52 protein-coding genes and 1 tRNA gene (1 of these 53 cut by a window edge) are annotated in these 56,479 nt (G+C 72.3%); 17 read left to right on the top strand and 36 right to left on the bottom strand.

Features of this window, described 5'->3' with window-relative positions:
* The 13 genes from ACIP37_RS18905 to arc form a co-directional block, all read right to left on the bottom strand.
* Positions 1-156 carry the 5' portion of a hypothetical protein gene (locus ACIP37_RS18905; protein ID WP_360230298.1) on the bottom strand. 21 nt of this gene lie to the left of the window's left edge, so 156 of the gene's 177 nt are visible here — the first part of the coding sequence; it begins with the start codon at positions 154-156; its stop codon lies off the left edge, out of view.
* 54 nt (positions 157-210) lie between these two features.
* On the bottom strand, positions 211-441 hold the full coding sequence (locus ACIP37_RS18900) for a hypothetical protein (RefSeq protein WP_063346907.1): 231 nt from the start codon (positions 439-441) through the stop codon (positions 211-213).
* Between the two features lie 3 nt (positions 442-444).
* On the bottom strand, positions 445-1,392 hold the full coding sequence (locus ACIP37_RS18895; RefSeq protein ID WP_400803837.1) for a helix-turn-helix transcriptional regulator: 948 nt from the start codon (positions 1,390-1,392) through the stop codon (positions 445-447).
* A gap of 26 nt (positions 1,393-1,418) precedes the next feature.
* Positions 1,419-2,411 carry a WYL domain-containing protein gene (locus ACIP37_RS18890; RefSeq protein ID WP_363627443.1) on the bottom strand — a complete coding sequence of 331 codons (993 nt, stop codon included), beginning with the start codon at positions 2,409-2,411 and terminating at the stop codon, positions 1,419-1,421.
* A 165-nt stretch (positions 2,412-2,576) separates the two neighbouring features.
* The gene (locus tag ACIP37_RS18885) at positions 2,577-2,984 is read right to left on the bottom strand and encodes an FKBP-type peptidyl-prolyl cis-trans isomerase (protein WP_400329704.1); all 408 of its coding nucleotides are present in this window, start codon (positions 2,982-2,984) and stop codon (positions 2,577-2,579) included.
* A gap of 139 nt (positions 2,985-3,123) precedes the next feature.
* Complete coding sequence (locus tag ACIP37_RS18880; RefSeq protein ID WP_363583894.1) at positions 3,124-4,434, bottom strand: FKBP-type peptidyl-prolyl cis-trans isomerase; 1,311 nt, start codon at positions 4,432-4,434, stop codon at positions 3,124-3,126.
* A 246-nt stretch (positions 4,435-4,680) separates the two neighbouring features.
* Entirely contained in the window at positions 4,681-5,667 is a 987-nt protein-coding gene (locus ACIP37_RS18875) for an FKBP-type peptidyl-prolyl cis-trans isomerase (protein ID WP_363618118.1), read from the bottom strand.
* A 136-nt stretch (positions 5,668-5,803) separates the two neighbouring features.
* Positions 5,804-7,165, bottom strand: coding sequence for a Pup--protein ligase (pafA, locus tag ACIP37_RS18870; RefSeq protein WP_363583898.1), 1,362 nt, complete (start codon positions 7,163-7,165; stop codon positions 5,804-5,806).
* A gap of 121 nt (positions 7,166-7,286) precedes the next feature.
* Complete coding sequence (gene prcA / locus ACIP37_RS18865; RefSeq protein WP_363583900.1) at positions 7,287-8,042, bottom strand: proteasome subunit alpha; 756 nt, start codon at positions 8,040-8,042, stop codon at positions 7,287-7,289.
* 31 nt (positions 8,043-8,073) lie between these two features.
* Positions 8,074-8,916 carry a proteasome subunit beta gene (gene prcB / locus ACIP37_RS18860; RefSeq protein WP_363583902.1) on the bottom strand — a complete coding sequence of 281 codons (843 nt, stop codon included), beginning with the start codon at positions 8,914-8,916 and terminating at the stop codon, positions 8,074-8,076.
* A 163-nt stretch (positions 8,917-9,079) separates the two neighbouring features.
* Entirely contained in the window at positions 9,080-9,298 is a 219-nt protein-coding gene (locus ACIP37_RS18855; RefSeq protein WP_031069167.1) for a ubiquitin-like protein Pup, read from the bottom strand.
* A gap of 174 nt (positions 9,299-9,472) precedes the next feature.
* Positions 9,473-10,984, bottom strand: a complete 1,512-nt coding sequence (gene dop, locus ACIP37_RS18850; RefSeq protein WP_208869055.1) for a depupylase/deamidase Dop — start codon at positions 10,982-10,984, stop codon at positions 9,473-9,475.
* Between the two features lie 230 nt (positions 10,985-11,214).
* The gene (gene arc / locus ACIP37_RS18845) at positions 11,215-12,981 is read right to left on the bottom strand and encodes a proteasome ATPase (RefSeq protein ID WP_363583904.1); all 1,767 of its coding nucleotides are present in this window, start codon (positions 12,979-12,981) and stop codon (positions 11,215-11,217) included.
* Between the two features lie 283 nt (positions 12,982-13,264).
* Here arc and ACIP37_RS18840 point away from each other — a divergent pair, with 283 nt between their 5' ends.
* A complete protein-coding gene (locus ACIP37_RS18840) occupies positions 13,265-13,570 on the top strand; it encodes a ferredoxin (protein ID WP_363583906.1) in 306 nt (101 codons plus the stop codon).
* A gap of 13 nt (positions 13,571-13,583) precedes the next feature.
* On the opposite strand, the gene ACIP37_RS18835 is transcribed toward ACIP37_RS18840, so the two are convergent.
* The 3 genes from ACIP37_RS18835 to ACIP37_RS18825 all read right to left on the bottom strand — a co-directional run bounded on the left by ACIP37_RS18835 (position 13,584) and on the right by ACIP37_RS18825 (position 16,540).
* Positions 13,584-14,189 carry a hypothetical protein gene (locus ACIP37_RS18835; protein WP_363583908.1) on the bottom strand — a complete coding sequence of 202 codons (606 nt, stop codon included), beginning with the start codon at positions 14,187-14,189 and terminating at the stop codon, positions 13,584-13,586.
* Positions 14,190-14,314: 125 nt separating this feature from the next.
* A complete protein-coding gene (locus ACIP37_RS18830) occupies positions 14,315-15,274 on the bottom strand; it encodes a tRNA (adenine-N1)-methyltransferase (RefSeq protein WP_350877994.1) in 960 nt (319 codons plus the stop codon).
* Between the two features lie 45 nt (positions 15,275-15,319).
* On the bottom strand, positions 15,320-16,540 hold the full coding sequence (locus ACIP37_RS18825; protein ID WP_363583910.1) for a site-2 protease family protein: 1,221 nt from the start codon (positions 16,538-16,540) through the stop codon (positions 15,320-15,322).
* 168 nt (positions 16,541-16,708) lie between these two features.
* Between ACIP37_RS18825 and ACIP37_RS18820 the strand changes: the two genes are divergently transcribed.
* Positions 16,709-17,617 carry a RecB family exonuclease gene (locus ACIP37_RS18820; protein ID WP_363583912.1) on the top strand — a complete coding sequence of 303 codons (909 nt, stop codon included), beginning with the start codon at positions 16,709-16,711 and terminating at the stop codon, positions 17,615-17,617.
* A complete protein-coding gene (locus ACIP37_RS18815) occupies positions 17,617-18,288 on the top strand; it encodes a response regulator transcription factor (protein WP_063346919.1) in 672 nt (223 codons plus the stop codon). Before ACIP37_RS18820 ends, ACIP37_RS18815 begins: the two co-directional genes overlap by 1 nt.
* Positions 18,289-18,376: 88 nt before the next feature.
* Here ACIP37_RS18815 and ACIP37_RS18810 read toward each other — a convergent pair whose 3' ends face one another.
* The 3 genes from ACIP37_RS18810 to metH form a co-directional block, all read right to left on the bottom strand.
* Positions 18,377-19,996 (bottom strand): ABC transporter substrate-binding protein, encoded by a 1,620-nt coding sequence (locus ACIP37_RS18810; protein WP_363583914.1) that lies wholly within the window; start codon positions 19,994-19,996, stop codon positions 18,377-18,379.
* 353 nt (positions 19,997-20,349) lie between these two features.
* On the bottom strand, positions 20,350-21,051 hold the full coding sequence (locus ACIP37_RS18805) for an HAD family phosphatase (RefSeq protein ID WP_363583916.1): 702 nt from the start codon (positions 21,049-21,051) through the stop codon (positions 20,350-20,352).
* A gap of 153 nt (positions 21,052-21,204) precedes the next feature.
* On the bottom strand, positions 21,205-24,711 hold the full coding sequence (metH, locus tag ACIP37_RS18800) for a methionine synthase (RefSeq protein ID WP_363583918.1): 3,507 nt from the start codon (positions 24,709-24,711) through the stop codon (positions 21,205-21,207).
* Between the two features lie 143 nt (positions 24,712-24,854).
* Here metH and ACIP37_RS18795 point away from each other — a divergent pair, with 143 nt between their 5' ends.
* The gene (locus tag ACIP37_RS18795; protein WP_400844128.1) at positions 24,855-25,946 is read left to right on the top strand and encodes a hypothetical protein; all 1,092 of its coding nucleotides are present in this window, start codon (positions 24,855-24,857) and stop codon (positions 25,944-25,946) included.
* 325 nt (positions 25,947-26,271) lie between these two features.
* Positions 26,272-27,222 (top strand): PAC2 family protein, encoded by a 951-nt coding sequence (locus ACIP37_RS18790; RefSeq protein ID WP_363583922.1) that lies wholly within the window; start codon positions 26,272-26,274, stop codon positions 27,220-27,222.
* 91 nt (positions 27,223-27,313) lie between these two features.
* On the opposite strand, the gene mshC is transcribed toward ACIP37_RS18790, so the two are convergent.
* The 6 genes from mshC to ACIP37_RS18760 form a co-directional block, all read right to left on the bottom strand.
* Positions 27,314-28,543: a cysteine--1-D-myo-inosityl 2-amino-2-deoxy-alpha-D-glucopyranoside ligase gene (gene mshC, locus ACIP37_RS18785; protein WP_363583924.1), complete on the bottom strand. Its 1,230-nt coding sequence runs from the start codon at positions 28,541-28,543 to the stop codon at positions 27,314-27,316.
* A 284-nt stretch (positions 28,544-28,827) separates the two neighbouring features.
* Positions 28,828-29,745, bottom strand: coding sequence for a carbohydrate-binding protein (locus ACIP37_RS18780; protein WP_400803750.1), 918 nt, complete (start codon positions 29,743-29,745; stop codon positions 28,828-28,830).
* Positions 29,746-29,810: 65 nt separating this feature from the next.
* A complete protein-coding gene (locus ACIP37_RS18775) occupies positions 29,811-30,740 on the bottom strand; it encodes an AraC family transcriptional regulator (RefSeq protein ID WP_363583926.1) in 930 nt (309 codons plus the stop codon).
* 68 nt (positions 30,741-30,808) lie between these two features.
* Positions 30,809-31,594, bottom strand: a complete 786-nt coding sequence (locus tag ACIP37_RS18770) for an SCO1664 family protein (protein ID WP_363583970.1) — start codon at positions 31,592-31,594, stop codon at positions 30,809-30,811.
* Between the two features lie 56 nt (positions 31,595-31,650).
* A complete protein-coding gene (locus ACIP37_RS18765) occupies positions 31,651-32,226 on the bottom strand; it encodes a DUF3090 domain-containing protein (protein WP_350878006.1) in 576 nt (191 codons plus the stop codon).
* 329 nt (positions 32,227-32,555) lie between these two features.
* Positions 32,556-33,248: an MSMEG_4193 family putative phosphomutase gene (locus ACIP37_RS18760; protein ID WP_400844123.1), complete on the bottom strand. Its 693-nt coding sequence runs from the start codon at positions 33,246-33,248 to the stop codon at positions 32,556-32,558.
* 196 nt (positions 33,249-33,444) lie between these two features.
* Here ACIP37_RS18760 and ACIP37_RS18755 point away from each other — a divergent pair, with 196 nt between their 5' ends.
* Positions 33,445-34,428: a magnesium and cobalt transport protein CorA gene (locus ACIP37_RS18755; RefSeq protein WP_363583930.1), complete on the top strand. Its 984-nt coding sequence runs from the start codon at positions 33,445-33,447 to the stop codon at positions 34,426-34,428.
* Positions 34,429-34,451: 23 nt separating this feature from the next.
* On the opposite strand, the gene ACIP37_RS18750 is transcribed toward ACIP37_RS18755, so the two are convergent.
* Positions 34,452-35,498, bottom strand: coding sequence for an LLM class F420-dependent oxidoreductase (locus tag ACIP37_RS18750; RefSeq protein ID WP_363583931.1), 1,047 nt, complete (start codon positions 35,496-35,498; stop codon positions 34,452-34,454).
* Between the two features lie 251 nt (positions 35,499-35,749).
* On the opposite strand from ACIP37_RS18750, the gene ACIP37_RS18745 reads away from it, so the two are divergent.
* Together ACIP37_RS18745 and ACIP37_RS18740 are read left to right on the top strand one after the other, a co-directional pair.
* On the top strand, positions 35,750-36,730 hold the full coding sequence (locus ACIP37_RS18745; protein WP_350878016.1) for an aldo/keto reductase: 981 nt from the start codon (positions 35,750-35,752) through the stop codon (positions 36,728-36,730).
* Between the two features lie 49 nt (positions 36,731-36,779).
* Positions 36,780-38,960, top strand: a complete 2,181-nt coding sequence (locus ACIP37_RS18740) for a helix-hairpin-helix domain-containing protein (protein WP_400803759.1) — start codon at positions 36,780-36,782, stop codon at positions 38,958-38,960.
* 86 nt (positions 38,961-39,046) lie between these two features.
* Here ACIP37_RS18740 and ACIP37_RS18735 read toward each other — a convergent pair whose 3' ends face one another.
* A complete protein-coding gene (locus tag ACIP37_RS18735) occupies positions 39,047-39,652 on the bottom strand; it encodes a hypothetical protein (RefSeq protein WP_063346931.1) in 606 nt (201 codons plus the stop codon).
* A gap of 366 nt (positions 39,653-40,018) precedes the next feature.
* Here ACIP37_RS18735 and ACIP37_RS18730 point away from each other — a divergent pair, with 366 nt between their 5' ends.
* The gene (locus tag ACIP37_RS18730) at positions 40,019-40,228 is read left to right on the top strand and encodes a DUF5703 family protein (protein WP_280681853.1); all 210 of its coding nucleotides are present in this window, start codon (positions 40,019-40,021) and stop codon (positions 40,226-40,228) included.
* 333 nt (positions 40,229-40,561) lie between these two features.
* Here the strand turns inward: ACIP37_RS18730 and ACIP37_RS18725 are convergent, their stop codons facing one another.
* The 3 genes from ACIP37_RS18725 to ACIP37_RS18715 all read right to left on the bottom strand — a co-directional run bounded on the left by ACIP37_RS18725 (position 40,562) and on the right by ACIP37_RS18715 (position 43,556).
* Positions 40,562-41,383: a chaplin gene (locus tag ACIP37_RS18725; protein ID WP_400844120.1), complete on the bottom strand. Its 822-nt coding sequence runs from the start codon at positions 41,381-41,383 to the stop codon at positions 40,562-40,564.
* A 349-nt stretch (positions 41,384-41,732) separates the two neighbouring features.
* Positions 41,733-41,975, bottom strand: a complete 243-nt coding sequence (locus ACIP37_RS18720; RefSeq protein ID WP_400329642.1) for a chaplin — start codon at positions 41,973-41,975, stop codon at positions 41,733-41,735.
* Between the two features lie 249 nt (positions 41,976-42,224).
* Positions 42,225-43,556 carry a M20/M25/M40 family metallo-hydrolase gene (locus ACIP37_RS18715; RefSeq protein ID WP_063346934.1) on the bottom strand — a complete coding sequence of 444 codons (1,332 nt, stop codon included), beginning with the start codon at positions 43,554-43,556 and terminating at the stop codon, positions 42,225-42,227.
* Between the two features lie 291 nt (positions 43,557-43,847).
* Here ACIP37_RS18715 and ACIP37_RS18710 point away from each other — a divergent pair.
* Positions 43,848-43,935 (top strand) — tRNA-Leu (locus tag ACIP37_RS18710).
* 208 nt (positions 43,936-44,143) lie between these two features.
* Here ACIP37_RS18710 and ACIP37_RS18705 read toward each other — a convergent pair.
* Both ACIP37_RS18705 and ACIP37_RS18700 read right to left on the bottom strand, forming a co-directional pair.
* On the bottom strand, positions 44,144-45,820 hold the full coding sequence (locus tag ACIP37_RS18705; protein WP_400844117.1) for a DUF6297 family protein: 1,677 nt from the start codon (positions 45,818-45,820) through the stop codon (positions 44,144-44,146).
* A gap of 5 nt (positions 45,821-45,825) precedes the next feature.
* Entirely contained in the window at positions 45,826-46,524 is a 699-nt protein-coding gene (locus tag ACIP37_RS18700; protein ID WP_363618084.1) for an ATP-binding cassette domain-containing protein, read from the bottom strand.
* Positions 46,525-47,029: 505 nt separating this feature from the next.
* Here ACIP37_RS18700 and ACIP37_RS18695 point away from each other — a divergent pair.
* From ACIP37_RS18695 to ACIP37_RS18665, 7 genes are all read left to right on the top strand, one after another.
* Positions 47,030-47,203, top strand: a complete 174-nt coding sequence (locus ACIP37_RS18695) for a cypemycin family RiPP (RefSeq protein ID WP_350878031.1) — start codon at positions 47,030-47,032, stop codon at positions 47,201-47,203.
* A 106-nt stretch (positions 47,204-47,309) separates the two neighbouring features.
* Positions 47,310-48,158: a hypothetical protein gene (locus ACIP37_RS18690; protein WP_363618082.1), complete on the top strand. Its 849-nt coding sequence runs from the start codon at positions 47,310-47,312 to the stop codon at positions 48,156-48,158.
* Complete coding sequence (locus ACIP37_RS18685; protein WP_363583946.1) at positions 48,155-49,066, top strand: alpha/beta hydrolase; 912 nt, start codon at positions 48,155-48,157, stop codon at positions 49,064-49,066. Before ACIP37_RS18690 ends, ACIP37_RS18685 begins: the two co-directional genes overlap by 4 nt.
* Positions 49,063-49,593, top strand: coding sequence for a hypothetical protein (locus ACIP37_RS18680; protein WP_363583948.1), 531 nt, complete (start codon positions 49,063-49,065; stop codon positions 49,591-49,593). The genes ACIP37_RS18685 and ACIP37_RS18680 overlap by 4 nt, the downstream gene beginning before the upstream one ends.
* 17 nt (positions 49,594-49,610) lie before the next feature.
* The gene (locus tag ACIP37_RS18675) at positions 49,611-50,255 is read left to right on the top strand and encodes a flavoprotein (RefSeq protein ID WP_363583950.1); all 645 of its coding nucleotides are present in this window, start codon (positions 49,611-49,613) and stop codon (positions 50,253-50,255) included.
* A gap of 77 nt (positions 50,256-50,332) precedes the next feature.
* Positions 50,333-51,814: a phytoene desaturase family protein gene (locus ACIP37_RS18670; protein WP_400844112.1), complete on the top strand. Its 1,482-nt coding sequence runs from the start codon at positions 50,333-50,335 to the stop codon at positions 51,812-51,814.
* Between the two features lie 90 nt (positions 51,815-51,904).
* Positions 51,905-52,576 (top strand): prolyl oligopeptidase family serine peptidase, encoded by a 672-nt coding sequence (locus ACIP37_RS18665; protein ID WP_363627434.1) that lies wholly within the window; start codon positions 51,905-51,907, stop codon positions 52,574-52,576.
* Positions 52,577-52,601: 25 nt separating this feature from the next.
* On the opposite strand, the gene ACIP37_RS18660 is transcribed toward ACIP37_RS18665, so the two are convergent.
* The 4 genes from ACIP37_RS18660 to ACIP37_RS18645 all read right to left on the bottom strand — a co-directional run.
* Positions 52,602-53,324, bottom strand: a complete 723-nt coding sequence (locus ACIP37_RS18660; RefSeq protein ID WP_400844108.1) for a DUF2278 family protein — start codon at positions 53,322-53,324, stop codon at positions 52,602-52,604.
* A 269-nt stretch (positions 53,325-53,593) separates the two neighbouring features.
* Entirely contained in the window at positions 53,594-54,979 is a 1,386-nt protein-coding gene (locus tag ACIP37_RS18655) for a chloride channel protein (protein ID WP_400844105.1), read from the bottom strand.
* 204 nt (positions 54,980-55,183) lie between these two features.
* Positions 55,184-55,882 (bottom strand): TetR family transcriptional regulator, encoded by a 699-nt coding sequence (locus ACIP37_RS18650; protein WP_363583972.1) that lies wholly within the window; start codon positions 55,880-55,882, stop codon positions 55,184-55,186.
* A gap of 133 nt (positions 55,883-56,015) precedes the next feature.
* Positions 56,016-56,479 (bottom strand): acyl-CoA dehydrogenase family protein (locus tag ACIP37_RS18645; RefSeq protein ID WP_400844102.1); only part of this gene is annotated, 464 nt, incomplete at its 5' end.

Here is a 56,479-nt window from a genome sequence, read left to right as displayed (position 1 = left end):
CGCCAGCTCCCCCGCCGCCTCGGCCAGCGCCCGCGAGGCCGCGTCCACGCCCTTGGCCAGCGCCCGCACGTCCAGCCAGAGCCGGATCGCGAGCACCCCGAGGACCAGCAGGCCCGCGGTGGCGAGCAGGACGGCGGCGACGAGCATCCAGGACATGCGCCCCACTCTATCGGGCCCGGCCCCCCGGCCTGGTCCGGAGGAGAGCGCCCGCTACCCCTCGGCCGGGACGAGCCGCATGGTGCGCACCCCGGCCCCGACGAGCGCCGCGACGATCTTCTCCCCGGCCGGCTTGCGCACCGCCGCCCCGCAGAGCGGGCAGCCGAAGCTGTAGTGCGCCTGGGCCGGGGTGCGACCGAGGGTCAGCCGGAACTCCTCCGCCGGGAGCTCGACCTTCTCCCGGCACTCGGAGCAGTACACCTTGAATCTGGTCCCGGGCTCCACCGATCAGACCCGCCCCTCCCCGTCGGCGACGGTCTGCTCCCCGTAAGCGGCCAGCGCCTCCAGGGCGGCCGCGCGGGCCTGCCCGGCCAGCCCGGGCGGCGAGACGATCCGGCCGTCCCGGCCCAGCCGCAGCGCCAGCGGGCGCAGCTGGGAGGGATCGGCGCTGCGCAGGGTGATCCGCAGCCCGCCGTCGCGCAGTTCCTCGGCCCGGTCGTGGGTGTAGTACTCGGCCACCCAGCGTCCGCCGGAGGTGACCTCGACGACCACCTCGGGGTCGTCCGCGGACGGGTTGACCAGCCCGCCGCTCAGGTCGCGCGGCTCGCGCCGCGGCGGGTCGGCGGGGACGTCCAGCACCCGGATCTCGGCGACCCGGTCCAGCCGGAACATCCGGTGGTCCTCGGAGGTGCGGCACCAGGCCTCGAGGTAGGTGTGGCCCTCGGTGAGCAGCCGGATCGGGTCGACCTCGCGCTCGGTCATCCCGCCGCGCCCGTGCGAGTAGTAGCGCAGCCACAGGCGGCGCCCCTCGCTGAGCGCGCGGTCGATGTCGGCGAACACGTGGCCCTCCGCCTCGAAGGTCACGCCGACCCGGGCGCTGCCGGCGGCGCTCTCGCCCGCCGCGTTCTCGATCTTGACGACGGCCCGGGTGAGCGCCTCCCGGTCGCCGGCCCGCAGGCCGGGCAGCCCGGCCACCGCACGGGCGGCGACCAGCAGCGCGGTGGCCTCGTCGGCGGCGAGGCGCAGCGGCTGGGCCACGTCGTCGACGTTGTGCCACCAGATCCGCTCGCCGTCGGTGTCGATGTCGAGCAGGTCGCCGCCGCGGAAGCTGGTGCCGCACATCGGCAGCACGTTGAGGTCCCCGATCAGCTCGCGCTCGGAGATCCCGAACGCGCGGGCCACCTCGGCCACCTCGGCGCCGGGGCGCTCGCGCAGGTAGGTGACCAGCGACAGCATCCGCCGCGTCTGGTCGATCGCGTTGCTCACGCCTGAACCCCTCCGCTTCCGTTCACCACGTCCAGCCCGGCCACGGCCCGCAGCCGGTCGATCACGTCGGCCCGCAGCTCCTCGGGCCCGAGCACCAGCACGTCCGGCCCGAACTCGGCGAGGTCGGCGCCCAGCCCGTTGCCGTACGGGATCTCCAGCTCGTCCCAGCCGTCGTCCACCCGCGCGCTGCTCAGCGCCTTGGTGCGCAGCGGGAAGCCCGCTCCCCGGCGGACCCGGACGGTGGCGGTGGCGGTGGCGCCCTCGCCCGCGAACTTGGCGACGGTCGCGCGGACGTCGACGTGCTCGGGCACGGTGCCGAGGAAGGCGCCGGTCCTGGCCCGGACCTTGCCGGTGATCCGGCCGAGCCGGAACACCCGGGCGTCGCCGCGGTCGCGGTCCCACCCGGCCAGGTACCAGTGCCCGCGCCAGCACTCCAGCGCCCACGGCTCGACGGTGCGCAGCTCGCCGGCGGCGGCGCCGGCCTTGCGGTACTCGAAGCCGACCGGACGGCGGTCCCGGGCGGCGGTGAGCAGCGGCTCGAACGCGGCCTCCCGGGCGGGGATGCGCGGCTCCAGGGCGGTCCGGCCCTCGGGCTCGGCGAACGGCACCCCGGCGGCGCGCAGCTTCTGCAGCGCGCCGCTGGCCGCGCCGGACATCTTGGCCTGCTGCCAGACCCGGGCGGCCAGGGTCAGCGCGGCCGCCTCCTCGGCGTCCAGCGCGATCTCGGGCAGCCGGTTGCGGTCGGCGCGGGCCAGGTAGCCGAGCTCGCCGTCCAGGGCGCTCTCGTCGACGTCGATCACCAGGCCGAGTTCGCGCAGGTCGTCCTTGTCCCGCTCGAACATCCGGTTGAAGGCGTCCTCGCTGCTGTTCTGCCAGGCCTCGCGGTACGCCTCGATGGATTCCCGCAGCTCCTTCTTGGAGAGCGGACGTCTGGTGTTCATCAGGCACAGGGCGAGATTCATCAGCCGCTCTGCCTTGGCGATCGCCATCGCTGACCCTTCCGGTGTGCCGCGCCGTGCGCGGGGTGCGCCAACCGGGCGATCACCACCCGGCGGGACCGACCGTACCGGTAGCGGTACGCACGGCAAAAGCGGCCTCCCGAAACGCCCGTGGGCCGGGCCCCCGGAGGGGTCCGGCCCACGGCCGCGGCAGGCTCAGACGCCCAGCAGGTCGACCACGAAGATCAGGGTCGAGCCCGCCGGGATCAGCGGGGTCGGCGACTGGTTGCCGTACGCCAGGTGCGACGGGATGGTCAGCTCGCGGCGACCGCCGACCTTCATGCCGACGACGCCCTGGTCCCAGCCCTTGATGACGCGGCCGCCGCCCAGCGGGAAGCGGAACTCGTTCGGGGTCCGGTTCCAGCTCGCATCGAACTCCTCGCCGGTCTCGAAGGTCACGCCGACGTAGCGGACCTTGACGTTGTGGCCCGGCTTGGCCTCCTCGCCGTCACCGACGACGATGTCGCGGATCTGCAGGTCCGCCGGGGCGTCGCCGATCGGGAAGTCGATCTCGGGCTTCTCGTTGAGGTTGACGCTCACAGTCCCTCTTCTCACGTTTCGCATTGCAGTCACGACCAAGCGGCGGGCGCCCGCACCCCCGGTCCGTTCCCGGACCACGGTACGGGCGCCCACCGCCCGGGGTGGTCCGGCCACGCGGCCGGACCTGAAGGTCACACGCACACCATTGTCACCCGAAAGTGGATCAGCCCTGACCGGCGTCCAGAATGTCCACCACGAAGACCAGCGGCGCGCCCGGCGGGATGTCGCCCTGGCCCTTGTCGCCGTAGGCCAGCGCGGCCGGGATCACCAGCTCCACCCGGCTGCCGACGGTCTGGCCCACCAGCCCCTGGTCCCAGCCCTGGATGACCTGGCCACCGCCGACCGGGAAGGAGAACGCCTGGCCCTTGCTGAGCGAGGAGTCGAACATCTTGCCGTCCTTGAACAGCGCGCCGGTGTACTGGACGACGACCTTCTCGCCCTTCTCCACCGCCGGCCCGGTGCCCTTGATCAGGACGTGCGACTTCAGCTCGGTCGGGTCCTTCGCGCCGGCCACCGGGGTGATCTCGGCCGGCTTCTTGCCGTTGTCCTTGACCTGCGGGAAGTCCGCGGGCGGCGGCGTGACGGTGCCGCTCACCACGGCGTCGGGCGCGTTGGCGTTGCGGATGTCGATCACGAAGATCAGGTCGTCCTTCGCCCCGATCGACATGTCGGCCTTGCCCTGGGAGCCGAACGCGGCGGCCGGCGGGGCCACCACGAGGACCCGGCTGCCGGCCTTCTTCCCGACCACGGCCTGGTCCAGCGCCGGGATCAGCGCGTCGGTGCCGGCCTGGAAGATCTGCGGCTTGCCGTTGTTGTCGTACGAGCTCGGGATGTCCTTGCCGGTGGTCCAGTCCTTGGCGGTGTAGTCCACCGAGGTCCAGGAGTTCTTGTCCACCTTGGGGCCGGTGCCCTCGGTCAGCACCTTCACCACGAAGGAGCCGTCGGAGGCCTCGCCCGGCACCTGGATCTCGGCCTTCTTGCCGAAGTCACCGGTGACGGTGGGCAGCACCTTGGCGCTGTCCTTGATCGGCGGCACCGGGTCGGCGGTCGGCGTGGGCGGCGCGCTCTTGGCGGCGTCCGGCTTGGCGGCGGTGTCCGACTTGCCGTCCTTGTTCACCAGGTACAGCGTCACGGCACTGCCGGCCAGCAGCACGGCCAGCACCGTGCCGAGGATCACGCCCAGCCGGCCCACCCCGGGCGGGTTCTCGTCGTACCCGGCCTCCGAGGTGTCGCCCCGACGCACGGTGGAGGCGAAGATCTGCGGGGTGTCGTCCGTCTTGGTCCCGCCCGAGGCGCGCGGCTGCTCGCCGGGCTGCGCCCAGCCGGCCTGCTGCTTCAGGATCGACGGCGGGACGACGATCGACTCGCCGTCCCCCGGGAGCGGGCCGCCGGGACGCGAGGCGGCCGGGTCACCCGCAGAGCTGTCGTTCGCCGCGGTGCCGGCCCCGCCCGGGCTCGGCGTCTTCTCAGTCATGACTCCCCATCCATCTCGCCACGAGGTCTTCCAGGTCTGCGACCGGCGTGCTGACTGCCGGTCTGCCGTCGCACCGTCCGCCCCGGACCTCGACGCCGGGCGGCGCCTGCCACAGTGCGAGGGCAGTATGACAGCTCAGGATGAGGGCGGACGCTTCGTTGTACGAGCGTCCGCCCAAGCGTACGGAATCCCAGGGGGGACTTCCTAGAGCGTGTCCGCCCTAAACCGCTTCCCTGAGCCGCTTCCCTAAACCGCTTCCAGAACGTCGATCACGAAGACCAGCGTCGAGTTGGGCGGCACCGAGCCCTGCGCCTGGTCCTTGTAGCCGAGCCCGGGCGGCACCACGAGCAGGATCCGGCTGCCGACGGTCTGGCCGACCAGCGCCTTGTCCCAGCCCTCGATCACGCTGCCGGTGCCGATCTGCACCGCCTGCGCGCCCCCGTGCGTCCAGGAGGAGTCGAACTGCTGGCCGTTGTTCCAGAGCACCCCGGTGTACTGCACCACCAGGGTCTGCCCGCTCTTGACCTGCTTGCCCTCGCCCTTGATCAGCACCGCCTGCTCCAGGTCGGTGGGCGCGGCCTGCCCGGTCGGCACGGTGATCGTCACCGGGGCCTTGCCGTTGTCCTTGACCTGCGGCATCGTCGCCGGCGGCGGGGTCATGGCGCCGGTCAGCGTGGAGTCCTGCGGCAGGCTCTCCATGATGTCCAGGACGAACACCACCGTGTCGCCCTTGTTGACGCCGAGCTGGGTGCTGCCCTGCTCGCCGAAGGCCGCCGCCGGCGGGGCGACCACCAGCAGCCGGCTGCCGACCTTCTTGCCGATCACGCTCTGGTCCAGCGCCGGCACGAGCTGTCCGCTGCCGGCCTGGTAGAGCTGCGGCTTCCCGCTCGGGTCGTACGAGCTGGGCAGGTCCTTGCCGGTGGTCCAGTCCTTCGCCGTGTAGTTGACCGTCACCCAGTCGCCCTTGTTGACCGTCGACCGCTCGCCCTCGCTGACGGTGTTCACCACGAACTGGCCGCCGGGCTGGCCCTCCGGGAGGGTGATGGTGGCCTTGCTGCCGAAACCGCCCTCCGAGAGCGTGGGCATCGGCGACGCCTCGCCGACCGGTGCGGGCACCGTCGGAGGCGCGCTCGCCGCGGACGGAGTCGCCGGGCCGGCCGCCTTGGGCGAACTGCCGCAGGCGACCGCCAGCAGCAGGGGCAGGGTGAGTAGCAAACCGGCGGTGCGGCGCACGGTGGTCCTAACTGTCGATCGAGGTCGGCTCTCCTGACTTCGACGGACAGCGTATGCCCGGACGGCGTCCGGCCCCGGTAGACACCACCGGGGCCGGACACCGCCTTGATCACAAACCTGGGATCCCCTGCGGGGCTCACATCCCGGCGATCAGCTTCTCCACCCGCTCGTCCACCGAGCGGAACGGGTCCTTGCAGAGCACCGTGCGCTGCGCCTGGTCGTTCAGCTTCAGGTGCACCCAGTCCACCGTGAAGTCCCGGCGCTGCTCCTGCGCCCGGCGGATGAAGTCCCCGCGCAGCCGGGCCCGGGTGGTCTGCGGCGGGATGGACTTGGCCTCGAAGGTCTTGAGGTCGGTGGTCACCCGCTTCGCCTGGCCCTTGCCCTGGAGCAGGTAGAACAGGCCGCGCCGGCGGTGGATGTCGTGGTACGCCAGGTCGATCTGGGCCACCCGCGGGTTGGACATGCTCATCTGGTGCTTCTCGCGGTAGCGCTCGATGAGCTTGTACTTCATGATCCAGTCGATCTCGGTGGCCACCTCGTCCAGGTTCTCGGTGCGGACGGCCTCCAGGGTCCGGCCCCACAGTTCGAGCACCTGGCCGATGGTGCCGGTGTTGATGCCCTTGCGGTCGGCGAACTCCAGCGCCTTGGTGTAGTACTCCTCCTGGATGTCCAGCGCGCTGGCCTCGCGCCCGTTGGCGAGCCGCACCTGGTGGGTGCCGGTGAGGTCGTGGCTGACCTCGCGGATCGCCCGGATCGGGTTCTCCAGGGTGAGGTCGCGCATCACCACGCCGGCCTCGATCAGCCGCAGCACCAGGTCGGTGGCGCCGACCTTGAGCAGCGTCGTGGTCTCCGACATGTTGGAGTCGCCGACGATCACGTGCAGCCGGCGGTAGCGCTCGGCGTCCGCGTGCGGCTCGTCGCGGGTGTTGATGATCGGGCGGGAGCGGGTGGTGGCGGAGCTGACGCCCTCCCAGATGTGCTCGGCGCGCTGGCTGACGCAGTAGACCGCGCCGCGCGGGGTCTGCAGCACCTTGCCGGCGCCGCAGATCAGCTGGCGGGTCACCAGGAAGGGGATCAGCACGTCGGCCAGCCGGGAGAACTCGCCGTGCCGGGCCACCAGGTAGTTCTCGTGGCAGCCGTAGGAGTTGCCGGCCGAGTCGGTGTTGTTCTTGAACAGGTAGACGTCCCCCGCGATGCCCTCCTCGTGCAGCCGCCGCTCGGCGTCGACCAGGAGCCCTTCGAGGATCCGCTCGCCCGCCTTGTCGTGCGTCACCAGCTCGACCACGTCGTCGCACTCGGGGGTGGCGTACTCGGGGTGGGAGCCGACGTCGAGGTACAGCCGGGCGCCGTTGCGCAGGAAGACGTTGCTGCTGCGGCCCCAGGAGACGACCCGGCGGAACAAGTACCGCGCCACCTCGTCCGGCGACAGCCTGCGCTGCCCGCGGAACGTGCAGGTCACGCCGTACTCGTTCTCCAGCCCGAAAATCCGGCGGTCCATGAGCACTCCATTCTGTGTCGGAGCTGTCCGAAACCGCCTCCACGACGACTGGGCCGCCGCAGGGGCACCGGAGTCCCGTACGGCCTCCGTCCGGCCGCCGTACGGGACTCCGCAGGCACTGCTACTCCGGCGCGGTGTCCGCCGGGTCGTCCTCGTCGTCCGACTCGGCGGACTGGTCGCCGTCGAGCAGCCGGGCGAGCTGGTTGCCCAGGATGCGCTTGAACTTGCGCTGCTGGAACCGCTGGCGGTCGAGGACGGCCACCTCCAGCTGCTCCGGGGTGAGGGCGCGCGGGCTGCCGCCGTTGGGGTCGCGGGCGAGCGAGTCCACGGCGGCCCGGACCACCTCGGTGAGGCTCATCCCGGCCCGGTGGCGCTGGCCCAGGTAGTTGCCGATCGAGTCGGCGTTGCCGCCGACCACGACGTAGTTCTTCTCGTCGACGATCGAGCCGTCCGGGGTGAGGCGGTAGATCTGGTCCTCGTCCGCGGTGCGGCCGACCTCGGCCACGATCAGCTCGACCTCGTAGGGCTTCTCGCCGACCGAGGAGAAGATGGTGCCGAGCGTCTGGGCGTAGACGTTGGCCAGGCCCCGGGCGGTGACGTCGGCCCGGTCGTAGGAGTAGCCGCGCAGGTCGGCGTAGCGGACGCCGCCGATGCGCAGGTTCTCGAACTCGTTGTAGCGGCCGACCGCCGCGAAGGCGATCTTGTCGTAGATCTCGGAGACCTTGTGAAGCGCTCTGGAGGTGTTCTCCGCGACGAAGACGATGCCGTCGGCGTAGGTGAGCACGACCACGCTGCGGCCGCGCGCGATGCCCTTGCGGGCGTACTCCGCGCGGTCCGCCATGGCCTGCTGGGGCGAGACGTAGAACGGTGTCGACACCGGCGGTCGTCCCTTTCCTGAGAGGTGATGGCTAGAGCAGCGGGGCCTGCGGGCCGTTGGGGTGCGAGCGGCGCTCGTCGGTGATCGCGACCGCGATCTCGGTGACCTCCGCGTCGGTGAGCCGGCGGAAGCCGTCCTCGGTGATCAGCGAGACGATCGGGAAGATCTTGCGGGCGAGGTCGGGGCCGCCGGTGGCGGAGTCGTCGTCGGCCGCGTCGTACAGCGCCTGGACGACGAGCATGGCGGCCTGGTCGGCCGTCAGGCCGTCGCGGTAGAGCTTCTTCATCGAGCCGCGGGCGAAGACCGAGCCCGAGCCGGTGGCGGCGAAGCCGCGCTCCTCGGAACGCCCGCCGGTGACGTCGTAGTTGAAGATCCGGCCGCGGCCGAGGTCCAGGTCGTAGCCGGCGAACAGCGGGACGACCGCCAGGCCCTGCATCGCCATGCCCAGGTTGCCCCGGATCATCGCGGTGAGCCGGTTGGCCTTGCCCTCCAGCGAGAGCACCGCGCCCTCGATCTTCTCGTAGTGCTCCAGCTCCAGTTGGAACAGCCGGACCATCTCGATGGCGAGGCCTGCGGTGCCGGCGATGCCGACCGCGCTGTACTCGTCGGCCGGGAACACCTTCTCCATGTCGCGCTGGGCGATCACGTTGCCCATCGTCGCCCGGCGGTCACCGGCGATCACCACGCCGCCGTCGAACACCGCGGCCACGATGGTGGTCCCGTGCGGGGCGTCGACCACGGCCCCCGCGGGGAGCCCGCGGTGGCCGGGGATCAGCTCCGGCCGGTGCTCGGCGAGGAAGTCCACGAAGGAGGAGGACCCCGGGGTCAGGAAGGCAGCCGGTAGACGCCCGGTGCCACGAGTGTTGGCTTCCACACGATTCCTTCCAGGTAGCTTGAAGCTCGCGTTGCCCGCACCCTACCCGCCCGACGATCACTGTCCACGCGCGCAGGGGGCCGGTGCCGGACGGCCGGGCGGCCCTCGCCGCCCGACCGCCCTCGACGGTCACGACCGTGAATTCCCGAATACCGGGGACGGGCTATTGCCCGCCCTTCTGCACGAATCCGCGGACGAAATCTTCCGCATTCGACTCCAGGACCTCGTCGATTTCGTCCAGCACCGCGTCGACGTCGTCGCTCAGCTTTTCCTGGCGTTCCTTGAGGTCGTCGGAATTCTGGGTTTCCGCGGCCTGCTCCTCGACCTCCTCGGAGGAGCGGTTCGCCCGCTGCTGGCCGCCGCCGGTGTCCTTGCTCGCCATTTCCCTCACCCCGCTCGATTCTTCTGGCACGGTTTGGTCGTTGCTTGCTGCACCGACCCTATACACAAGGTGCGACTGCCGCTCCCGGTTTGCCGGTGGCGCTTCCTGTCCAACACCCGCTGCCACCCCGGATGATTCCCATTCGGCGGACGTTCACCCATGGTGATCGAAAAGTTACCCGCCGGAGAGGACCCGTAGCAGGTCCTCCGCGGTGCGACAGCGGTCCAGCAGCTCCTTGACGTGGTTGCGGGTGCCCCGCAGCGGCTCCAGCGTGGGCACCCGCTGCAACGAGTCCCGGCCCGGCAGGTCGAAGATCACCGAGTCCCAGGAGGCCGCGGCGACGTGGTCGGCGTACTGCTCCAGGCAGCGCCCGCGGAAGTACGCCCGGGTGTCCTCCGGGGGCTTGGAGACGGCCCGCTCGACCTCCGCCTCGGTCACCAGCCGCTCGAACCGGCCGCGGGCCACCAGCCGGTTGTAGAGGCCCTTGTCGGGCCGCACGTCGCTGTACTGGAGGTCGACCAGGTGCAGCCGCGGGTTCTCCCACCCCAGGGCGTCCCGGCTGCGGTAGCCCTCCAGGATCTCCCGCTTGGCGATCCAGTCCAGTTGCCTGGAGAGCGACATCGGATCGCGCTCCAGCCGCCCGAGGACGTCCTCCCAGCGGGCCAGCACGTCCAGTGTCTGCTCGTCCGCGTCGGTGCCGAAGCGGTCCTCGACGTACTTGCGGGCCAGCTCGAAGTACTCCAGCTGGAGCTGGACGGCAGTGAGTTTGCGCCCGTTGCGCAGGGTGATCAGGTGCTTGAGCGTGGGGTCGTGGGAGACCCGGTGCAGGGTGCGCACCGGCTGGTCGACGGCGAGGTCGGAGGCGATGAAGGAGTCCTCGATCATCGACAGGACCAGTGAGGTGGTGCCCAGCTTGAGGTAGGTGGAGATCTCGGAGAGGTTGGCGTCCCCGATGATCACGTGCAGCCGGCGGTACTTCTCCGCGTCGGCGTGCGGTTCGTCCCGGGTGTTGATAATCGGGCGCTTGAGCGTGGTCTCCAGGCCGACCTCGACCTCGAAGTAGTCGGCCCGCTGGCTGATCTGGAAGCCGTGCGTCGAGCCGTCCTGGCCGATGCCGACCCGGCCGGCACCGGTGACCACCTGGCGGGAGACGAAGAACGGGGTGAGGTGGCGGACGATGTCGGCGAACGGCGTCGCCCGCTTCATCAGGTAGTTCTCGTGGGTGCCGTAGGAGGCGCCCTTGTTGTCGGTGTTGTTCTTGTACAGGTGGATGTTCTGCCCGTTGGGCAGTTCCAGCGCGCGCTGCGCGGCGGCGGCCATGATCCGCTCGCCGGCCTTGTCCCAGAGCACGGCGTCGCGCGGGTTGGTGACCTCGGGCGAGCTGTACTCGGGGTGCGCGTGGTCCACGTAGAACCGGGCCCCGTTGGTGAGGATGACGTTGGCCAGGCCGATGTCCTCGTCGGTCAGCTGGCTGGCGTCCGCCACCTCGCGCGCCAGGTCGAAGCCCCGGGCGTCACGCAGCGGGTTCTCCTCCTCGAAGTCCCAGCGGGCCCGCCGCGCCCGGTGCATCGCCGCCGCGTACGCGTTGACGATCTGGGACGAGGTGAGCATGGCGTTGGCGTTGGGGTGCCCGGGCACGGAGATCCCGTACTCGGTCTCGATGCCCATCACGCGCCGTACGGTCATGCGGCCCTCCTTGCCCGGTGCGCCGCCCCCCACGGGCGGAGCACGCCGACGTACCGCTGAACAACACCGGCGCCGGCGTTCTGCCCGCGATCGGTGGGTCGAGCCTAGAACCCGGCGCCGACGGGCGGACCCCGAGACGCGCCGTCCGGCTGCGGGGCCGCGAGGCGCCACAGCCGGACGGGGTGCGTGCTGTTCCGGGGACCGCCGGGCGGCCCGGTCTCACCGCGTGCTTACAGGTACTGCCCCGTGTTGGCGACAGTGTCGATCGAGCGGCCGGACTCGGCGCCCTGCTTGCCGGTGACCAGCGTGCGGATGAAGACGATCCGCTCGCCCTTCTTGCCGGAGATGCGGGCCCAGTCGTCCGGGTTGGTGGTGTTCGGCAGGTCCTCGTTCTCCTTGAACTCGTCCACGCAGGCGGCGAGCAGGTGGGAGACGCGCAGACCGCGCTGACCGTGGTCGAGGAAGTCCTTGATGGCCATCTTCTTCGCGCGGTCGACGATGTTCTGGATCATGGCGCCGGAGTTGAAGTCCTTGAAGTACAGGACCTCCTTGTCACCGTTGGCGTAGGTGACCTCCAGGAAGCGGTTCTCCTCGGTCTCGGAGTACATCCGCTCCACGACCGACTGGATCATCGCGGCCACCGTGGTGCCCAGGGAGCCGTCGTGCTCCTTGAGGTCGTCCGGGTGGAACGGCAGCGACTCCTTGAGGTACTTGGAGAAGATGTCCTTCGCGGCCTCGGCGTCCGGGCGCTCGATCTTGATCTTGACGTCCAGGCGGCCGGGCCGCAGGATCGCCGGGTCGATCATGTCCTCGCGGTTCGAGGCGCCGATGACGATGACGTTCTCCAGGCCCTCCACACCGTCGATCTCGGCGAGCAGCTGCGGGACGATGGTGTTCTCCACGTCCGAGCTGACGCCGGAACCGCGGGTGCGGAACAGCGACTCCATCTCGTCGAAGAAGACGATGACGGGCGTGCCCTCGCTCGCCTTCTCCCGGGCCCGCTGGAAGACCAGGCGGATCTGCCGCTCGGTCTCGCCCACGTACTTGTTGAGCAGTTCGGGGCCCTTGATGTTGAGGAAGTAGCTCTTCCCCTGGGGGCGTCCGGTGACCTCGGCGACCTTCTTGGCCAGCGAGTTGGCGACCGCCTTGGCGATCAGCGTCTTGCCGCAGCCGGGCGGGCCGTAGAGCAGCACGCCCTTGGGCGGACGCAGCTCGTACTCCTTGAAGAGGTCGGCGTGCAGGTAGGGCAGCTCGACCGCGTCCCGGATCAGCTCGATCTGGTTGCTCAGTCCGCCGATCTGGCGGTAGTCGATGTCCGGGACCTCTTCGAGGACCAGCTCCTCGACCTCGGACTTCGGCACGACCTCGTACACGTAGCCGGAGCGGGGCTCCAGCAGCAGGGCGTCCCCCGCCCGGACGGTGAGCTCGCGCAGCGGTTCGGCGAGGCGCACCACCCGCTCCTCGTCGGTGTGGCCGACGACCAGGGCGCGTTCGCCGTCCTCGAGGATCTCCTTGAGGGTGACGATCTCGCCGATGCGCTCGAAGGCCATCGCGTCCACGATGTTGAGGGCCTCGTTGAGCATCACTTCCTGGCCGCGCCGCAGTTCGTCGAGGGCGACGTTGGGGCTGACGTTCACGCGGAGCTTGCGCCCCCCGGTGAAGATGTCGGCGGTGCCGTCCTCGTTGGCCTCGAGGAAGGTGCCGAACCCGGCCGGGGGCTGTGCCAGCCGGTCCACTTCCTCCTTGAGGGCCACGATCTGGTCGCGGGCCTCTCGCAGGGTGGAGGCGAGCCGTTCGTTCTGGGCGGACACTCCGGCCAGGTTGGTCTGGAGCTCGACGATCCGCTCTTCGAGGATCCTCGAATTGCGCGGCGAGTCGGCGAGCTTGCGGCGCAGCACAGCGATTTCCTGCTCAAGGAACGAGACCTGAGCGGCCTCGTCGGAACCACGAGCGGGCCTGCCGGTGCTGCGGTTGTAGTCGTCATCGTGGGCTGCCACGGTCCTCACCTCCTCCGGGGAGCTGGACGCTTCCAGACCCTACCTGGGACCAGGGGTCCGTAAACCCCTAGATCAAGAAAGATGGAACGGGCGTGTCCGATCTTCGCCCCAGCGTGCTTCCCCTCTGCTAAGGGGATACCCACCGCTCACCACCCAAAGCGGGCCAGATGTATCGTCGAGCGAAGTGATATCCGATCGCGACCGGGCGCCTGGGTCCGATCGTTGTACGAATGGCGGGATTGCCCCGGAAAAGGGCGACCCGGGACAGAAACGGCAGGGGACCATGTCGGTAACCGAGCAGACGGCCGCGGCGGCCGAACAGCTGGAGGTGTGGATCGACCAGGATCTGTGCACCGGCGACGGCATCTGCGTGCAGTACGCACCCGAGGTCTTCGAGCTGGACATCGACGGCCTCGCCTACGTGAAGGGGCCGGACGACGAGCTGCGCCAGCAGCCCGGGGAGACCGCCCCGGTGCCGCTGACGATCCTTCAGGACGTGGTGGACTCGGCGAAGGAGTGCCCCGGCGACTGCATCCACGTGCGCCGGGTCACCGACCGGGTCGAGGTGTACGGGCCGGACGCGGACTGACGCGTCCTCCCCCTCAGGTCTGGCTGACCGGGGCGGCGGTCTGGGAACGTTCCCAGCCGCCGCCCTTGCGCATCCAGGTGAGGTCGAGTGAGATGTCGGGACGGAAGCGCGGCACCTCGTCGCTCGAATACCCCTGCGCGTGGCCGGTGATGGCGCCGTCGGAGCGCAGCGCGAGCCGGCCGAGGGTGAGGTTCTCGCGCTCGGAGAGGAGCGTGGCCAGCACCACCGGGCGGTCGCCGGGGCCGAAACCGAGCAGGTAGACGGCGTCCGGCGGGGTGCCGTTCTCGGCCGCGCAGTGCGCGGCGACGACCGTGCCGGGCCGTCCGTCGCCCAGGTCGGCCGGCATGCTGATGGCCGTCGCGACCGGGAACGGGCCGCAGTCGAGCGGAAGTTGGGCCTTGGCCGGGTCGGGGGCGGCACTCGCCCCGAGGGCCTTGGGAGTGCCGTGGACGGGCACCGGGGTGCCGGTGGCGGGGCTGGCGGCGAGGGCCGCGGCCACCACCGCGCCGCAGCCGGCCAGGGCCAGGGCCCAGTGCCAGGGGGCGGTGCGCGCGTGCCCGGGCCCGGTGCGGCCCCGCGGTGTCTGCTGTCCAGCCGTCGTCCCGACCGCGGTCTCCACCAGGCGTCCCCTCCAGTGCTCCCAGGAGCTGGTCTGCGTGCGCGAGCATCGTCCCACACGCCGGCGGCCGGAATGCCGAGGGGTGGCACGAGCAGGCTCGTACCACCCCTGGGAAGCGATCCCGGTCAGCCCAGGTCGGGCTGCTCGGTCTCGACGGCGCGGGCGGCGGCACGGGCCGCGGCGCGCTCCTGGAGGCTCGGCTCCGAGCCCCCGTTGTCGTAGTCCTCGCCGTACGCGCCCTTGGCCGGGCGGCGGCGGCGCAGCGGCGGCTCGACGCCGTCGGCGAGGCGGCGGGCGGTGAGCAGGAAGCCGGTGTGGCCGATCATCCGGTGGTCCGGGCGGACGGCCAGGCCCTCCAGGTGCCAGGTGCGGACCATGGTCTCCCAGGCCTGCGGCTCGGTGAAGGTGCCGTGGTCGCGCAGTGCCTCGACGGTCTTGGACATCTGCGTGGTGGTGGCCACGTAGCAGCAGATCAGGCCGCCGGGGACGAGCGCCTTGGAGGCGACGTCCAGGCACTCCCAGGGGGCGAGCATGTCGAGGATGACGCGGTCGACGTCGGCCTCGACCAGGTTGTCCTGGAGGTCTCCGACGGTGAGCTTCCACGCCGGGTGCGGCCCGCCGAAGTAGCGCTCGACGTTGCCCTTGGCGATGTCGGCGAAGTCCTGCCGGCGCTCGTACGAGGCCAGCATGCCGGTGTCGCCGACGGCGCGCAGCAGGTAGGTGGAGAGCGCGCCCGAGCCGACACCGGCCTCGACGACGCGGGCGCCGGCGAAGATGTCGGCCATGGCCAGGATCTGCCCCGCGTCCTTGGGGTAGATCACGGCGGCGCCGCGCGGCATGGACAGGACGTAGTCGGGGAGCAGGGGGCGCAGCGCGAGGTACGGGACGTTCCCCGTGGTGCGCACGACCGTGCCCTCGGGGGCGCCGATCAGCTCGTCGTGCGGGAACGCACCCTTGTGGGTGTGGAACTGGTTCCCGGCCTGGAGCGTGAACGTGTAGTGGCGGCCCTTGGGGTCGGTCAGCTGGACCTGGTCCCCGACCTGGAAGGGCCCGCGTCGGCGGGTGGCACCGGTCGGTTCGGACATGCGGTCAATCCTAAGGGAAGCGGACGGTCCGCCCGACCAGAGTGATCACCGGCCGGCGACGGCGGCGGTGAGGCGCTGCTCGATGTCGGTGAGCGCGGCCACGCCGAACACCCGGCCGTCCGCCTCGACCACCAGGTACTCCCCGGCCGGGGTGGCCTGGACGGCGCGCAGCAGGTCCTCGCCGCCGAGGTCGGCGTCCAGCCGAAGGCCGGGTTCGAGGTCGCGGGCGAGCGGGCCGACGGCGACCCACGGGCGGCGGTGCTCGGGCACCGCGCGGACGGCGGACTCGCGGACGATGCCGATCGGGTCGCCCCGGCCGTCCACCACCACGACCGCGCCGGCCTGGGCCTCGCGGGCCCGGCGCAGCGCCTCGCCGAGCGGGGTGTCGGCGGTGACCTCGACGGTCCGGCGGGCGAACTCGCGCAGCCGCAGGCCGGGCAGCACCTCCTTGAGCCGGGCGTTGCGCAGGCTCCCGGTGGCGCCGTTCCAGATGATCGCGGCGAGGACGGCGGCCAGCACCGCGTCCACCAGGGTGTCGGTCGTGGTGCGTTCGATCCCGCGGGCGGCGCTGAACAGCGGCAGGCCGACCAGCACCGCGACGGCCAGCGCCCGGCCGACCCAGGCGGCGGCGACCGTGCCGGTCATCGCCTTGCCGCTGATCGCCCAGACGACCGCGCGCAGCATCCGGCCGCCGTCCAGCGGCAGGCCGGGCAGCAGGTTGAACGCGGCGACCACCAGGTTGGAGACCATCAGCCCGGTGAGCAGCACCCCGGGCACCGTGGAGAGCTCCACGGCCTGCATCGCGAGGTAGAACACGCCGCCGAGCACCAGCGAGAGCAGCGGGCCGACGAAGGCCAGCCAGAACTCGCGCCACGGGCTCTCGGCCTCGTTCTCGATCTCCGAGACGCCGCCGAAGAACTGGAGCTGGATCCGCCGTACACCGAGCCTGTAGCGCAGCGCGACCAGGGTGTGAGCGAGCTCGTGCACCAGGACGGAGGCGTAGAAGGCGACCGCGAAGAAGAACGCGAGCAGGTAGCGGGCGGCGCCGAGGTCCGGCAGGACGTCGCCGAGCTGGCCGCCGAACACCCAGGTGATCAGCGCGGCGATGACGAACCAGGAGGGGGTCACGTAGATGGGCACGCCGAAGGGGCGGCCCACCAGGAGGCCGCTGCCGCGCTCGGGCGGCCGGGGCGGTCGCCCTGCCGGGCGGCCGCCGTCGTCCTGCGGTGGCTGGTCGGAGGTCTGCTGCCCCCTGCTGTCGCTCACCGTGATCCCTTCGGTCGTCTGCCCCGTCGTGCCCCGGTGCGCCCACGCTACGTGATCGCGGCCCTCCGGTGGCGTGCGGCCCTCTGTCAGGCTTCATACCCACTGTGCCGCGCGGTGTGGCAGCACCGTGGCAGCAGGATGACAGCGAAGGGCAATAGGGTCGGAGGCATGCAGCAGACCGACACCACCAGCGCCGCCGGGGCCCCGGCGCGCCCGGCGGCGCCCCCGACCGGCCTGTCCCCGTCCCGGGCGGGGGACTTCCTGACCTGTCCCCTGCTGTACCGGCTGCGGGTGATCGACCGGCTGCCCGAGCCGCCGAGCGCGGCGGCGACCAGGGGCACACTGGTGCACGCGGTGCTGGAGCGGCTCTTCGACAGCCCCGCGACCGATCGGACGCCGGAGCGGGCGCTGGGCCTGCTGCGCCCGCAGTGGGAGCGGCTGCTGGGCGAGCGCCCGGAGCTGGGCTCGCTGTTCCCGGACGATCCGGACGGCGCGGCGCTCGCCCGCTGGCTGGCGGACGCCGAGAAGCTGGTCGGCCAGTGGTTCCGGCTGGAGGACCCGACCCGGCTGCACCCGGTGGAGCGCGAGCTGTACGTGGAGACGGCCCTGGAGTCGGGGCTGCTGCTGCGCGGCTACATCGACCGGGTGGACGTCGCCCCGAGCGGTGAGGTCCGGCTGGTGGACTACAAGACCGGCCGGGCGCCCTCGCGGGACTTCGAGGGCAAGGCGATGTTCCAGATGAAGTTCTACGCGCTCGTGGTGTGGCGCTGGAAGGGTGTCGTCCCCAAGCGGCTCCAGCTGGTCTACCTCGGCGGGGGCGGGGACGTGGTCAGCTACGACCCGGACGAGGCCGACCTGCTCGCGGTGGAGCGCAAGCTGCGGGCGCTCTGGGAGCGGATCACCCACGCGGTGGCCACCGGGGAGTTCCCGGCGACCCGCAACCGCCTCTGCGACTGGTGCGACCACCAGGCCAGTTGCCCGGAGTTCGGCGGCACTCCCCCGCCGTACCCGCTGCCGCTGTCGCGTACGTCTGACGAAGACGATCCCACGGGGGATCAGATGAGCAAGGAGTCCTAGTGACGATCCGAGTGCTGCTGGTCGACGACCAGCCGCTGCTGCGCACCGGTTTCCGGATGATCCTGGAGGCCGAGTCCGACCTGGTCGTGGTCGGCGAGGCCGGCGACGGTCAGCAGGCGCTGGACCAGGTGCGGGCGCTGCAGCCCGACGTGGTGCTGATGGACATCCGGATGCCCAGGATGGACGGCGTCGAGGCGACCCGCAGGATCGCCGGCCCCGGGCGGGACGGCCCGGCCAAGGTGCTGGTGCTGACCACCTTCGACCTGGACGAGTACGTGGTGGAGGCGCTGCGCGCGGGCGCCAGCGGCTTCCTGCTGAAGGACGTCCCGGCGGAGGAACTGGTGCAGGCGATCCGGGTGGTGGCGGACGGCGCGGCGATGCTGGCGCCGAGCATCACCCGCCGGCTGCTGGACATGTACGCCACCAAGCTGCCCTCGGGCGAGGAGGCGCCGCCGCAGGCGCTGAGCGCGCTGACCGAGCGCGAGCTGGAGGTGCTGAAGCTGGTGGCGCGCGGGCTCTCGAACGCGGAGATCGCGGCCGAACTGTTCGTCAGCGAGACCACCGTGAAGACGCACGTCGGCCATGTGCTGACCAAGCTCCAGCTGCGCGACCGGGTGCAGGCGGCGGTGTACGCGTACGAGAGCGGGCTGGTGCGCCCGGGCGCCCTGTAGACCCTGCAGCCGACGGCCCGCCCGCCTTCCCCGTGCACCCTGGGGGAAGGCGGGCGGGCCGCCGTGTTGAGGGGTGTCGTCCGGTCGTCTACTTGCCGGCGCTGCGGCTGATCTCCCAGAAGCGGAACACGCCGGTGGTGTCGATGGTCGACTCGACGCCGATGATGTACGAACGCGACGCGAAGAAGCCCTTGTTCTGGTACAGCGGGATGAGCGGCGCGTTCTCGGCGACGATCTGCTGGATCTGGGCGTAGCCGGCCACCGCGGCGCTGCGGTCGGCCTGCTTGAGGCCGTCCGGCACCAGCTTCTGGCTGATCCTCGGGTCGTCCCAGCCGTGGTGGTAGGCGCCGCCGTCGATGAGCAGCGGGGCGATGTAGTTGTCCGGGTCCGGGTAGTCGGCGAACCAGCCGATGAGGTACGCCTGGTAGCGGCCCTCGGACCAGCCGGCCCGGTACTTGTCCCAGTCCGGCTCCGTCTGGACGGTCACCTGGAACAGGCCGCCGGCCTCCAGCTGCTTCTTCAGGGTCTCGGGCTCGGCGCTGCCGGCCCGCGAGCGCGACCAGGTGAGGGTGAGCTTGACCGGGAGCTGGACCTTGGCGTCGGTGAGGATCTTCTTGGCCTTGCCGCTGTCCTGGTCGCCGTAGCGGTCGAAGAAGGCCGTGGTGTGGCCGGTGACGCCGGCCGGGACCATCGCGTACAGCGGCTGGACGGTCCGGGCGAAGACGTCGCGGGCGAGCGACTTGCGGTCGAGCAGTTGGGCGGCGGCCTGGCGGACGGCGACGTTGCCGGCGACCGGGTCCTTGGTGTTGAAGACCAGCGAGCGGGTGTCGTTGCTGTCGCCCTCGACGACCTGGAGGTCGGTCTTGCCGCCCTGCTGGTCGGAGTGCATCTGGGCGGCGGTGTTCGGGTCCAGGCTGTTGTCGGTGAGGTCGACGTCGCCCTTGTCCAGCGCGGCCTTCAGGTCGGCGGGCTTGTCGAAGTACCGGACGGTGAACTTGCTGTTCCGGAGCTTGGCCTCGCCGTTGTACTTGTCGTTGGGCACCAGGACGACCTTGCCCAGCTGCTTGGCCGTGTCGCCGTTGCCGCCCATGACCTCGACCGTCTCGAAGCGGTACGGGCCGGAGCCGATCAGCTTGTCGTTGGGGACGACCTTGTCGGCCGGGTAGGCCTGGTGGTCGAGGATGGCGCCGGCCGGGCCGGCCAGCTTGGCCGGCAGGGTGGCGTCGGGCGTGGAGAGGTGGAAGATCACCTCGGTGTCGCCCTTGGCCTCGACGCTCCTGATCGAGGAGAGCAGGGGGGCCGCGCCGTTCTGGTCGTTGATCTTCTTGGTGCGCTCGATCGAGAACACCACGTCGGCCGCGGTCAGCGGGTGGCCGTTGGAGAACTTCAGGCCGGTCCGCATGGTGCAGTGGTACTGGGTGGCGTCGCCCGCGGTGAACTCGCAGGACTGCGCGGCGTCCGGGGAGGGGGCGCTGGAGGCGGCCGGGAAGGTGAGCAGCGACTGGAAGGTGTTGCGCAGCAGCAGCCAGGAGCCGGAGTCGTAGGCGGCGGCCGGGTCCAGCACGCCGGTGAGCTGGGTGGTGCCCATGACGATCGCCTTGCCGCCGTCCCCCTTGACGGCGTCGGTGACCGATCCGCAGCCTGCCGCCGTCACGGCGACAAGACCGGCGCAGCCGAGTGCTGCCAGGCGTTCAGCTGAAGTCTTCACGGGGCGCGTCCTTCTGGGTGCGGTCCGACCGGGGCCGGCGGCCCGCGTCGAGGGCGCTCCGGGTGCGGAAGGCGTGCGCGGGCCTGGCGCCCGTACGACCGCGGGCGGGACGGGGTTGCCCGTCGTCGGCGGTGGCAGGGCGCGAGGGAGGGGAACGAACTGGAGTAGCGTGCCATATCGAACACGCACGACCGATACCCGTGCAGATGACGTTTGGGACACGGTGGTTGAGGGCATCGCGAAACACCCGACGAGTTGTCAGGCAATGCCCTTTTTCTCCCCGGGCGGCCGTCGGCGGTGGCCGGATCCGGCTGCTTACCGGCGAGTAGACCACCCTCGCAATGAGATGACAATCACACCCGCGAAGCGACCAGCGAGCGCAGCAGTTCAAGATCGACCTGCTCCAGCGAGGAGCGCACCAGCCGCCCCGGGGCCGGCTCGATCGGTGCCACCGAGGGCACCGCGACGACCGGGCAGCCCGCCGCCTCGGCCGCCCGCACCCCGGTCGGCGCGTCCTCGACCACCACGCAGCGGGCCGGGTCCGCGCCCAGCCGCCGGGCCGCCTCCAGGTACGGGTCCGGGTGCGGCTTGGTGCGCGGCACCTCGTCCCCGGCAACCGTGAAGGCGAAGTGGTGGGAGCCCAGCGAGCGCAGCACGATGTCCACCACGTGCCGGTGCGAGGCGGTCACCAGAACGGCCGGAATCCCGTGTGCGGCCAGGGTGTTGAGGAGACGTTCGGCGCCCGGCATGAGCGGCACGCCGCCCGCCAGCAGGTCGACGAAGCGCTGGTTGATCAGCACCGTCAGGTCCGCCGGGGCGAGGTCCACCCCGGTGGTGCCGACCAGGTAGTCGATCACCCGCGTCATCGGACCGCCGACCACCTGGGCCCGGTCCTCGTCGGTCAGCGCGTGGCCCAGCTCGGCGAACAGGGTGACCTCGGCCTGCCACCAGAAGTCCTCGGTGTCCACCAGCGTCCCGTCCATGTCCAGCAGCACCGCCTGCAGGCCGCGGCCGTCCCCGTGGTCGAGGATCCGGGCGGCGGTGGAGGTGGTCATGGCGGGAGTCCTTCCGTCGGTACCCCCGGGTGCGTTCGAGCGCCCCCCGGGGATGGCGCGGGCCGGCCCGCTGGTGAGCGGACCGGCCCGTTCAGGATCATCCAGGATACGCCCGGTTCGCCCGAAAAGAGCGAACGGAACGAGGCGCCGGGGTTACCGGGCGTTGAAGTACTTCGCCTCCGGGTGGTGGATGACGATCGCGTCGGTGGACTGCTCCGGGTGCAGCTGGAACTCCTCGGAGAGCACCACGCCGATCCGCTCGGGCTTCAGCAGCTCGGCGATCTTGGCGCGGTCCTCCAGCTCCGGGCAGGCCCCGTAGCCGAGCGAGAAGCGGGCGCCCCGGTACTTGAGCGCGAACATGTCCTTGACGTCCTGCGGGTCCTCGCCGGAGAAGCCCAGCTCGTAGCGGACCCGGGCGTGCCAGAACTCGGCCAGCGCCTCGGCCAGTTGCACCGACAGGCCGTGCAGCTCCAGGTAGTCGCGGTAGGAGTTGTCGGCGAACAGCTCGTTCGCCGCCTCCGAGATCCGGTTGCCCATGGTGACCACCTGGAGGCCGATCACGTCCCGCACGCCGGACTCCTCCGGGCGGAAGAAGTCGGCCAGGCAGAGCCGGCGCCCGCGCCGCTGGCGGGGGAAGGTGAAGCGGGTCCGCTCGGTGCCGTCCTCGTGGAAGACGATCAGGTCGTCGCCCTTGGAGTTGGCCGGGTAGTAGCCGTAGACCACGGCCGCCTCCAGCCAGCCCTCGGTCTGCAGCCGGTCCAGCCACATCCGCAGCCGCGGCCGACCCTCGGTCTCCACCAGCTCCTCGTACGAGGGCCCCTCGCCGCTGCGGGCCGCCTTCAGGCCCCACTGGCCCTTGAACAGCGCGTCCTCGTCCAGCCAGGAGGCGTAGTCGGCGAACGGGATGCCCTTGACGATCCGGTCGCCCCAGAACGGCGGGGTCGGCACGGTGTTGTCAACGGTGACGTCCGAGCGGATCTGGCCGAGGTTGACCTCCGGCTCCTCCACCACCTCGACCCGGGCGTGCCGGCGCTGCTTGAGCTCCGGCAGGCTCGCGCCGGGCACGCCGCGCTTGACCGCGATCAGCGCGTCCATCAGCCGCAGGCCCTCGAAGGCGTCCCGGGCGTAGCGGACCTCGCCCTCGTAGATCTCGTGCAGGTCCTGCTCGACGTAGGCCCGGGTGAGCGCGGCGCCGCCCAGGATCACCGGGTAACTCGCGGCCAGCTTGCGCTGGTTGAGCTCCTCCAGGTTCTCCTTCATGATCACGGTGGACTTCACCAGCAGGCCGGACATCCCGATCACGTCCGCCTTGTGCTCCTGCGCGGCGTCCAGGATCGCCGAGACCGGCTGCTTGATGCCCAGGTTGACCACGTTGTAGCCGTTGTTGGACAGGATGATGTCCACCAGGTTCTTGCCGATGTCGTGGACGTCGCCCTTGACGGTGGCCAGCACGATGGTGCCCTTGCCCTCGCTGTCGGACTTCTCCATGTACGGCTCCAGGTGGGCCACCGCGGTCTTCATCACCTCGGCGGACTGGAGCACGAAGGGCAGCTGCATCTGGCCGGAGCCGAACAGCTCGCCGACCACCTTCATGCCGGCCAGCAGGGTGTCGTTGATGATCTCCAGCGCGGGCCGCCCGGCCAGCGCCTCGTCCAGGTCGGCCTCCAGGCCGTTGCGCTCGCCGTCGATGATCCGGCGCTGCAGGCGCTCGTCCAGCGGCAGCGCGGCCAGCTCCTCCGCCTTGGACGCCTTGACCGAGGCCGAGGAGACGCCGTCGAACAGCTCCAGCAGGTGCTGGAGCGGGTCGTAGCCGTCCCGGCGGCGGTCGTAGACCAGGTCGAGGGCGGCCTCGCGCTGGTCCTCGGGGATCCGGGAGATCGGCAGGATCTTGGAGGCGTGCACGATCGCCGAGTCCAGGCCGGCCTCCACGCACTCGTGCAGGAAGACCGAGTTCAGCACCACCCGGGCGGCCGGGTTGAGGCCGAAGGAGATGTTGGACAGGCCCAGCGTGGTCTGCACGGCCGGGTGGCGGCGCTTGAGCTCGCGGATCGCCTCGATGGTCTCGATGCCGTCCCGGCGGGACTCCTCCTGGCCGGTCGCCAGGGTGAAGGTGAGGCAGTCCACCAGGATCGAGCCCTCGTCGACGCCGTAGTCGGCGGTCAGCTCGGCGATCAGCCGCTCGGCGATCTCGACCTTCTTGCCGGCGGTGCGGGCCTGGCCCTCCTCGTCGATGGTCAGCGCGATCAGGCCGGCGCCGTGCTCGCGGGCCAGCGAGGCGATCCGGCCGAAGCGCGAATCCGGGGCGTTGCCGTCCTCGTAGTTGACCGAGTTGAGCACCGCACGGCCGCCGAGCGCCTCCAGGCCGGCCCGCAGCACCTGCGGCTCGGTGGAGTCCAGCACGATCGGCAGGGTGGAGGCGGTGGCCAGCCGGCCGGCGATCTCCTTCATGTCGGCGACGCCGTCGCGGCCGACGTAGTCCACGCACAGGTCCAGCAGGTGGGAGCCGTCCCGGATCTGCTCGCGGGCGATCTCCACGCAGGCCTGCCAGTCGCCGGCCAGCATCGCCTCGCGGAACTTCTTCGAACCGTTGGCGTTGGTGCGCTCGCCGATCGCCAGGTACGAGGTGTCCTGGCGGAACGGCACCGCCTGGTACAGCGAGGACGCCGAGGACTCCGGCTGCGGGGTGCGCGGGGTGACCGGCCGGCCCTGCACCCGCTCGACCACCTGGCGCAGGTGCTCGGGCGTGGTGCCGCAGCAGCCGCCGACCAGCGAGAGGCCGTACTCGCGGGTGAACACGTCGTGCGCGTCGGCCAGTTCGGACGGGGAGAGCGGGTAGTGGGCGCCGTCCTTGCCGAGCACCGGCAGGCCCGCGTTCGGCATGCAGGACAGGCCGATCCGCGCGTTCTTGGCCAGGTAGCGCAGGTGCTCGCTCATCTCGGCCGGGCCGGTGGCGCAGTTGAGGCCGATGTAGTCGACGCCGAGCGGCTCCAGGGCCGTCAGCGCGGCGCCGATCTCGGAGCCGAGCAGCATGGTGCCGGTGGTCTCCACGGTCACCTGCACCAGCACCGGCAGGTCCAGCCCGGCCTCGGCGAGGGCGCGCTTGCAGCCCAGGATGGCGGCCTTGGTCTGCAGCAGGTCCTGGCTGGTCTCGACCAGCAGCGCGTCGGCGCCGCCGGCGATCAGGCCGGCCGCGTTCTGCTGGAAGCCGTCGCGCAGCGTCTCGTACGGCGCGTGGCCGAGGGTGGGCAGCTTGGTGCCGGGGCCGATCGAGCCGAGCACCCAGCGGGTGCGGCCGTCGGCGGCGTGGGCGTCGGCCACCTCGCGGGCGATCCGGGCGCCCGACTCGGACAGCTCGAAGATGCGATCCGCGATCTCGTACTCGCCGAGTGCGGAGAAGTTGGCGCCGAAGGTGTTGGTCTCGACGCAGTCCACGCCGACCCCGAAGTAGGCCTCGTGGACGGAGCGCACGATGTCGGGCCGGGTGGCGTTGAGGACCTCGTTGCAGCCCTCCAGGTTCTGGAAGTCCTCCAGCGTCGGATCCTGTGCCTGGAGCATGGTGCCCATTGCACCGTCGGCGACCACCACCCGGGTGGCGAGCGCTTCACGCAGCGCGTTCGCGCGGCTCTGCTGAGTGATGGACGGATTGGCTGCAGTGGCCATGGGGCTTCTCCCTGGTGCGACGGCTGTCGGCTTTGCGGGCCCGCTTACTCGGGCCCGCACGTGGCCAGGGTATCCGGCCCGCGCCCCGGCCTGCGGTCGCATTCCGTATCCTGAGCGTTCGACCGCAAGGGGGGAGCAACCGCGTGGGCCGATTCCCGACCGTCGCGCGACGCGTCACGGGGGCCCTGGCGGCCCCGTTCCGGGCGTTGCGCAAGCGCTGGCGGAGCTGGTCTTGGTGGCGCCGGGCGCTGCTGGCACTGGGCCTCGCGGCGGCCGTGCCGACGGCCGCGCTCGGCTCGGCCTTCGTCGCGATCCGCTTGCACTACACCGGCGACCCGTCCGCCGAGGCCCGCACCCGCGGCCGGGACGCGCTCTGGCTCGGCCACGCCTGGGTGGACGGCCGCAAGGGCGAGGCCGACGTCGCCGCGCTGGTGCGGCAGCTGGCCGGCACCGGCGTCCGCGACCTGTACGTGCACACCGGCCCGCTGGAACACGACGGCTCGCTGCCGCCCGCCGTCCACCCCCGGGCCCGCTGGTTCACCGACGCGGTGCACCGGGCGCTGCCGGACGTCCGGGTGCAGAGCTGGCTGGGCGACGAGGTCAAGCCGGAGAAGGACGCCCTGGACCTGGAGGACGCCCCCACCCGGGACCGGGTCACCGCCTCCGCCCGGCAGGTCCTGGACCTCGGCTTCGACGGCGTGCACTTCGACATGGAACCGATCCGGCCCGGCAGCGCCGGCTGGCTGGCCCTGCTCGACCAGGTCCGCCCGGTCACGGCCGAGCACGGCGCCGCGCTCTCGGTGGCGGCCCCGCAGCTCGACCCGGTGCCCGGCCTGCACACCGCCGGGATCCTGCTCACCGACCACGGCAAGTGGTGGGACCAGGCGTACTTCACCGAGACCGCCCGCCGGGTCGACCAGGTCGCCGTGATGGCGTACGACACCAGCATGCCGACCGAGCCGCTGTTCGGCGGCTACGTCGCCCTGCAGACCGAACTGGCGCTGGAGGCCACCCCGGCCGGGGTGGACCTGCTGATCGGCCTGCCGTTCTTCTGGGACGACCGGCACGGCCATCGGGGTGACGCCGAGACCGTGCCGGCCGCCGTCCGGGGCGTCCGGCTGGGCCTGGGCCGCCAGGACCCGGGGCGACGGAACTTCGGCGTCGCGCTCTACGTGGACTTCGCCGCCACCCCGGAGCACTGGGCGGCGTACCGGCGCGGGTGGGTGGACGCCTGAGGGGTTCCGGCGGCGCGTGCGGGAAGGGTGCGTCGTCGCGCCGCGTCGCCGCTCGGACACCGTCCGCGCCCGCCCCGGAGGAGCTGACGACCCGTCAGCCCGGACCGTCCGGATATCCGCTGGATCGGGGCGGCACGCTCCCCCAGACTGTCCCGGTGCCCGGCCGCGGTGCGCATCAAAGCCCGTAGGCTGGGCAGGTAGGGACCATGGGGCGAGGCGTTCCATGGGTGACGAGAGGTTCGACAGTCGGCAGCCGACCCGTCGGCGCCCCGGCAGGCCAGCCGAGGCGGCGCAGGTTCGACCGCCGACCGGAGGGAGACGCTGGGTGATCGAGCTGGAAGATGTTCCCGAGTTGATCGACCCGGTGATGGTCTGCGCTTTCGAGGGCTGGAACGACGCGGGCGACGCCGCCTCCGCGGCCCTGGCACATCTGGACGACACCTGGGGCGGCAAGGTGATCGCCGCCCTGGACGCGGAGGACTACTACGACTTCCAGGTCAACCGGCCCACGGTCTGGCTGGACGGCGGCATCCGCCGGATCACCTGGCCGACCACCAGGCTCTCGGTGATCCGGGTGACCGAGCCGACCACCCGGGACGTCGTCCTGGTGCGCGGCATCGAGCCGAGCATGCGCTGGCGCTCGTTCTGCAACGAGCTGCTCGGCTTCGCGCACGAACTCGGCATCGAGCTGGTGGTGATCCTGGGCGCGCTGCTCGGCGACACCCCGCACAGCCGCCCGGTGCCGGTCAGCGGGGTCACCTCCGACCCGGAGCTGGCCCGCCGGCTGGACCTGGAGGAGAGCCGCTACGAGGGCCCGACCGGCATCGTCGGGGTGCTCCAGGAGGCCTGCACGCACGCCGGGGTCCCGGCCGTGACACTCTGGGCGGCCGTGCCGCACTACGTCGCGCAGCCGCCGAACCCCAAGGCGACGCTGGCCCTGGTCAACAAGCTGGAGGACCTGCTGGACCTGCGCATCCCGCCGGGCGAGCTCGGCGAGGACGCCAGGGCCTGGCAGCTGGGCGTGGACCAGCTGGCCGCCGAGGACAGCGAGGTGGCCGAGTACGTCCAGCAGTTGGAGGAGGCGCAGGACACCGCGGAGCTGCCGGAGGCCTCCGGCGACGCGATCGCCCGCGAGTTCGAGCGCTACCTGCGCCGCCGGGAGAACGTCGGGCCGACCGGCGAGAAGCCGGTGGCCGGGCACGCCACGGCGGAGCGGCCGGCCGAGCCGGAGTCCCCGGGCTCGGCCCGGGAGAGCCAGGACGGCGACGAGGAGTAGCCGCCGCCCCGGGCCCGCCCCGGACAACGCCGAAGGGGCGTCAGGACGCGTGGTCCGGACGCCCCTTCGGCGTGTTGAGAGGAGGCAGGTCCTACAGCGCGACGCCGAGCAGGGCGTCCACGGTGCGGCTGACCAGGCCGGGCGCACCCATGTCGGTGCCGCCCCCGGCCTCCTGCTGCTCGGCCCAGCGGTCGACGGCGGCCAGCGCGGCGGGCGCGTCCAGGTCGTCCGCGAGCGCCGTACGGACCTCGTCGAGCAGTTGCTCGGCGGCCGGGCCGTCCGGCCGGGAGACCGCGGCCCGCCAGCGGGCGAGGCGCTCGACGGCCTCGTCCAGGGTCGCCTTGGTCCACTCCCAGTCCTCGCGGTAGTGGTGCGAGAGCAGCGCCAGGCGGATCGCCGCCGGGTCGACGCCCTCGCGGCGCAGCGCCGAGACGAAGACCAGGTTGCCGCGGGACTTGGACATCTTGTGGCCGTCCAGGCCGACCATGCCGGCGTGCACGTACGCCTTGGCGTACGGGTGGGCGCCGGTGGCGACCTGGGCGTGCGAGGCGCCCATCTCGTGGTGCGGGAAGGAGAGGTCGCTGCCGCCGCCCTGGATGTCGAAGGACATGCCGAGGTACTGCAGCGCGATGGCGACGCACTCGATGTGCCAGCCGGGGCGGCCGTGGCCGAGTTCGGTCTCCCAGGCGGGCTCGCCCGGGCGGGCGGCGAGCCAGAGCAGGGCGTCCAGCGGGTGGCGCTTGCCCGGGCGGTCCGGGTCTCCGCCGCGCTCGGCGAAGACCGGGCGCATGGCCTCCCGGTCGAGGCCGGAGACCTGGCCGAAGCGGGGGTCGGAGTCGACCGAGAAGTAGATGTCGCCGTCCACCTGGTAGGCGGCGCCGCTGGCGAGCAGCTTCTGGACCAGCGGGACGATCCACGGGATCGACTCGACGGCGCCGATGTAGTGGGCTGGCGGGAGCAGACGCAGGGCGGTCATGTCCTCGCGGAACAGGGCCGTCTCGCGCTCGGCGAGGGCCACCCAGTCCTGACCGGTCTCGACCGCCCGGGCCAGCAGCGGGTCGTCCACGTCGGTGACGTTCTGGACGTACAGGACGTCGTGGCCGGCGTCCTTCCACACGCGCTGCACCAGGTCGAAGGCGTTGTAGGTGGCGGCGTGGCCCATGTGGGTCGCGTCGTAGGGGGTGATGCCGCAGACGTAGATCCGGGCGGTGCCGTCCTGCGGCACGACCTCACGGACCGTGCCCGCTGCGGTGTCGAAGATACGGAGGGGGAGCCCCTGACCAGGCAGGGCGGGAACCTCGGAGGCGGGCCAGGCATGCATGGAACCGACTTTAACCTTGCGAACATTTGAAAGCCTAACCAGTACACAAGATCGACTGGATTCGCTTCCTGTCATTGCCGGACCGCTTCCCGACTGATAAGGAACGGACCTTGACGGGACCGGCGTTGTTTCCGGCAGGCATGCGGCAGGCTTCGGGCGGGCTTCGGGCAGGCGTTGGGCGGGCGTCGAGCAGGCTTCGGGCAGGCTTTCGGACACGGTTGAGCGCCCGGTCGACCCTGCCGCCGACCGGGCGCCCGGCACCCCGGGGGACGCGGCCGGAGCCGCTACGACCGCTGCCAGAGGGCCGGCACGTTCGGCGGCTCCCAGCCCACCATGGCGGTGTGCGCCTGGAGGCAGAGGTAGGAGGCACCGGAGTAGGTGACGCGGTCGCCCGCGTTGTACGAGGCCCCGGGCTTCCAACTGCCGCTCGGCGGCGTGGGCGTTCCGGTGGGCGTTCCGGTGGGGGTTCCGGTCGGGGTGGCGGTGGGGGTCGGGCTCGGCGTGCCCGGGGTCTGCGGCACGTCCAGGACGAAGTCGTAGCTGCCCTCACGGCCCGGGCCGTTCTGGCGGACGTTCATCAGCAGCCGGGCGTCGTAGATGGTGTCCGTGCTGTTGCGCGGCTCGCCGGGGAAGTAGAGCTGGGTGGTGAGCACCGGGCGGCCGGGCGCCTGGAGCTTGACGTGGAGGTGCCGGGTGCGGCCCGGGTAGAGGCCGGGGACGATCGTGTCCAGCTTGAAGGCGCCGTTCGCGTCGGTGAACTGGTGGCCGCGGAAGGTGAACCCGGTGTTGTCGTAGGCGCCGTTGTCGTCGGCCTGCCAGAAGTCCAGCAGGACGCCGGAGATCGGTCGGCAGGCGCGGCCGAAGACGTAGCCGCTGACGGTCAGCCGGGTGCCGGGGCCGTCGTTGACCATGGAGCTGCGCAGTGGGGAGTTGGGCTTGAAGTAGGGGCCCTCGGTCTGCTCGATGGTGGGGTCGTCACCGTCGTGGCACTCGGGGGTGAGGCCGGGGGGCCGACCGGTGCCGGCCTGCTCGCGGGCCAGCGCGACGCCGCCGCCGACCAGCAGCGGGGCGGCGCCGAGCGCGGCGGCGGCCTTCAGGACGGTCTTGCGGCTGATCATGCCGTCGGGCGTGGGCATGCGCCCTCTCCTTCGGGTGGGGGGTGGGGTGGATGTGGGGGGCGGCCCTTGCCATGGTGGGGGCATGACAAGGGCCGAACCGGCCGCCCGTCCGCGCGCGCCGGACCGACCACCGGTGGCCACCAGCAAAGTTACGGGCAGTCCGGGGCCGCCGCGATGGACGCGATCCGGGGATCGTGGTGATTTCCGTCGACCCGGGCCCGGAACTCCCCCGGCGTCATCCCGGTCTCCCGCCGGAAGAAACGGCAGAAGTAGGCCGGGTCGGCGAAGCCCGCCTCCTTCGAAACCTGACGAATCGTCAGATCCGTGCAGGCCAGCAACCGTTTGGCCTCCAGGGTCTGCTGGCGCCGGATCAGCCCGCCCGGGGTGCGACCGGTGGCCTGCTTGACCAGGGTCTGCAAGTGGCCCGGCGAGACGCCGAGTTCCTGCGCACTGGACGCCACCGAGTGCCGCACCCCGCCCGGGCCGGCGATCAACCGGGTGAAGGCGGAGGCCAGTTCGGTCGGCCGGCCGGGCGGCGACGGCCGCTCCCCCGGCCGGCCGGCGCGCAGCGCCCGGACGATCAGGATGTGCAGACTGGCCCGCAGCACGCCCTGGTAGCCGGGCTGCCTGGAGCGGTACTCGTGTTCCATGTCGGCGAGCAACGCGCCGACCGGCCCGGCCTGTTCGCCGAGTCCGAGCGCGGGGCGGGTGGCCAGGGTGCGCAGCGCGGCGAGGTCCTGCGGGTTCCGGAGCAGGAAGTCCTCGTTGAACAGGACGACCTGGCCGGTGAGTTCGTCCGCGTCCGACCAGTAGTGCACCTGGCCGGGCGTGATCACGCACAACTGCGGTGGCGCCAGCGGCCGGTGGACCAGGTCCAGGACGTGGGCGCCGCGGCCGCCGGTGACGTGGACGATCTCGTGGAACGAGTGCCGGTGCGGGAAGCCCGCCCGGGACAGCGGGCCGATCGTGTCGAAGCTCCCGATGGCGAACGGGAGCAGGTGCGGCAGCGGGACCTGTAGCCGGTGCAGCGGCAGGTCCGGCGTGGTACGGGGGGTGGGGGTGGTCCGTAACGCGTCCATCGGAGCAGTGTGCTGCCGGTTCGCGGACAGGTCCAGACCATCAGCCGGCCCGAACCGGTCCGCAGGCCCTAGACCGGCGGCCAGGGGATCGGGGGCCAGTCCTCGGAGGGCAGCGGGTGCCGGCCGGTGCGGCGCAGCCCGGCCACCCGGGCGCGGGTCGCCTCCAGTTCGGCGGCGGTCAGGTGCGGGGCGAGGCGCGCGGCCAGCTCGCCGTCCAGGCGCTCGGCGAGCCGGGTCAGCACCTCCAGCGCCTCGGCGGGCAGCGGCTCGCCGGCCCAGCCCCAGAGCAGGGTGCGCAGCTTGCCCTCGGTGTTGAAGGTGACGCCGTGGTCGATGCCGTAGACCCGGCCGTCGGCGGCCGGGATCAGGTGGCCGCCCTTGCGGTCGGCGTTGTTGAGCACCGCGTCCAGCACGGCGAGCCGGCGCAGCCGCTGGTCGTCGTGGTGCACCAGCAGCGCGGTGCGTCCCCCGCCGACCTCGGCCCGCACGATCGGCAGCCAGCCGTGCTCCGGGCCGCGCGGGTCCTGGAGGGCCAGCAGCGGCTCGGCCTGCGGATCCGGCTCGACCCACAGCTGCACCATCCCGGGCCCGTGCGGCCCGTCGCGCAGCACGGTCGGCGGCACCAGCGCCCAGCCGGTCGCGGCCGACACCTCGTACGCGGCGACCTCGCGGCCGGCCAGCGTGCCGTCCGGGAAGTCCCACAGCGGGCGCTCCCCGGCGACCGGCTTGTAGACGGCCTGCGCGCTCAGCGAACCGTGCGTGGCGGTGCAGTACAGCGCGGCGTTGGACGCCTCGGTGAGGCGCCCGTGCACCGTCAACTCGCCCTCGCGCAGCAGCTCCAGCGCGGTGGGCACGTCGGCGGCGAGGGCGGCGGCGGCCGCCGGGTCCGCCTGGGGCGGGGTCTCGGTGTTCAGCGCCGGTAGCCGTTCGCGCGCGGGCACAGGTGGCCCTCCGGGTCGAGCGGCAGGTTGCAGAACGGGCAGGGCTTGCGGCCGGCCGAGACCAGGTCCAGCGCCCGCTTGGCGAACACCCGGGCCATCGCGCCGGACAGCCGCACCCGCAGCATGTCCGGACCGTTGTCGTCGTCCTCGAAGACCGCCGCGGCGCTGTCCTCGTCCTCGTCCTCCTCCACCTCGATCAGCGCCTGCGCCTCGACCACCAGGCAGCCGTCCACGCTGTCCCAGGCCAGGGCCATGGTGCCGACCCGGAACTCCTGCTCCAGCGGCAGGTCCAGCGGTGCGGTGTCGAGCAGGTCCTGCGGGGCGGCGGCCGGGATGGAGACGTCGCCGCCGCTGCGCCGCAGCGCCTCGTCCAGGACCTCGTCGATCCGCTCGGCGAGCGCCGCCACCTGGGTCTTCTCCAGCAGGACGCTGGTGATCCGGCCCCGGGCGCTGGCTTGCAGGTAGAACGCCCGGGCGCCGGGCTGGCCGACGGTGCCGGCCACGAACCGTTCGGGCTGGTCGTAGAAGAAGACCTGACGGGGCACGCTCTCGCTCCGGATCGTGTCGGTCGTGGGGATCACAGGGATCGTTCGGACGTCATTGGCTCGGGCTGCCGTACGGCGGCCCGGGCGCGGGCTCGCCACGCGGCGGGGCTCGTTAGTCACCCTACGACCTCCGGGCCCCCGCAGGGGAGCCGAGCCGCAGTGGCACCGGCCAGCTCAGGTGGTGCCGCCGGCCGCTGCGGAGCGGCGTGCGGCGGCGCTCCCGCCCACGTGATGCGGCTCCGGGCCGGGCGGCTCCGGTCAGGTCGGATGGCGCCGGTCGGACCAGGGTCGTACCAGGCGGGTCAGGCGGGTCAGGCGGGGCGACCGTCTCAGGTGGTGCCGCCGACCACCGCGTCGCCCGCCGGGGCGGCCGGGGCCGCGCCGGGCCTGGGCGCGAGCGAGCCGAGGTCGCCGGCGTCGCCCATCCTCAGGACGAAGGGCCGCTGCGGGGTGTAGCGGATCGCGGTGACCGAGCAGGGCTCGACGCTGATCCGCTGGAAGTGGTCCAGGTGCAGGCCGAGGGCGTCGGCCACCACCGCCTTGATCACGTCCCCGTGCGAGCAGGCGAGCCAGACCGCGTCCGCGCCGTGCTCGGCGGCGACCTTCTCGTTCCACTCCCGGACCGCACCGACCGTCCGGTGGCTCAGCTCGCGCAACGACTCCCCGCCGGGGAAGGCCGCGGCGGCCGCGTGGTCCTGCACGGTGCGCCAGAGCGGCTCCTTGGCCAGCTCGGCCAGCGGCCGACCGGTCCACTCGCCGTAGTGGCACTCGCCCAGCCGCTCGTCCTCGGCGGGCGGGCCCAGCTCGGGCCGGGCCGCCAGCAACGGCTCCAGGGTCTGCCGACAGCGCTCCAGCGGGCTGCTGACGGCCTGCACCAGCGGGATCCCCGCGAGCCGGCCGGCCAGCGCGGCGGCCTGCGCGCGCCCGGTGTCGTCGAGGTCCACGCCGGGCGTCCAACCGGCCAGGATTCCGGCGGTGTTCGCGGTCGAGCGGCCGTGGCGGACGAGCAGCAGGGTGGGCATGGGGCTCAGCCTACGGCCTCCGGGCGCGGGCGTGGAGTGTCGGTGCGAGCTGCGGCCGTCGGGTGCCGGCGCGGGGTGCGGGCGCGCAACGCGCGGGCGAGGTACGGGCCCTCCTGGGCCGCCGCCGGCACCGGCCCGCGAGGCCCTCCTGGCCCGGCTCCGCCCCGGGCACCCCTCGCCGGGCCACAATGGCCCGATGATCGTCCACTGCGCCAGCTACCACGACGGCCACCGGATCGAGGCCCCCGACGACCTCGCCGGCGCGCTCGCCGCCGCCCGCGCCGCCGGGCCCGGCGGCTTCGTCTGGATAGGCCTGTTCGAGCCCACCGCCGAGGAACTCAACCACGTCGGAAGGGAGTTCGCCCTGCACCCGCTGGCCGTCGAGGACGCCGTCAGCGCCCACCAGCGCCCCAAGATCGAGCCGTACCAGGGCTCCCTGTTCGTCGCCCTCAAGACGCTCGGCTACCACCCCGGTGCCCACGCGGTGACCATCGGCGAGGTGATGGTCTTCCTCGGCGCGGACTTCGTGATGACCGTCCGGCACGGCGCCGACGCCCCGCTCTCCGGCCTGCGGGCCCGGCTGGAGAAGCAGCCCGAACTGCTGCGCTACGGGCCCAGCTCGGTGCTGCACTCGGTGTGCGACACCATCGTCGACGGCTACATGGAGGTAGCCACCGGGCTCCAGACCGACCTGGACGAACTGGAGGCGGACGTCTTCGCCCCCAACCGGGTCGGCCGCGACACCGCCGGCCGGATCTACGGCTACAAACGCCAGGTGATGACCGTCCGCCGCGCCACCGGCCCGCTGCTGGAACCGACGCTGCGCCTGGCCCGCGGCGGCGAACCGTACATCCGCCCGGAGACCCTGCCCTATCTGCGGGACGTCGCCGACCACCTGGCCCGGGTGACCGACCAGGTCGACGGCATGGACCGGCTGCTGTCCGACATCCTCAACGCCAACCTGGCGCAGGTCAGCGTCCAGCAGAACAACGACATGCGGAAGATCTCGGCCTGGGCGGCACTGGCCGCCGTGCCGACGATGATCGCGGGCGTCTACGGGATGAACTTCGAGGACATGCCCGAACTGCACCAGCCCTGGGGGTACCCGGCGGTGCTGTCGCTGATGGTCGCGGTCTGCATAGTGCTGCACCGGGTGTTCAAGCGGCACGACTGGCTGTAGTGCCGCCCGACGGCCCCGGACCGCTACGCCAGGCCGGCGCGCTCCAGGGCCTCGACGCCGGTGCGCAGCGCCTGGATCCGCTCGTCCAGGGTGAAGCCGGACGGGGCCAGGGTGAGCGTGGTGACGCCCGCGTCGGCGTAGGCCTGCATCCGGTCGGCGATCCGGGCGGTGTCGCCGATCAGCGAGGTGGCGTCGATCAGGTCGTGCGGGACGGCGGCCGCGGCGCCCGCGTAGTCCTTGGCCAGGTACTTCTCCTGGATCTCGTCGGCGGCCTGCTCGTAGCCCATCCGCCGGGCGAGCTGGTTGTAGAAGTTCTTCTCCTTGCTGCCCATGCCGCCGATGTACAGCGCGGCGTAGGAGCGCTGGGAGTCGACGCCGGCCGTGATGTCCTCGCCGACCGCGATGGTGACGGTCGGGCAGAGGTCGAAGCCGTCCAGGCCCTGCCCCGCCTTGGCGCGGCCGGCCTTCAGCGGGTCGAGGGAGAGCGCGGCGTGCTCGGGCGAGAAGAAGATGCCGAGCCAGCCGTCGGCGATCTCGCCGGTCTGCTCCAGGTTCTTCGGGCCGATCGCCGCGATGTACAGCGGGATGTGCTCGCGCACCGGGTGCACGGTGAGCTTGATCGGCTTGCCGGGGCCGCCGGGCAGCGGCAGCGTCCAGTGCGCGCCCTCGTGGACCAGCCGCTCGCGGGACATCGCCTTGCGGATGATCTCCACGTACTCGCGGGTGCGGGCGAGCGGCTTGTCGAACTTCACCCCGTACCAGCCCTCGGAGACCTGCGGGCCGGAGACGCCGAGGCCGAGCCGGAAGCGGCCGCCGGACAGCGTGTCCAGGGTCGCCGCGGTCATCGCGGTCATCGCCGGGGTGCGGGCGGGGATCTGGAAGATGGCCGAACCGACGTCGATCCGCTCGGTCTTCGCGGCGACGAAGCTCAGCACCGTCGCGGCGTCCGAGCCGTACGCCTCGGCCGCCCAGCACACCGAGTAGCCGAGCCGGTCCGCCTCCTGGGCCACGGCGATGTTGTCGGCGTCCATGCCGAGACCCCAGTAGCCGAGGTTGATTCCGAGTCGCATGTGCCGAACCTTCCAGTCGGTGAGGGTTGGTGGCGAGGGTAGCCGCGCACTCACCGGTCATGCTACTGACCGGTAGTGGTGGTCTGGGTCACACCCGCCGCCGCCCGGGCCCGGTGATCGTTCTGCGGGTCGCCACCCCTGCCCGGACACCGGCCGCTACGCTCAGCCGACGTGGGGAGCGCTCTCCCCACCTGCGCGTTCTCAGGGCTACCGGGGCGCCCGGTGCCACCGGCCAGTGGAGGGCCCGTCCGATGGAAAAGCGTCACCTCGGCCGTACCGGTCTCCAGGTCTCCCGGCTCGGCCTCGGCACCATGACCTGGGGTCGCGACACCGACGAACACGAGGCCGCCGAGCAGCTCAAGGAGTTCGTCGACGCCGGCGGGACCCTGCTCGACACCGCCGACGTGTACGCCGACGGCGGCGCCGAGTACCTGATCTCCCGGCTCACCGACAGCCTCATCCCCCGCTCCGAACTCGTCATCGCCACCAAGGCCGGCAGCGTGCCGGAGTCCGCCCGCCGCTTCGACGGCTCCCGCGGCCACCTCCTCGCCGCCCTCGACGCCTCGCTGCGCCGGCTCGGCACCGACTACGTCGACCTGTGGCAGGTGCACTCCTTCGACCCCATGACGCCCGTCGAGGAGACGCTCAGCGCCCTCGACATCGCCGTCTCCTCCGGGCGCGCCCGGTACGTCGGGGTCTGCGACTTCAGCGGCTGGCAGCTCGCCAAGGCCGCCACCTGGCAGCGCGCCCACCACGGGCGCACGCCGCTGGCCGGGGCCCAGCTGGAGTACTCACTGCTCCAGCGCGGCATCGAGCGCGAGGCGCTGCCCGCCGCGGCGGACGCCGGAGTCGGGCTGCTCGCCTCCTCGCCGCTCGGGCGCGGGGTGCTCACCGGCAAGTACCGGCACGGCGTCCCGCAGGACTCGCGCGGCGCCTCGCCGTACCTGTCCGGGTTCGTCCAGCCGTACCTCGGGGAGCGCTCGCGGCGGATCGTCGACGCCGTCGCCACGGCCGCCGACGGCCTCGCCAGCAGCCCGCTCGCGGTCGCCCTCGCCTGGGTCCGGGACCGGCCCGGAGTGGCGAGCGCGCTGGTCGGGGCCCGTACGGTGGCACAGCTGCAGGCGGCGCTGTCGGTGGAGGCGCTTACGCTTCCGGGTGAGATCCGTGGTGCGCTGGACGACATCTCGTCGCCGGTGCACCGCTACCCGGACCAGGGGTGGAGCGAGCTGTAGCCCCCCTCGTTCAGCTGAACACGCAGTGGAGTGACCCTTGGAGCGGACGATGAGTGACACGGAGAACGGCGCTCCGGAGGAGACCTCGGCAGTCTCGGTGAGCCCGGCCGAGACGGCGAGCCCCGCGGAGACGGCGAGCCCGGCGGAGAAGGCGGCGGCGATCGCCGAGCTGGCGCAGCGGATCCGCAGTGTCGGCCCGCAGGCCGCACCGCCGGAGGGCGAGGGCCGGCCCGCGGCTCCCGAGGACGCCAAGGACGTTAAGGACGCCAAGGCCCCGGCCCCGGCCTCCGCGCAGCCCGACCAGCAGCGCGCGCAGGCCCTCAAGGACACCGCCGAGGTGCTGACCGCCGGGGGCGCCCCGGCCGATCTCGCGGCCGCCGCGGTGGCCGAGTTCGGCGACGGCGCCGCCGAACAGCTGCGCTCCGACCCGTGGGCCGTGCTGTCCCTGCCCGGCGTCCGCCCCGAGCACGCGGACGGCTTCGCCCGCGGCCTGCTCGGCCCCGCCGCCGGCCCCGGCGACCCGCGCCGCGCCCAGGCGCTGGTGCCGTGGCTGCTGGAGCAGGCGGCGCTGCGCGGCCACTCCGCCGTCGAGGTCGCCGAGATCGCGGCCGGGCTCGACCGCCACGGGCTGCCGGACTCGGCCGCGGCGATCCAGGCCGCCGTCCTGGACGGGCGCGCGATGCCGTTCCAGGAGGAGCTGACCGGTCCCGAGGCGCACGCGGCGGGCGGCGACGAGGACGAGGAGCCGCCGACCCGGACGCTGCTCGCCCTGGAGCGGCTCGCGCTGGCCGAGGAGAGCCTCGCGGACGGGCTGGTCCGGCTGATGTCGACCTTCGTGCCGGGCGAGGACCCGGAGCCGGGCGAGGAGGATCCGGAGGAGGACACGGCGGAGGACGCCGGGACGACGGAGGACGCCGAGTCCGCGGCCGACTCCTCGCCGGCCTCCGACTCCGAGGCGGGCTCCGAGCCGACCTCCGGCTCCGACTCGGGCGTGGCCCCCGCGGAGGCCACGGCGGAGGACGCTCCGCAGGCCCCCGCCGCGCCCGGCCCGACCGCGTGGGCGGCTGCCGGCGAGGCCGCGCCGTCCTCCTCCGCGACCGCCCTGATCCAGGCCGTCGCCGACAGCGCCCTGGTGCTGCACACCGGCGGCGAGGCCGCCCGCGCCGAACCCGCCGCGCTGCTGGCCGCTGCCGGCGGCCTCGGGCTGCGGGCCTGGGCCGCCACCTGGACCGACCAGGGCCGGGAGTCCTTCGCCGCGCTCACCGACACCCCGGCCGCCGTGATCACCCTCGCCGACCTGCTCTCCGGCGCCGCCGGGCCGGGCCGCGCCTCCGACGGCACGCTCGCCCTGGACGTCCTGGTCGTCCTCGACGCCCCGCTGCTGGACGTCGAACTGGCCGCCACCGTCCTGGAGTCGCTCGCCGACGGCACCCGGCTGGTGCTCAGCGGCGACCCCGGCCAGCTCTGGTCGGCCGGCCCCGGCCGGTTCTTCGCCGACCTGCTGGCCGCCAAGGTCTGCCCGGCGGTCGCCTCCCGCACCCCGGACTTCGGCCCGATCGGCGAGCTGGTTTCCGGCGTCGGCATCGGCGAGCTCCAGCCCGTCGAGGCGCCGGACAAGGAGGTGGTCATCCTGACCGCGAAGGACGGCGGCGAAGCCGTCCACCGCGCCCTCCAGCTGCTCACCGACTCCATCCCCCGCGCCCTCGGCATCCCCGCCGAGCAGGTGGTGCTGCTCACCCCCGGCCACGGCGGCCCGGCGGGCACCCGGGCGCTGAACGCCGCCGCGAAGGCCCGGCTCAACCCGGGGCCCGGCCGGTTCGGCGGCTTCGACCCGGGCGACCGGGTGGTCGACTCCCCGGCCCCCGGCGTCACCCGCCCGGCCCGGGTGCTGGACGGCGACGCCACCGGCCTGCACCTGGCGTACGCGGACGGCTCGCGCCGGACCGTCCCGCCCGCCCAGGTGGGCCGGCTGCGGCACGGCTGGGCGCTGACCGTCCACCAGGCACTCGGCCGCCGCTGGCCGGGCGCGGTCGTGGTGCTCCCGGAGGACGCCGGCCCGGCGCTCACCCGGCAGTGGGTCTACACCGCCTTCGGCCGCGGCGAGCGGCACCTGTCCGTGGTGCACGCGGCGGGCCCGGCGCTCGCCCAGGCCGTCACCGAGCGCCCGGCGCAGCCGCGCACCACCCGGCTGCGGGCGATCCTCGCCGAGAACGCCGCCTCGGCGTACTAGGTCCTGCGCGCCGGTCGGCGGAACGCGCGGAGGGCGGGCCCCCTACAGGTGGGGCCCGCCCTCCGGGTGTCCGCACGACGAACGGTTCAGTCGTCGGGGTCCTCGTCGTCGTAGACCTCGCTCACGTCGAACCGGCAGATCAGCATCTGCGGGTCGGCGTGCTCGAAGGGCTCCGGCAGCCACTCCCCCGGCTCGGTCGGCTCCGCCGCCGCGACCCAGAGCGTCGAGTCCGCCTCCTCCAGGCCGAACTCCTCGCTGCGGGCGGCGATCTCGTCCGGCTCGTACTCGCCGAACAGCACACCGATCGCGGCGTTCACCCCGCTGGTGCCGCCCCCGCCGGGGGTCAGCGACTCGTCGAGCCGCTCGGCCTGGGCGCGCAGCCGCTTGGGGTCGGCGACGTGGTAGTCGCGGCGGATCAGCACGCTGATCGCCTCCGGCTGTTCGGGGCCGTGGTAGCCGCCCGGACCCTCGTCCCCGGGGATCTCGAAGGGGGTGACCTCGTCGTAGACCTCGTAGAGGATCTGGTCGTAGGCGATGGCCGCCGTCGCGAGCTGCTCGTAGGCGGCGGACACAGCGGGATCATCCGCTGCGCTGGGGCTTGACACCGCTTCCAGATGACGGTCGATGGCGGCCTTGACCGCCTCGGCGGCGGCGCGTACCTCGGCAATGGTTGGCTGCGCGGCATCAGACATGGTGCAGACGCTATCTCCCCGCGGTGTCGGTACGCACAGCGGTTGTCACCTACACCCGCGATTTCACCGCAACTTCCCCCCTGATGTCCGATCCGCGTGGTTCTGTCCCCGCGCATGCCCGGCGCGAAGGGCGTGCGGCCGGGCCGCGCGGGGCCGATCGGGTGCCGCTTCGCGCGCCGGGATCGGGGTATCCCGTCCGGAGGAACAACGGGACTGATGCACTGTCAGTCGGGCTGGCGTGCCCCGGCCGGTCCGGGGCGTCCCACCGGGTCGGACGGACGGCCGGGAGGACGTCCGGAAATACCCGGGCCGACTGTCCGAGGCAGGTCGTAGGCTTGCGCGCAGGTGATCCTCAGGAGGAGCGTTTTGACCCCACCGAAGCCGGTCCGGCAACCGGAGTACGAGTACCAGTCGCTGCGCATGCCGCGTGGCACCACGCGCAACGCGGCACGCCAACTGCTCACCGAGCACGCCGAGTACGGGCACTGGGAGCTCGACCGGCTGAGGCTGTTCCCCGACGGGAGCCGGACGGTCCGGCTGCGGCGGCGGATCATCCGGCAGGTCCGGAGCTGGTGACGGGCGAGCGCGCCTGAACCCACCCGCCGCCGCGGGGATGGACGGGCGGGGCGCCTGGGTGGGGAAGGCCCAGGCGGGAGGCGGCCGGGTCGGGGAGCTCCGGATCGGCGAGCTCCGGGCCCGGGAACGCGCCCGTCGCGGTGGGGATCTCACGCCGGGCTTTCGAGCCGGGGCTTCACGTCATGTCAGGCCTTGATGCGGGTTCTCACACCGGACCTCCGCCCGCCCGCGGCCGCCCGTACCTCCAGGCGGCCGCGGGCGCGTCACGCTCCGGCCTCGTGCTCCGGCGGCGCCGCGGGGGTGTGGCGCCGCGGGATGTGGCCTACCGGCGGCTCAGCGGGCCCCGGCGCGGGCGCGGCGGTAGAGCACGCCGCCACCGAGCAGCAGGGCGAGACCGGCGGCGCCGAGCAGTTCGACGTCACCGGCGCCGGTGGAGGCCAGCTGGCTGCCGACGGCGCCGCTCGGCGAGGAGGCGACGACCGGGGCTGCGGCGCGGGCCGCGACCGGGGCGACCTGGCCGCTCGCGACCGGCGCGACGGCGGGGGCCGAGTGTGCGCCGGCCTCGGGGGTGGTGGACGGGCCGCCGTTGCGCGGGTTGCCCGGGACCTCCCCGCCGGCCTGCGGCGGGATGGACGGGCTGTGCTTCTCGGGGCAGTCGTCGACCGGCTTCGGGGCCGGGGCGGGCTGCGCGACGTTGGCGCAGTCGTTGCCGAAGGCCGGGTTCCCGACGCCGACCACGTCGACGGAGTTGCCGCAGGCGTTGACCGGGACGTGCACGGGGGCCTGGATGCTGTTGCCGGAGACCACGCCGGGCGAGTTGGCGGCGACGCCGGAGGCGGACGTGCCCGAGGCGGAGGAGCCCCGGCCGGAGCCGGTGTTGGCCCCGGAGCCGGTGTGGGAACCGGAGCCCGCGTGGGAGCCGCCCGGCTTGGCGGCCTCGGGGTGGCCGCTGACGTTCGCGCAGCGGTTGCCGTAGGACGGGTTCAGCACGCCGATCACGTCGACGGTGTTGCCGCAGGCGTTGATCGGCACCTCGACCGGCACCTGCACCGAGTTCCCGGAGGCGACGCCCGCCGATCCGGCGGCACCTCCCTGGGCCTCGGCACCCGCGTAGGCGTAGCCGGCGGTCGAGGCCAGGACACTGCCGGTGGCCACGACCGTGAGGATCCCCTTCTTGGCTACATTCCTCATCTTTTCCCCTGACGTATCGAGAACGACGTGACGACCTTGACGTAAATACCTTCCGAAAGTCGGAATTTCCGTATATCCGGATATCCGGCAAGGTCTTCGACTGCACAGGAGTTAACGAGAGAGCGGCGGAGAGGTTGAGCCGAACGAACCAACTTCACCCGATCGAGCGATTGCCCTCTTGTTTGCCCCTCCGCACCCAGCTCCCCTCACTCCGCACTCCGTACTCCGCATGCAAGCGGCCCCCGGGCGGCGCGTCCGCCGCCCGGGGGCCGAATGAGTCGGCTCAACGAGCCTCAGCAGCTCGGAGCGTGACTCAGAAGTTGGCGCAGTGGTTGCCGAACGCCGGGTTCAGCACGCCGATCACGCTGATGGTGTTGCCGCACAGGTTGACCGGGACGTGCACCGGGATCTGCACCTGGTTGCCGGAGACGACACCCGGGGAGCCAGCGGCCACACCCTCGGCGCCGGCACCGCCGTGAGCGGACGCGACACCGGCGGCGGCGATCACCAGGCCACCGGTGGCGGCGGCAACAGCGGCGATCTTCTTGACCTTCATCATTCCTCCTGTATGGACAACGCAACCCGTTCGGCGGGTTGCACAGGGATGAACGAGGGTGTGGCAAACGGGGTACGGAACAGATTTGCCATTCACTCGCAACGGTGACGGTCCGCACACACGGTCGATCCGCATTTCCTTGCAGGATCGTTTCTGTTGATCTCCTTCGCTCTGTCCCAAATCATTAGCTCGGACAATGCGGACGGCCCGCCCCCGGCACTCCGGGAACGGGCCGTCCACCCAAGGTGCTCAGCAGGCGTCGAGGAACCGGTCCAGCACCCGGACGCCGAACTTCAGCCCGTCCACCGGCACCCGCTCGTCCACACCGTGGAACATCCCGGCGAAGTCCAGCTCCGGCGGCAGCTGCAGCGGCGCGAAGCCGAAGCAGCGGATCCCGAGGTCCTGGAACGACTTGGCGTCCGTCCCGCCCGACAGGCAGTACGGCACCGCGCGGGCGATCGGGTCCTCCGCCCGCAGCGCCGTCTGCATCGCCTCCACCAGCGCGCCGTCGAAGGTGGTCTCGATCGCCTTGTCCGAGTGCAGGCTCTCCCGCTTCACGCGCGGGCCCAGCACGCTGTCCAGCTCCGCCAGGAACTCCTCCTCGTAGCCGGGCAGGAAGCGCCCGTCCACGTGTGCGGTGGCCTGGCCGGGGATCACGTTCACCTTGTAGCCGGCGCCGAGCATGGTCGGCTGGGCGGTGTTGCGCAGCGTGGTGCCGATCATCTTGGCGATGCCGCCGAGCACCCGCAGGGTCTCGTCCATGTTCTCCGGGTCGAGCTCGACCCCGAGCGCGTCCGACAGCTCGTTCAGGAACGCCCGTACGGTCTTGGTGATCCGCAGCGGGAACTTGTGCCGGCCGAGCCGGGCGACCGCCTCGCACAGCTCGGTGATCGCGTTGTCGTCGTTCTCCATCGAGCCGTGCCCGGCGCGGCCCTCGACCGTCAGGCGCATCCAGTGCATGCCCTTCTCGGCCGTCTCCACCAGGTAAAGCCGCACCTGGTCGTTGACCGTGAAGGAGAAGCCGCCGACCTCGCCGATGCCCTCGGTCACGCCCTCGAACAGCTCCGGGTGCTTGTCCACCAGGAACCGCGCCCCGTACGTGCCGCCGGCCTCCTCGTCCGCGACGAACGCCAGCACCAGGTCGCGCGGGGGCTTGCGGCCGGTGCGCAGCCGGTCGCGGACCACCGCGAGGGTCATCGCGTCCATGTCCTTCATGTCGACCGCGCCGCGCCCCCACACGCAGCCGTCCGCGATCTCGCCCCCGAACGGGTCGTACGTCCAGTCCGCGGCGTTGGCCGGCACCACGTCGGTGTGGCCGTGGATCAGCAGGCCCGGGCGGGAACGGTCCTCGCCCTCGATCCGCACCACCGTCGAGGCCCGCCCCTTGGCCGACTCGAAGATCTGCGGCTCCACCCCGAACTCCGCGAGCTGCTCGGCGACGTACTCCGCCGCCTTGCGCTCCCCCGGGCCGGAGCCGTCCCCGTAGTTGCTGGTGTCGATCCGGATCAGATCGCGACAGATCCCGGCGACCTCCGACTCAGCCGTCGCCCTCGGCCCCGCCGACTCGCTCCGCTCGCTCACGGTCACTCCTCGTCTTTGGCCCGCACCGACGCACCAGCGCGCCACCCCCAGGACCTGCACCCGGGCCGTACGAGCACGTACGCCCATCCTCCCCCAGCCCCCGACCCGGATCCACCCCCTGCGCGCCCCCGAAACCCCCTGGTCACGCCCCCGCCACACACTCCCCCTTGCCCCCGCCACCACCTCCATTCCCCCGCCCCGAACCGTTTTGGGACCCCAAGCCGATCTTTGCTACAGTTACATCTGTCAGCGCGGCCGACGAGAGAACGAAAGCCGCAAGGACAACACCCGGTCCGGGTGGCGGAATGGCAGACGCGCTAGCTTGAGGTGCTAGTGCCCTTTATCGGGCGTGGGGGTTCAAGTCCCCCCTCGGACACCAGCAAGACCCCTGTTGATTCAGGGGTCTTTTGCTTTTCCCGGCCGTCGTGTGACCAACCGCGGGACCGGCGGCCCGGCGAGTGGTGTCGGGTGGTGGTGGAGGTCTCCGCCGGGGAGTCGTGGCTTCGGGCATGGTGGTCGGCCGACCTCGTGGGGCCGGTCGATCCGACGTGACGGCGGGTCGGCCGGCCCTTGGTGTGGGGTCGGGGCTATCGGGTGTGGAGGCGGTGGGCGGTGCGCCGGACCCACCAGAGGGCGGCCGCGGTGACGGCCAGGGTCCAGGCGAGTTGTGCCGCGGCGTACGGGTGGCCCTGGGCTGCGGAGCGGGCGAGCGGGAACAGGAGGGTGCCGACCGCCAGCGGGCCGCGCAGGTACCAGAGCGCCACCTGGCCGGGGCCGGTGTTGCCCATGGGGGTGTTGACACCGATCGTCAGGTGCACGGGCACGACGCCCCGGTAGGAGCTGACCAGCGCGGCCACGGTGAGTGCGGGTACGGAGGCGAGGAGCGGGAGGAGTCCTGCGGCGCCCCGGCCGCCGAGCACGCACGCCAGTGCGCCGGCTCCGGTGAGCGCGAGGAGGAGGCCGCCGGGCACCGCCGAGTGCTGGAGGGCGAGCGACTTGAACGTCCAGGGCAGGTTGGTGGAGCGCCGCGGGTCGTCGCTCTCCAGCCGGGCCGGCTCGGTGAGTTGAGCGGCCGCCAGGTATTCGGCGACCAGGGACAGCACGACGACGATCTGCTGTGCGGTCGAGGTGAAGGAGGGGGCGGCCGCGGTCAGTCCGACGGCGAGCCCGCTCCAGACGGCGGCCCACCCCAGGCGGCGGGGGTTGCGCAGCAGGCAGGTGAGGTCGCGCCACGGGACCAGCAGCAGCCGGTGCCGCGGCACGGGGAGGCGGAGCCGGGGGGTGCTGCGCCGCTCCTTGAGCCGCGGTACTCCTGAGCGGGCCTGGCGGAGGTCGAGCATGAGGACGGACGTGCTGATCTGGGCGGCGACCGTCGCGCGCAGCCTGAGGGCGGCCTGCGGGATCGCGGGCAGTTCCCGCCAGGCGAGGACGAGGGCGACCACCGGGGTGCCGACCGACAGCACCGTGCCGACGGCGCCCGCCGTACCCACGAGGCCGAGCGCCCACAGGAGCGGTTGGGACGCCCACCCCCACGGGCCCGACCAGAGCAGGAGGTCCTGCAGCCAGCCCGTCCGCCCCTGTGTCCATGCCGTCCACACGCCGGCGGCGGCGACCGCGGCGAGGAGCCACCCCGCGGCGAAGACCCCGCGGCCGTAGCGGGACATCCACTGGTCGTTCCGCTCGACCAGGACGCCGACCGCGCTCGTGGTGAGCGCCACCGAGACGCCCGTCCAGGAGCCCGCGAGGGTCAGCAGGATCCACGACTGCGGGGCCAGGCCCTGCAGCAGGAAGCCCGCGACCGCGCCGGCGACGCCGCTCACCACGGAGGCCAGCGCCACCGAGGACCGCAACCCCGGCGCGAGCAGGGCTCGCCGGTCGACGGCCGAGGGCAGCAGGAAGCCGGTCGTGGCCCGGTCCAGCAGGACCGGGCCACGCCACATCGCTCCCCGGGCGGTGAGCAGCAGGGCGAGGACCAGCACCGCCGGGATCAGCGCCAGGAGCGTCGCGGACGCCTGTTCCCCGATCTGCACGGGTGGCCGGTCGGCCGCCCGGGTCGAACTCGTCCACTGGAGCAGGGCGGGGACGCCCCAGCAGCCGCCCACCAGGAGGACCGTGTAGGCGATGAACCACGCGCTCCTGCGCTTCTCCTGGCGCGTGCCACTCCGGGCTTCGCGCAGGAACAGCAGGGTGTCCGCGGTGCAGTCCCCCGACCTGTCGGGCACCCGCGCCCTCGTCCCGGTCGCGGGTGCCACGCTGTCGCTCAAACCGCTCATCCTTCCCCCCGCACCGCCCCGGACGGGCCCGAGTGCCCCGCACGCGAGCCGACTTCGACGATCTGGTCCGCGACCTCGTTCAGGGCCCGGTGGTGGGTGGCCATGAGGACGGCCGTTCCGCGGTCGCGGTGCTCCGCGATCAGGCGGGCGAGGGCGGTCCGGGCGTGGGAGTCGAGCCGCTGTTCCGGCTCGTCGAGGATGAGGAGGTCGTGCGGCCGGATGAAGGCGGCGGCGAGGAGCAGCGCCTGGGTCTGCCCGGAGGACAGGGCCGAGGGGAACTGTTCGGACTGCGCCGTGAGGCGGTGCGACTCCAGCGCCCCGTCGACCGCGGCATCGGCTCCGGCGCCCATGCCGTGCGACAGCGCCACGAGCCGCAGGTGCTCCCGCACGGTGAGGTCCGGATAGAACGCACCGGGATCCATCACCGACGCGACCCGCTTGCGCACGTCCAGGGAATCCTCGTGGATCTCCTCCCCGTCGAAGACGACCGACCCCGCGGAGGGTCTCTCCCGGCCGGCCGCCACGCGGAGCAGCGTGCTCTTGCCGGATCCGTTCTCCCCGACCAGGGAAACGCACTCACCACGGTGGATGCGGAGGGAGACCCGGTCGAGCACGGTGCTGTCACCGTACGCGTGTGTGACGTCGACGAGTTGCAGCAGCGGTGCGTCCGCCGCCTTGCCGGTTTTCTTTTTCAATCGACGAGCCGTCTTCTCTCGGATGATCGAAACGTTCATTTTCACACTTTTCTGAACATTGGGCCGATCATAGCAAGGCGTCCCAATCCTGCAAAGCCGACCCAAATACACCCTCCGGACGGCCCGGCACGCATCCTCCGGTCGGCCCCGAGGCCGTCAAGTCAAATGGGGCGATTTGAGGCCATACGGACTGTTCGGCGGAATCCGCCGCCCGCCCGGATTCTCGATCAAGGCCTGACCTGCGATATCAATGATCGAATACAGGAGCATCCGGTGACTCCACAGCAAAAGGGGCATTGCGCAGAATTCGAAGAATGTCCACCTACAATGGAATTGGTCAATTTCTTCGAAATTATCCGCCACCGATTCGCATTGTGCACACCATGAACGCATCAAGGGTCTTCCCGTGGTTACCGGAACGACATATGGTCGAACGGCAGCGGCCGGCAGCGGGCGTCGGTCCTCTGCGGGTTGGCCGCTGTCTCCACCATCAAAAGGAGAAAGAGTGAACGCCACCGAATCGCGTGTCGAGTTCGTGACCGATGCCGTCAACGCTTCGTTCGCGGAGGCGCAGGAGGGTTTCGTGAACGCACACAACGCTCCCGCGATGACCACCCCCACCATCGTCGCCATATGCGAGGTCGTCGTGACGGGCAGCACGATCTGCCTCGGCTGCTGAACCACTGACCCACCGGTGACACCACCCATGTGAGCAGACGGGCCGGAAAGGGGGACGAGCGGTTCCCCTTTCCGGCCCCGCTCGACTGGAGCACGAGGACGCGTGAATGCCATTCACCAAGATCGTCAACGAGCCTTCCCACCCCATATCGCGCGAGGACGCGCATTACTGGACGCTGGCCCCGGCCGCGGTGGGCGAGATCATCAGCGGCCTCGAAGCCTTGACCAGGACGGCCGCCTACGGACCCAACGGCCTTTTGCAGGGCCTGAGTTCGAAACGTGATCGCAGCGTGGTCCCGCAGGCCCTCCGCAAGGCGATCGACAGCCGCGGCGGTGCCGTCGCCATCAAGGCCATGGGCGTCGTCGGCGGAGCGCTGACCCTGACCGGCCGCAGGAGCCGGGCGCAGCAGATCACCGGAGCCGGCCTGATGCTGGCCTCCAGCGGCCTGAGCAAGTACCGCACCTCGTTCGGCAGGGACGGGGCGGACCACATGGCCGCCCTGATCTGCGGCTACCGCCTGCTCACCGCCCTGGTCCCCGAGGCCGAGAAGTCCGACGACCTCTTCCTGCGCGCGGTCAACGCCCAGACCTTCATCGCCTACGTGACCGCCGGCGCGGCGAAGGCGATCTCCAGCACCTGGCGGTCGGGCGAGGCGCTGGAACAGGTCCTGCAGACCCAGCAGTACGGGGACAGCGCGGTCGCCAGGTGGCTGAAGAAGAGCCCGCTGCTGTGCAGTTCGATGACGTGGTTCACCATCGTCTGGGAGACCGGGTTCCCGGTCGTCTACCTGCTGGCGCCGGCGGACGCCCGCAAGGCCCTGGCCGGCGTCAAGCTCTTCCACCTGGGCATCGCCGTGACGATGGGCCTGCCGCGGTTCTTCTGGGGATTCAGCTCGGCCCACGCGGCGGTCCTCTACGCCGTGGACCGCCTGCCCAGGAACGGGGGCCGGGGATGAGGTTCGAACGCCAGGTGGTCGCCACCTTCAGCGCCGCCGCCGCGGTCAGCGCCTACCTCTCGTACATCCGCCTGGAGGAGGAGTACACCCGGCGCAGCGGACTCAAGGGGACCTCCCTGATCCAGGGCCCGGACGGCCTCGCGATCGAGTACGCGCTCGATGCCGGGGAGCTCGGTCCCACTGCCCCCGTCGCGGTCCTCGAAAGCGGCCTGGGCGCGCCGCTGGAGTCCTGGGACTGGGTGGCCGGGCTGCTCAGCCGGCGCTTCCGGGTCCTGCGCTACCACCGCAGCGGGTACTGGCGCTCGAAGAGCGGACTGCGGCCGGCCCAGTCGGTCGAGTTCCTCCTGCAACAGCTCGCGCCGGAGGGCGACGTCGTCCTGTGCGGCCACTCGATCGGCGCCCTCACCGCCATGAACGTCGCGGCGGAGTCCGCCTACGTGCGCGAGCGCGCCACCGTCCTGCACATCGTCGACGGGACGGACGCCGTGCTCCTCGGTGAGGACCGCGGGTCGAAGCGGCGGGTGGCGCGCTACAACCAGGACACCGCGCGACGGCTGCTCGGCTCGGCCCTGGGCACCACCCGCTGGCTGACGAGCCCCACCGAGCGGGAACTCGAGTACCGCCCGGACATCCAACGGGCGTACCTGGCCTCGATCTCCAGCCCCCAGGTGCTGCTGGCGGCGCGCCAGGAGTACCTCCACGAGCCCCTCGCCGGCCAGGACTTCGTGGCCGCCGGCCCGCTGCGGCGCGTCGTCATCTCGGCCGCAAACAACACCGAGCAGCAGCGCAAGCTCAGCGAGCGGGTCGCCGCGGACTTCCACGTCGTCCCGGCGAGCAGCCACCGGTCCATCATCGCCAAGCCCGCCCTGGCGCAGCAGACGGCGGCGATCATCCTGGAGAACTCATGAGCGCGTGGCGCAGGACCGTCACGTCCCTGGTCAAGGCCGCCCTGGTGACGCACGTCGTGCTGACGGTCTTCGAGAACCTGCCCGACGACAAGCTGCCGATCAAGATGCGCCTGCCGTTCTTCCCCGACCTGCCGCAGTGGCGCTTCTTCGCTCCGAACCCCGGCATCGAGGACCTGTACGTCTTCTACCGCACGCGCGCGACGCCCGCGGACGGGTGGACCACGTGGGCCGACCTGGCCATGCGGAACGAGGCGAAGCCGCTCGCCGTGCTGTGGAACCCGGGGAGCCGGGTTCCGAAGGCGCTGTTCGACATGGCGTCGCAGGTGCGCACGCTCGCCTCGAACGGGGCCATGTTCGAGTGGATGCTGAACAGCGACGGGTACAACCTGATGGCCGGGGCCGTGCGGGACACGTGCAGGAGGAGCAGCGAGTCGGGGGACTACCAGTTCATGATCGTGGCGTCCGTCCCGACCGAGGGTGCCGACGGGATCAAGCCCATCATGATCTCGCCCGAACTCGCCCTGTGAACCGGGGGAACACCGAGATGCCCGAAACCGAAAGCACCGAAAACTCCGGAAGCGCTGCGAACACCGGAATCGCCGCAAGCGCCGGAAGTCAGGCGATCCCCGATCTGGGCGAGAAGCGGATCCTGTTCATCGTGACCGGATCCATCAATGCCGCGCTCACACCGTACTGGCTGCACTGGCTGCGCCAGTCGTTTCCCCGGATCACGAGCGATCTCCTGGTGACCAGGTCCGCACAGCGATTCGTGACGCTGGACGCCCTGCGCCGACTGGTGGGCGGCGACGTGTGGACCGACGACTACGCCGACCCCTCCCTCCCGGAATCCGCACACGTGGAGATCGGCGAACGCGTCGACGCCTTCGCCGTCTTCCCCGCGACGCTCGATTTCGCGATGCGGCTCGCCTCGGGAAACTGCGACACCCCCGCCACCATGGCGTTGCAGATCACCGAAAAGCCGATCGTGCTCGCCACCGCCTTTCCGGCCGGAAATGCCGTCGTCGAACACAACATGGAGCTCCTGCTGCGGCGCCCGAACGTCTCGGTCAGCCAGACCGTGGCGGCGTACAGCGTCGGGAAGCGAAAATGGGAGGGCGAGACCGGCTTCTACCTGCCGTCGGTCCTGAAGGAGCTGGAAGGAATGTTCGATGCAAAGGGCCGCCGGTAGCACCAGCTCCCGGTGACCGGCCGCCCCGCCCGTGGAATCCCGCGCGGCGGACCGACCATGAACGAGGCGGACCGACCATGAAGTGGAACAGGGACGTCGCGGTCGTGGGCAGCGGGCCGAACGGCCTGGCGGCGGCCGTCACCTTCGCCCGCGCCGGGCTGCACGTGGACGTCTACGAGAGCCAGGACGAGATCGGCGGCGGCCTGCGCACGCACGCCCTCTTCGACAGCGACGTACGGCACGACATCTGCTCCGCCGTCCATCCGATGGCCGCCGTGTCGCCGTTCTTCCGCCGGTTCGACCTGTCGGCCCGCGGCGTCGACCTGCTCCGGCCGGAAGCGTCCTACGCCCATCCGCTGGCGGACGGGCGGGCCGCCGTGGCGTACCAGGACCTCGACCGGACCTGCGACGCGCTGGGCCGCGACGGCGCCGGCTGGCGGCGGCTGATGGCACCGCTCATCGGCCGCAGCGCCGAGATCGGGGAGCTCTTCCTCTCCGACTTCCGTTCCGTCCCCCCGTCCCTGCGGACTCCGGCGATGCTCGCGTGGCGGTCCCTGGTCCACGGGACGGCGCTCGCCACGCACCGGTTCGCGACCGACGAGGCGGCCGCCCTCCTCGCCGGGGTGGCCGCGCACGCCGTCGGTAGGCTCCCCAGCATCGTCGGCGGAGCCGTGTCGGTCTTCCTCGGCCACCTGGCGCACAGTTCGGGGTGGCCGGTGCCGCGCGGCGGGAGCTCGGAGATCGCGGCCGGCCTGGCCGAGGACATCCGGCGCCACGGCGGGCAGATCCACACCGGTGCGCGCATCACCGACCTGGCGCAGGTGCGCGGTTCGCGCGTCGTCATGTTCGACACCGGGCCGAAGGAGTTCTCGGCCGTGGCGGGCGACCGGCTGCCCGCCGCCTACCGGCGACGGCTCCGCAGGTTCCGGTACGGGCCCGCGGCGGCCAAGGTCGACTTCCTGGTGTCCGAGGCGATCCCGTGGCGGAACACCGAGGTGGCCAGGGCCGCCACCGTGCACCTCGGAGGGTCGCAGGCGCAGATCTACCGCCGGGAGTCCGGGGTCGCCCGCGGTGTCGACGCGGGCGACCCGTTCGTGCTGCTGGTGGATCCCGGCGTCGCCGATCCCGACCGGGTCCGCGCCGGGAAGCGGCCCGTCTGGGCGTACGCGCACGTGCCCAACGGGTACGCGGCGGACCCCACCGGCTCCGTCACGGCACAGATCGAGAAGTACGCGCCCGGGTTCGCCGAGACGGTCGTCGCCGCCCGGAGCACCAACGGCGTCCAGTACGAGGCGTACAACCCGAACTACGTCGGCGGGGACATCGGGGCCGGGGCCCTGACCCTCGGCCAGCTGCTCATGCGCCCGACCCCCCGGTGGAACCCGTACGCGACCCCGTTGCCCGGCGTCTACCTGTGCTCCGCGTCCACGCCGCCCGGTCCGGGCGTCCACGGCATGAGCGGCTACCTCGCCGCCGTCTCCGCGCTCCGCCGGGAGTTCGGCATCGCCGCGCCGCCCGCGCTCGGGCCCTGTCCGGCGTCTTTGCGACGTGAACCGTGACGGCGGCGTCATCAATCGGAGAGGCTGCTCGGTAAGGGTGGTGGCGGCGGGTCCGCCCCGTGGAACCCCTGACGTTTTTGGAGGAGACCGATGTCCGCACCTGTTCAGCACCACCGCTTCGCCGTCGACGAGGACGGCAACGACCTGGGGTACGCCCTGTCGCTGCCGGACGGGTACGACGAGGGCCCCGGGCCGTGGCCGCTGCTGCTGTTCCTGCACGGCGCCATGGAGCGTGGCGAGGATCTGGCGGCGCTCGCCGTGCACGGGCCGGTGCGACAGATCACCGCCGGGGCGAAGCTGCCGTTCGTGGTGGTGGCCCCGCAGTGCCCGGCGCACAGCTCGTGGGTCGCGGAGGTGAGCGCGCTGGCGGCCCTGGTCGAGGACGTGGCGCGGACGTACCGGATCGACCCGGACCGGCGGTACGTCACCGGGCTGAGCATGGGCGGCACCGGCACGTGGGCGCTCGCCGCCCGGTACCCGCGCCGGTTCGCCGCCGCAGTGCCGATCTGCGGGTCCGGGCTGAGCGAGGCGGCGCCGCGCCTCGTCGACCTCCCGGTGTGGGCCTTCCACGGCGGGGAGGACGACGTCGTCCCGGTCGCCCACACCGAGCGGGTGGTCGAGGCGCTGCGGGAGGCGGGCGGTCCGGTGCGGTTCACCCGCTACCCGGGGATCGGCCACGACTCCTGGACGCGGACGTACGACGACCCCGAGGTCTACGCCTGGCTGCTCGCCCAGTCCCGCCGGTCCCACAGCGCGGGCTGATCCGCCAGGATCGGCCGGACAGGACCTACTGCTGGGGTCCGGTCGCCTGACGGGGCCCGGTCCGGGGGCGGGTGGGGTGCGGGACGGACGCGGGCAGGGCGTGTCCGGTGCGGTCGTCGGTGTGCCAGGACTGCGACTGGAAGGCCAGGAACACCGCCGCCCACCGGCTCTCCGCCGGCAGGTGGATGAGCAGCGCGCCGTCCTGGTAGACGCCGTCGTCCGTCCGGAACCGCCCGCTGTTGCCCTGGTTCATGTGCACGTCGTGCACGCCGTTGCCGGGCAGGAAGCCGAACACCTTGTCCGGGACGCCGGGTTCGGGCCCGAAGCGCTGCCCGAAGACGTACACCGCGGCCGCCGGGTCGGCGATCGCCCGTTGGACGTGCTGGTCGAGCGCGTCGGCGAGGTCGTTGTCCGGGCCCGGGAGGTCGGGCGGCAGGACGCGCATCGCCGCGGGGTCGAACAGGCGCCCGCGGACGAAGTCCAGGCCCGCCGTGCCCGGCCGGGACGGCACCGGGTTCCAGCCGCTGCCGGCCGGCGGGAGGAGGCCGGTGACGGGGTGCCGGAAGTCCTCGACCGCGAGGTAGCGCAGGTCGGCGGGGGCCTGCTGGGAGAGGACGTTGACCGCCGCGCGGTAGTCGGTGCCCCCGGCGTCGCGCAGGTGGATCTGGTAGTGCGGGGTGTCGGTGGCGCCCTCGCGGCGCCGGTCGACGGCGGTGGCGGCGAGCACGCCGTAGTCGCTGATCGGCATGGGTGTCGTTCCTCGGTTCCCTGGCTGCTGGTCCTGGTGCCCCGTCGGCCGGTCGGCCGGGGTGCCTCCGTTATCGCGCACCCCGCCGACCGGGGAGCGTGGAATCCGCAGTTGTTCATCTGCCGTCCCCCGAAGGGATTTTCGCGCCGCAGAACGTTGACGTCGGGGCGCGGGCGTCTGGGGGCCGGGCGAGGGCTGGACGGGGACCGAACGAGGGCTGGACGGGGACCGGACGAGGGCTGGACGGGGACCGGACGAGGGCTGGACGGTCAGTCGGCCGGTGCCGGCCCGCCCCCGCCGGGCGGAGCGTGGGCGCGTCTCGACCGCCCCCGGACCAGCTCGCCGGTGACGAAGGCCGTCACCGCGGTGACGATCAGCAGCGGCATCGCATCGGCGGCCTGACCACCCAGCAACGCCGCCGCCAGCACCGTGCTGGTGACCGGAAGCCGGGTGACGGCCGCGCCGGAGGCGGCCAGTCCGGCGGCCAGCGCGGGCGCGGTGCCGAGGCCGGGCAGCGGCGCGCAGGCCGCCCCGAGCGCGGCACCGATCAGGATCGCCGGGAAGATCGGGCCGCCGCGCAGGCTGCCCAGGGCGATCCCCCAGCCGACCGTCTTGCACAGCACCAGGGCGAGCAGCGCGCCGATCGGCCAGGCCGCCGGGTCGGCCGCCAGCGCGCCCAGGGTGGCCTGCCCGGAGAGCGCGGCCTCCTCCGGTGAGCGACCGGTGAGCAGGGCGTACGCCGCGAGGCAGGCTCCGACGGCGATCGCACACAGCACCGTCCGGACGGCGGTCCGACGAGCGGTCGGCACCGGCCGGGGGCCGTCCGGATCGCCCGTGGTGAAGGCCTTGACCCGCCGGCCGAGGGCCTGCCCGGCCACGCAGACCACGGCGATCACCACCGCCAGCGGGACGCCCCAGAGGAAGTCACCCGGGTCCGGGACGCCGCTCTCGGGCACCCGCGGCAGCGAGAGCGCGCCGATCGACAGCCCGGTCCAGTGGCCGAAGCCGGTGAAGACCAGCGCACCGACCCCGCTGGCCAGCAGGCAGGGCAGGACCAGAGCGATCAGCCGCGGGCCGCCCAGCCCGGCCGCCTCGATCATCATCACGCCCGCCACCAGCGGGCTGCCGAAGATGGTGGAGATCGCGGCCGCCGCCCCGGCCGTGCCCAACACCGGTACCAGTTCCGGGTGTTGGGACCGCCTGGCGGACCGGACGGAGAGCAGCGCGAGGCCGCCGCCGATCGCCATCAGCGGCGCCTCCGGGCCGAGCACCGCGCCGAGCGGCAGGCAGGCGAGCGCGGCCAGCACCACGCCGGGGACGGCGCCCGGCGGGGTGGGCGGGCCGCCCAGCCCGTCCACCGGCACGTGGCCGCCGTGCCCGGGCAGCCGGGTGACCACGGGGGCGAGCAGCAGGCCGGCCAGCAGCAGCGCGGGCAGCGGCCACCACCAGGGGGCGCGGTCGAAGCCGGCGGTGACCGGCAGGCTCTCCCAGACCCAGTGCTGGAGTTGGTGCTCCAGGCCGACGAAGCCGAAGGCGACCAGCGAGACCGGGGCGCCGATCAGGGCGGCGACCAGCAGCAGGCCGAGGTAGCCCTTGCCGAGCAGCACCTGGCGCAGGGTGGGGCCACCGTTCTCCTGCTGGGGCGTCCCCGGCATCGCCGCTCCTTCGCGCTCCCGGGGCGCGCGGCCCCCGTCCTACGACCGAGTCTCGCCCGGGGCCGGGCGGCCCGCACGGCGTGCGGCCCGTCAGCCGGGCGCCGGACGAGCGGAGTTGCGCCGTTCGGGTGGGAGCGCCCTCCGCGGCGGGTCGGCGTCGGCAGGAGCGGTTCGGCGTCGGCGGACAGAGCCAGCGGCCGGCGGTCAGAGCCGGTGGGCGTCGCCGAGTGCGCTCTCGATGCCCTGGACCATCCGCCACAGCGGCGCCCGGCGGCTGGCGACCAACACCACCACATCGTCCGCCCCGGACTCCCCGGACTCCCCGCCCGCGCCGTTCTCGCCGCCCGGGCGGTCGTTCCAGGTGCCGGTGACGAAGGCCATCGCCGCGTCGACCTCGGCCACCCAGTCGCTCTCGCCGCCCGAGCGCAGCCAGGTGCGCAGGGCGTGGTTGTGCGCGGCGACGACGGCGGCGGCGGTCACGTCGGCGCGCAGCGGGCCGTCCGGCCGGTCGGCGAACCGGCCGCGCAGGTAGGCCGCGAGCGTGTGCTCGTAGCGCCAGACCACGGAGAGCTCGTACGCCCGCAGGCCGGGGACCTTGCGGGTGAGGCGGTAGCGCTGGACGGAGAAGGAGGGCTGTTCGGCGTACATCCGCAGGACGAGCCGGGCCGCGTCGCAGGCGTGCTTGACCGGGTCCTCCTCGCCGGTGCCGGACTCCAGGAACTCCGTCATCTCGGCGAGGCTGCGCTCGTGGTCCGGGAAGACCACGTCCTCCTTGGCCGGGAAGTAGCGGAAGAAGGAGCGCCGGCCGACCCCGGCGAGCGAGACGATGTCGTCGATGGTGGTCTGCTCGAAGCCGCGTTCCAGGAAGAGCTCGAAGGCCGCGGCGACGAGCGCCTCGCGCATCGCCGGCTTGGTGGGCCCGTCGTTCATGGGCAGGTCCTGCTCTTCCTTCTCGCTCATTCCCGGAACATAGCATCGGCCCCGAACGGCCGGACCGGGTGCTCGGCCCGGCCGTCGGTGCACCTCGGAGGCGCTGTTACGGCAGGTTGCGGGCCATGACGATGCGCTGGACCTGGTTGGTCCCCTCGTAGATCTGGGTGATCTTCGCGTCCCGCATCATCCGCTCCACCGGGTAGTCCCGCGTGTACCCGTACCCACCCAGCAACTGCACCGCGTCCGTCGTGATCTCCATCGCCGCATCCGACGCGAAGCACTTCGCCGCCGCCCCGAAGAACGTCAGATCCCCGTCCCCACGCTGCGACTTCGCCGCCGCCGCATACGTCAGCTGCCGCGCCGCCTCCAGCTTCATCGCCATGTCCGCCAGCATGAACTGCACACCCTGGAACTCCGCGATCGCCTTCCCGAACTGCCGCCGCTCCTTCACATACCCCTTCGCGTAGTCCAACGCCCCCTGCGCGATCCCCACCGCCTGCGCCGCGATCGTCACCCGCGTGTGGTCCAACGTCCGCATCGCCGTCGCGAAACCCGTCCCCTCCGCAC

This window comes from Kitasatospora sp. NPDC088861, assembly GCF_044750105.1.
Lineage (GTDB): Bacteria > Actinomycetota > Actinomycetes > Streptomycetales > Streptomycetaceae > Kitasatospora.
This window is presented reverse-complemented; position numbering and strand designations above follow the sequence as displayed.

Excerpts from the sequence above, each read along its gene's own strand:
- ACIP37_RS18775 (WP_363583926.1), bottom strand. The coding sequence starts at position 30,740 with ATGGACGCGTTACGGACCACCCCCACCCCCCGTACCACGCCGGACCTG.
- ACIP37_RS18685 (WP_363583946.1), top strand. The coding sequence starts at position 48,155 with ATGAGGTTCGAACGCCAGGTGGTCGCCACCTTCAGCGCCGCCGCCGCG.
- ACIP37_RS18650 (WP_363583972.1), bottom strand. The coding sequence starts at position 55,882 with ATGCGCGAGGCGCTCGTCGCCGCGGCCTTCGAGCTCTTCCTGGAACGC.
- metH (WP_363583918.1), bottom strand. The coding sequence starts at position 24,711 with ATGGCCACTGCAGCCAATCCGTCCATCACTCAGCAGAGCCGCGCGAAC.
- ACIP37_RS18670 (WP_400844112.1), top strand. The coding sequence starts at position 50,333 with ATGAAGTGGAACAGGGACGTCGCGGTCGTGGGCAGCGGGCCGAACGGC.
- ACIP37_RS18890 (WP_363627443.1), bottom strand. The coding sequence starts at position 2,411 with ATGGCGATCGCCAAGGCAGAGCGGCTGATGAATCTCGCCCTGTGCCTG.
- ACIP37_RS18780 (WP_400803750.1), bottom strand. The coding sequence starts at position 29,745 with ATGCCCCCACCATGGCAAGGGCCGCCCCCCACATCCACCCCACCCCCC.
- ACIP37_RS18895 (WP_400803837.1), bottom strand. The coding sequence starts at position 1,392 with ATGCTGTCGCTGGTCACCTACCTGCGCGAGCGCCCCGGCGCCGAGGTG.
- ACIP37_RS18660 (WP_400844108.1), bottom strand. The coding sequence starts at position 53,324 with ATGCCGATCAGCGACTACGGCGTGCTCGCCGCCACCGCCGTCGACCGG.
- ACIP37_RS18760 (WP_400844123.1), bottom strand. The coding sequence starts at position 33,248 with ATGCCCACCCTGCTGCTCGTCCGCCACGGCCGCTCGACCGCGAACACC.
- ACIP37_RS18885 (WP_400329704.1), bottom strand. The coding sequence starts at position 2,984 with ATGCGAAACGTGAGAAGAGGGACTGTGAGCGTCAACCTCAACGAGAAG.
- ACIP37_RS18735 (WP_063346931.1), bottom strand. The coding sequence starts at position 39,652 with ATGTCTGATGCCGCGCAGCCAACCATTGCCGAGGTACGCGCCGCCGCC.
- ACIP37_RS18675 (WP_363583950.1), top strand. The coding sequence starts at position 49,611 with ATGCCCGAAACCGAAAGCACCGAAAACTCCGGAAGCGCTGCGAACACC.
- ACIP37_RS18655 (WP_400844105.1), bottom strand. The coding sequence starts at position 54,979 with ATGCCGGGGACGCCCCAGCAGGAGAACGGTGGCCCCACCCTGCGCCAG.
- ACIP37_RS18840 (WP_363583906.1), top strand. The coding sequence starts at position 13,265 with ATGTCGGTAACCGAGCAGACGGCCGCGGCGGCCGAACAGCTGGAGGTG.
- ACIP37_RS18750 (WP_363583931.1), bottom strand. The coding sequence starts at position 35,498 with ATGCGACTCGGAATCAACCTCGGCTACTGGGGTCTCGGCATGGACGCC.
- ACIP37_RS18720 (WP_400329642.1), bottom strand. The coding sequence starts at position 41,975 with ATGAAGGTCAAGAAGATCGCCGCTGTTGCCGCCGCCACCGGTGGCCTG.
- ACIP37_RS18680 (WP_363583948.1), top strand. The coding sequence starts at position 49,063 with ATGAGCGCGTGGCGCAGGACCGTCACGTCCCTGGTCAAGGCCGCCCTG.
- ACIP37_RS18755 (WP_363583930.1), top strand. The coding sequence starts at position 33,445 with ATGATCGTCCACTGCGCCAGCTACCACGACGGCCACCGGATCGAGGCC.
- pafA (WP_363583898.1), bottom strand. The coding sequence starts at position 7,165 with ATGGACCGCCGGATTTTCGGGCTGGAGAACGAGTACGGCGTGACCTGC.
- ACIP37_RS18830 (WP_350877994.1), bottom strand. The coding sequence starts at position 15,274 with ATGTCCGAACCGACCGGTGCCACCCGCCGACGCGGGCCCTTCCAGGTC.
- ACIP37_RS18820 (WP_363583912.1), top strand. The coding sequence starts at position 16,709 with ATGCAGCAGACCGACACCACCAGCGCCGCCGGGGCCCCGGCGCGCCCG.
- ACIP37_RS18690 (WP_363618082.1), top strand. The coding sequence starts at position 47,310 with ATGCCATTCACCAAGATCGTCAACGAGCCTTCCCACCCCATATCGCGC.
- ACIP37_RS18745 (WP_350878016.1), top strand. The coding sequence starts at position 35,750 with ATGGAAAAGCGTCACCTCGGCCGTACCGGTCTCCAGGTCTCCCGGCTC.
- mshC (WP_363583924.1), bottom strand. The coding sequence starts at position 28,543 with ATGCATGCCTGGCCCGCCTCCGAGGTTCCCGCCCTGCCTGGTCAGGGG.
- ACIP37_RS18740 (WP_400803759.1), top strand. The coding sequence starts at position 36,780 with ATGAGTGACACGGAGAACGGCGCTCCGGAGGAGACCTCGGCAGTCTCG.
- ACIP37_RS18805 (WP_363583916.1), bottom strand. The coding sequence starts at position 21,051 with ATGACCACCTCCACCGCCGCCCGGATCCTCGACCACGGGGACGGCCGC.
- ACIP37_RS18665 (WP_363627434.1), top strand. The coding sequence starts at position 51,905 with ATGTCCGCACCTGTTCAGCACCACCGCTTCGCCGTCGACGAGGACGGC.
- dop (WP_208869055.1), bottom strand. The coding sequence starts at position 10,984 with ATGACCGTACGGCGCGTGATGGGCATCGAGACCGAGTACGGGATCTCC.
- ACIP37_RS18855 (WP_031069167.1), bottom strand. The coding sequence starts at position 9,298 with ATGGCGAGCAAGGACACCGGCGGCGGCCAGCAGCGGGCGAACCGCTCC.
- ACIP37_RS18880 (WP_363583894.1), bottom strand. The coding sequence starts at position 4,434 with ATGACTGAGAAGACGCCGAGCCCGGGCGGGGCCGGCACCGCGGCGAAC.